Below are 56,038 nucleotides of genomic sequence, written 5' to 3'. Positions count from 1 at the left end.
TTATCGTGCCTACAGTCTTTATTTAGGCAGGCGGTGGCACCAATTCTTCGAATAGATCATTAAGGTTGTCGTGCACTTTGAGATGAATCAGGTTCCAATAATGTCCTGAGACTGTTCGATTGACCATTAGCGTATCGGGCGAGGGTTTAAACACATCCCAATATTTCAGCGATGGCTTGACCAGTTCAATGCCATCATGATGCGCTGAGTTCTCAGCAAAGTCATACAAAGTGGTCAGTGGACGCATGAGCACTTCTAACCATGCTTCATACAGTTCGGCAGGAAATTTGCCTTGTTCGGACATGGAGTGCAAAGCAGTCAGTTGCTGCTCCATGGCCAAGATATTACTGTCGCGCGCTGCTTGAATCAGCTGCTTAAAATGCATCACGATTTCAGTCGATAGGGTTTTGACACCGCCGTAGTCATATACGATCACGCTACCATCTTCTCGGAAAGCAAAGTTGCCCGGATGTGGGTCGCAGTGGAAGCGTTTTAAAAAGAAAATCTCACGACCAATGGCACGGAATAAACGACGGCCCAGTTCATTGCGCGTGTCTTGTGACCATGTACTGGCAGTTTCAATGCTTTCGCCGTGCTCTAAGCTTAAGGTCAAAATATGACGGCTTGAATAGTCTTTGTAGACTTGAGGAATAATAATTTTAGGGTCTAAAGCTTGATGAAAGGTGCGTGCGACCTCTAAGTTTTGCGCTTCTATTTGATAGTTTAGCTCGTTGTCTAAACTGTCTTGAATTTCTTTAAAGAGTTGATCTTGCAGCTTACGGTCAATTTTAAGTACACCCATCAAGCGTAGCGCTAAACGGACTTGTTTTAAGTCGCTTTCACAGGCTTCTTCCACACCCGGATATTGAACTTTAACTACAACTTGCTCACCACTCGGTAAAGTGGCTTTATGTACTTGACCAATGGAGGCTGCGGCAAAGGGTTGTTCATCAAAAGAGGTAAAAATTTGATTGAGCGGCTTGCCGAGTTCTTTTTCAACTTGAGCTTTGATCTCTTGAAAAGGCATCGCTGGCGCTTGGCGTTGTAATTTACTAATTGCACGTGCCACTTCAGGCGGAAAAATATCTTTGTATTGAGATGCAATTTGCCCGACTTTCATCACGGCACCTTTCATTTCACCTAAGGTATCTGCAATTTGAAGTCCAATGTCCTGAAAAAGCTGACTGCGCGCCGCATTTTTTTTATCTTCATCGGCATTGAAGTTTTTAATTGAATTGGTCACAGTCTTGGTTGCGATACTTGCCGTCATGCTGGCAAGTTTCATAAAGCGACGACCGGGCGTACGAGTCGTATTTGCCATGCGATATTCCTCGGGGCATCTTATTACATCTCAGATTTGATCATAGGCGACAAATGCAAAACTGCCTACTTTAAATTGTTAAGCTGATGTTTCTATTTAAATAATAGTGGTCAATTGTGTGAATTACACACAGGATGCTTTTGTATTTAAAAATCACGTTACACTGTGCGAAAAATTTTGAGTATGAAATAAATGAAAGTGTATCGTTATTTTACAGGCAAGGACGATGTACATTTTTGTGCGCGCGTCACCCAAGCACTGAATGAAGGCTATAGTTTGTATGGTTCACCCACCATGACCTTTAATGGCAGTGAGGTGATCGTGGGGCAGGTGGTGGTTAAAGACGTTGAGGATGAAAGTGAAGTGCCACAAGGTCTGAAAGATGCTTTGGCACAGCAGTAAAATAGCTGGAATAGGAGAAGAGACTGACTTCTTCCTATTCAGTGCCATGCATAACTTATGGATAGTCCTGACTGAGGCGTTTATTGTTGTTATAAAGTCGGAGCAAGAGCAGGGCACACGCCACGCTTAAACCGACAATCAGTCCAATCCAAACACCTGCCGCACCTATATTGGTGTAGCGCGCCAAATAGATACTGACCGGAAAGGCCACGATCCAATAGGCAACCATTGTGATCCACATTGGACCTTTGGTGTCTTGCATGCCGCGTAAGCAGCCTGCGGCACTAATTTGCCAAGCGTCCATCAGTTGGTAGGCGAGTGCGAACAGTAGTAAATACATCGCAACTTCTGATACTTCATGATCTGAGGTATAAATTGCCACAATTTCAGGACGAAACAGTGCAATCAGCAGCATGGTCATCAGCGCCAAAACCGTACCTGTAGCCAGTCCGAGTTTTTGCACCTTTCGCATAGCCTCCCAGTTTTTTTCGCCATAGTAGGTCCCAACACGAATAGTCAGGGCGATGGCAAGGGACATCGGAATCATAAATAACTGAGAGGTGACCGACATTGCAATTTGATGCGCCGCCACAATGGTTTCACCCAGTGGACTCAGAATAATTGCAGCGGTACTAAAAATACTGACTTCGAAGAAAATCGCTAAGCCAATGGGTAAACCAAGTTTTAAAATACGTTCGATCCAATAGCGATCCATCTTCTCCCAAGTACTAAACACTTGAGTTTTTTGATATGCCGAAGCTTTAAAAATATAAGTGGCTAAGGTGAAAAACATGATCCATTGTAAAATCGCAGTGGCAAATCCGCAGCCTGCCGAACCGAGTGCTGGAATTGGGCCGAAACCATACATAAAGACAAAGTTCAGTGGAACCAAAAGGACCAAGGCCGCTAAGCTAATGACGGTCACAGGACGTGGGTGACCAAGTGCCTCAGAATATCCACGCAGTGCTGCATACATAGTCACCGCAGGCATGCCAAAGCCAATGGCATGTAAAAATAGGCTGGCTTTAGGCAGTAAGTTTGCAGGTACACCCATGAGTGGCAGTAAGAGCGGCATGCTTTGTAAAATTAAACCCGCAATGCTCCCCAAAATAAAGGCCACCCAAAGGGACTGACGAGCAATAGTGGCGATTTTTTCAGGGGTACGTGCGCCATTGGCTTCTGCCACCAAGGGTGTTGTCGCAATCATGATGCCACTGAACAACAACATGATCGGTATCCATAAACCGACACCGACAGCAATTGAGGCTAAATCGGTAGGGGATAAATGTCCAGCCATGATGGTATCAATCAACCCGAGACCCGCTTGAGAAAACTGCGTGATCAGGATGGGCAGCATTAACACCAATAGCTTTTTTAATTCGAAACGATGGGACGTGATTTTATTTGTAGTCGACACAAAAATTACTCATATTCATCATGTGCTTGGTCTAAATAAATTCAGCGTTGTAAAGTGAGAAGCACACCAATAAAAATTACGACGCCACCAAGTAAACGCTGCCAATTGACAGGGGTTTTTTCGGTACCAAGTAGACCATAATGGTCAAAAATCACGGAGGTCAGGATTTGTCCAAAAATAACCAAACCTGAAAACGTGAGAAAGCCTAATTTAGGCGCAGTATAGATGCTTATACTGATGGCATAAACCCCTAAGCAACCACCGAGCCATAAGTACCATGGAATATTGGAAAAATCATGTAACTGTGGTTTGTCCACAGGTTGGAGTACAACCAAAAGCGCTAAAACGCAGGTTCCAATGAAGAAGGATAACAATGCGGCTTGTAGTGGAGAGTAAAAATATTCTCTGAGTTGTGTATTTAGTGCCGTTTGAAAAGTCATAGCAATGCCAATACCAAAGGCCAGTGGTAGCATAAACAGCAAGTGGCTCGATATTTTCATCATTTTAAACCATTCATTCTTCTTGTCTTTTTATCAGTCTAATCCAAATAGACACAGATTTCATAAGTGTCTTGATGCAGTCATGTTAAAATATGCAAGATTACCGCTGTGCTTTAGAGTCTCTTCCTTGACTGATTTACATCCTGCAAATATTCCGTTGTCTTTATATATTCACATGCCGTGGTGTGTGCGTAAGTGTCCTTATTGCGACTTCAACTCGCATGCGGTGCCAGATGGCAAACTGTCTTTAGATTTAGAGCAAGAATATTTACATGCTTTGGTGGAGGACTTTAAAACTCAACTCGAGTTTGCTCAAGGGCGTCGTATTCATAGTGTGTTCATTGGCGGCGGAACACCGTCCCTCATTTCAGCGCAAGGGTATCAATGGTTATTTGCCCAGTTAAAAGCATTACTGCCTTTTGAGGCGGATTGTGAAATTACCTTAGAAGCCAATCCTGGCACAGTTGAACATGACCCTTTTGCTGATTATTTGGCAGCAGGTATCAATCGGTTATCGATCGGGGTTCAAAGCTTTAATACTGAACATTTAACCAAGTTGGGACGAATTCACAGTAACGCCGATGCGATTTCTGCGATTGGCCTTGCGCGTGATGCAGGTTTTAAACGTATTAATGTCGACCTGATGCATGGTTTACCTGAACAGACTTTAGAGCAAGCTCTACTGGATTTGAAGCTTGCCGTGGACAATGGTGCAACCCATATTTCATGGTATCAACTCACGATTGAACCGAATACCGTATTCTTTAGAACCAAGCCTATCTTACCTGTGGACGATGTGCTTGAAGAGATTCAAGCCCAAGGTGAAGCTTATTTAAAAGCGCAGGGTTTTATCAATTATGAAGTTTCGGCATGGCGTAAAGAGCAGCCTTCCGCGCATAATTTGAATTACTGGCAGTTTGGCGACTATTTAGCGATAGGTGCAGGTGCACATGCCAAAGTGACCCAGCCAGATGGGGTCTATCGGTTCCAGAAAACTCGTTTACCCAAAGACTATTTGGCTAAAGTCCCTGCGGAGCATGTGCAGTTTAAGCGCATTGAAGCCGACGAACTTCCATTTGAGTTTATGATGAATGCTTTGCGTTTAAATGATGGAGTTACTGCTGAAAATTATGCGCAGCGGACAGGTTTGAATCTGGATAGTCTGGCTGAAACTTTAGACTCACTACACAGTCGAAAATTAATGGTGGATGATGCGACGCGTTTAGCGTGTACCGAGCAAGGGCATGTATTTTTAAACTCAGTGTTGGAAGAATTTATCTAAGTTTTTTAAGTAAGCTATCTTTTAATAAGGCATATTTATTCGTCGGTATAGAGGGAATGAATATGCCTTTTTCTATGGAATCAAAAATTTAATAATACAGACTCTTTGTTTAACAGAAGAAAATGGCAAAGACTGGATTTAGAAGAAATGAGAACCGTAGATGAAGAATCTTTCAATTTAGATTTAACAACCATTCATTTGAGTGGTGAAAAAGAATATTAAAAAATGATAAAAGTACCCAGTAATTTATAATACTAAGGGAATAATATGAAAAAAATAGGACTATTATCACTCATAATGCTTGGAGCGGTAGGCTCTACGTCGAATGCAGCGATTCCAGATCAAGTTGCTGAAGATGCTTATTTGTATGGCTACTCCATTGATGAAGCCTATAAATATTTCTATAAAACAACGGTTGAAACTAACACCCCATTAAATCGGTTCCAAAATATTCGTCAACTCGCGGATGATACATATACTGCTCACCCAAGTATTAATAATGATACCTTGCACTTAATGGGTTGGTTAGATGTAGGTACAGAACCTGTTATTGTGAGTATTCCAGATTTTGATAAGGGGCGTTATTGGATTTTGCACACCATGGACATGGGTCACTACACTACAGCCATGATTGGTGCCAGAACGCGTGGCACTAAAGGTGGTCGTTTCATGTTTGCTTCAAAATCTTGGAAAGGTACTGTACCTGAAAGTGTCGACCAAGTGATTTATGTCGAATCTGATTTGCAAAAAATGATGGGTCGTATTATGGCGACAGGCAAAGAAGATGAGAAAAAAGCCCTAAATTATATGGATCAATGGAACATTCGAACTTTATCTGAGTATTTGGGTGAAGCAGGGCCAAAACAAAAAGAAAGAAACTATCCAAACCCAGAAAATACTTCTTGGTTAGAACGTGTCAACTTTATGCTTTGTGAAGGCACAATGGCAGAGGCAGATAAAAAGTGGGTTAGCCAATACAAGGCAATGGGTATTGCACCTTGTAATTATAAGTTTACTCAAGAGCAATTGGCGGCTGCTAAAGTAGGTGAAAAACTTGGTATGCAGCATCTTAAAGACCTTTTACCTAAATTGTCCAATTCTAGTAATTTATTAGGTACTCGTGAGCAATTGGGTGATGGCCCTCGCGACCTATTTGCAGAAGGAACCTATATTGGTCAGTGGGGGTTACCACCAACTGAAACCGTGTACTTAAAAACTGATGTTGGATCAGATGGTAAAAATATTAATGGCTCAAATGGTAAAAAGTACAAAATACACTTTAAAGCGCCAGAAGTGAGTCAGTTCTGGTCATTTACGGTCTATGGTTCAGATAATAAGCTTATGGCACATAACGAAATGAATCGTCATAGTCGTGGTGACCGTACACTTAAAGCGGGTGCAGATGGTCTGTACACCATAGAATTAAGTTCTGATGAAAAAGCTAATGCCAACAATTCAAACTTTCTACCGATTCCAAATAAAGACAGCTATATCATTTTAAGAATGTACGGTCCAAGTAAAGCCATGCAAGAGGGTAAATATTCAATGCCTGTGATAGAAGTGGTGAAGTAAGACTTTGATGTAATAGTCTATTCAAAAAAGCTCAGACTTCAGTTCTGGGCTTTTTTATCAATATGAGATTGATTTCAATTGTTTTTAATTTATTCACTTGTCATCATAGATCAGATCATCTTCATGCACATTGATAAAGTCAGGTTGCGGATTTGTATCAAATTGAACCGCAGAAATCGACGCCTTGCCTAAAATCTTTGCTTTTCCCACTCTGTGCATACCATCCATCAAGCGACCTTGAGAACATAAAATGATGGGATAAGATAAATCTGCCTCTTGAATGAGTTGCATATGCGCAATAATTTCATGAGTGGTTGGGTGAGTATCTGGATACCAATAAGCTTCGTCTAATTCCTTGATGTCTGATAGCGGAACTTGTCTGACTTGAAAAGATTGAGTGAGTTCGATCAAGCGATCGACATCCCAAATATAGGTATCGTTTTCAACTTTTCTAAAATGATATTGCTTTCTCATCAGGATTAAATCCAGATAAAATACACAAGAATTAAAACATAAAGTCTAAAAGAATACCTGCGCGTGAAATTAAGCGAGTTAATAATCATCAGGCTTTAAATGGTCAGCCATTTTTGATTCGGCCGATAATGAATAGCGTTGATTCATTTGTACGAATTAGCTTACATCAATTCCCGCTTTTTGCGCCTATACGCATGCTTGTAAATTTTCTAATATAGAACCATAGAGAGCAGGATGCTCCAATAGAATAACAATAAAGATCAGCTCAAGGACGAAGGTACGACAGGAGTCATACCTCAGCACTTAATACGAAAAACCCCGACAGGATGTCGGGGTTTTTTATTGTCCAAATGTTTATCTTGTCATATAGGCAAGCTTATATTTACATCTTAAAACAGAGCCATTTTGAAACTTTGTTATGCTGAATAAATGAGCTGTAATACAGAACTCTAGGTTTCGTAAAACTGAAAATAACCAAGCAATAATAAAGGAGAATCAGCATGGCACAGACCAGCCAAGACCGTAATCCAAGCCCTGATTTAGCTGAAGATAATGCATTCTTTCCATCGCCTTATTCACTTTCCCAATACACCGCCAGTAAAACCGACTTCGATGGAACCGACTATCCAACACCCTATATTGGGCATAAAAAAGTTTTGATGGTCGCAAGCGATGAGCGTTATCTACTGATGAAAAATGGCAAGTTCTTCTCCACAGGCAACCACCCAGTAGAAACTTTACTGCCTATGTATCATTTAGATCGCGCAGGCTTTGACATTGATATTGCTACGTTATCCGGCAATCCCGTTAAACTTGAAATGTGGGCGATGCCCCATGAAGATGCTGTCGTGCCTGCAACATTTCAAAAATACTTAGCCCAATTTAAGAAACCCTTAAAACTGGCAGATGTACTGAAAAACAGTTTAGGTGATGACTCTCCCTATTTGGCCGTTCTTATTCCCGGTGGGCATGGTGCTTTGATTGGTTTACCTCAAAGTGAAGACTTAAAAACCTTACTGAAGTGGGCGGTGGCAAAAGATAAATTTGTCATTTCGCTGTGTCATGGGCCAGCAGGCTTATTGGCTGCCGCATTTAATGAAGCCCCTGAAAATTATATTTTTAAAGGGTACAAAATGTGTGTGTTCCCCGATGCACTCGATCAAGGGACCAACTTAGAAATTGGCTATATGCCGGGGGAGTTACCATGGTTACTGGCAGATCGCTTAGAAAAGTTGGGTGTTGAAGTGGTCAATAAAGAGATGTCGGGACAGTGTATTCAAGACCGTAAGCTAATTACAGGAGATAGTCCTTTGGCATCGAATACCTTGGGTAAAATGGCAGCACAAGCGCTTTTGGCCGAGGTTCAGTAATTATTGTTTTCTGAAATCAAGAGCGCCGTGGCGCTCTTTTTTATGTCTGATTTGCTTATTAAAGGTTCTATTATCTAAGCTTGGAAACTTCTCTTTAATGTGGATAAAGGCTTAAATTTAAAGATTTATTTGCTCCAACCAAACTGTTTAAAAATCGCACTGCCTTGAGCAGAACTTAAAAACGTAACAAAACTTTTTGCTTCAGGATTTTTTAGACTGTGCTGAGTCAGTGCAACACCTGCATCACGGTAAATCACCAGTTCAGGTTCGATCGGAATAATTTGCCCAATGTCTGGATTACTGACTCCCCAAATATTAAACACCAACCATGCATCATAGCTGCTGTCCGCTTCCCATGCTTTTTTCGCTGCGCCTGTATTGGGTGCATACATGGCGATATTTTTACGGAATGATTTTGTGAGCTGAATATTACCCGTTCTACCCGCAATATCTTCCCACATGCCCACTTGGCCTGCGCCATGTGTGACCAAAACTTTAGTGTTTGGCTTACTTAGATCTTTAAATCCCTGAATATGTTTGGGATTGCCTTTTCTGACTAAAATGGCAGCAGGGCGTAAGTAGAGTGGTTCAATTGAGTCCTTTACGATTTTGTTGGCAAATACGCTTTCAAAATCAGACATCATCGCTTCCGAACCGCTATAGATGACGTCTGCATCGAGTTTGGCTTCGTCGGCCCATTGTGAAGTAGGACCAGCGGTTACATGGACATCTATCCCTGTCTTATTTTTAAATTGTTTCGCTGCTTCATGCATCGCTGGTGCTGGCCCACCTGGACCATAAACATTGATTGCCGCAATAGTGTCCATTGATAAAAAGCCCAGCATGAGCGGAAAAATATAGTAGCTCAGCTTATATATTTTTAACATTGTTATTTCCTTTACTGATATTTGAATGCTGATCATATTTGTTTTTCTGATGTAATTGAATCTTTATATTATTTTTTTTGTTAAATGATTTTTGCAATATGTGAAAGAGAACAGCAGCAACTACGAAGTTGCAGGTTTATGGAAATATAAGGTCGAACAAGAAATAAAAAGAGCGCCTAGGCGCTCTTTTTATCGGTCTAATACTGTTAATTAGTAGTCAAAGCTAAAGTGTTCAGGTGCTAAAGAAGTCATGGTTTTTGAAGGATTGACCATTGCTTCGGCATGACCTTGAGTGCGTGGCAACAAACGTTCGAAGTAGAAGTCAGCGACTTTAATTTTCGCTTTATAGAATTCAGCAGATTCTTTACCCTCACCAGAAGCCAGTTTTTCTGAAGCCACAGCCGCTTGTTGTGCCCAGAAATACGCCATCATCACATAGCCAGAGAACATCAAGAAATCGACAGAAGCTGAAGATACCACGTCACGGTCTTTACGAGCTGCAAGCATAATGCGCACCGTTAAGGCATTCCATTGTGCGCATACTTTGGTTAAGTCCCATGCAAAACGACGCATGTATTTGTTGCGTGCCTGTTGACCACAGAATTTTAAAATTTCAGTGGTGTAGTCGCGAATCACTTTACCTTTAGAGGTCAGAAGTACTTTACGACCAATTAAGTCCAGTGCTTGAACACCAGTTGTGCCTTCATACAGTGTCGCAATACGTGCATCCCGTGCAATTTGCTCCATGCCCCATTCTTTAATGTAGCCATGACCGCCATAGACTTGCATACCGTGGTTTGCAGCTTCCAAGCCCAATTCAGTTAAGAAGCCTTTTAAAATTGGGGTATAGAATCCTAAGTGATCATCATGTGCTTCAAATGCAGCAGTATCGCCACGCTCAAGCGCATCTGCCATTTTGTCGGCAATTTGTGCTGCATAATAAATCATTGAACGACCGCCTTCAGCAATCGCTTTTTGTGTCAGCAACATACGGCGAACGTCAGCGTGATGAATAATGGCATCCGCGACTTTTTCAGGGTCTTTTTTGCCAGAAAGTGCACGCATCGACATACGTTCTTTGGCATATGGAAGTGCACCTTGGAAAGAAAGCTCAGCATGTGCAATACCTTGAATTGCCGTACCGATACGTGCGGTGTTCATAAATGTAAACATGGCATGTAAGCCTTTGTTTGGCTCACCAATCAAGTAACCGACAGCATTGTCAAAGTTCAGCACTGCGGTTGCAGAAGCGCGAATCCCCATCTTATGTTCAATCGAACCACAGGTCACAGGGTTACGTTCACCAAGGCTGCTGTCTGCATTGACCAAGAATTTAGGCACAATGAACAGTGAAATTCCTTTGGTGCCTGCAGGTGCATCTGGAAGACGAGCAAGTACGATGTGAATGATGTTTTCAGTTAAATCTTGCTCACCTGCAGAGATGAAGATTTTGGTGCCTGAGATGTTATAAGTGCCATCGGCATTTAATTCTGCTTTGGTCTTTACTTGACCTAAGTCGGTGCCACACTGAGGTTCAGTTAAACACATGGTACCTGACCATGTACCTGCCACTAAGTTAGGCATATACAGATTTTTCTGTTCGTCAGTACCAAACTGTAAAATGGTGTTCATACAGCCAACGCTTAAACCTGGGTACATTTGGAATGACCAGTTTGCTGTGCCCATCATTTCTGATTTGATCAGATTTAAAGATTGAGGCAAATTTTGACCGCCAAATTCTTCTGGAAAAGACAGACCTTGCCAGCCACCTTGGACAAACTGGTCATAAGCGTCTTTGAAGCCTTTTGGTGTTTTCACTTCACCATTGTCGAAGGTACAGCCTTCTTCATCACCCGATTGGTTTAAAGGAGATAAAATATTTTCACAAAAATCTGCTGCGCCTTCTAAGATCATATCTACCGTATCAGCGTCGGCAGCTTCACCATTCGATAGGGTTTGATAATGTGCAGGATAGTCCAGCACTTCATTCATTAAGAAGCGAATATCATGTAAGGGAGCTTTATATGCAGGCATGTGTGTAATCCTAATTTAGAAATAGTATTGGATTATTTAAATCGATCATTTCATTATTCATACATCGTATCAAAATACATTGATAGATCCGACTTGAGAAAATGTCAGAAAGGCGAATTGGTAGATAAAATCATCAATCTAAAAAGACAGTTCTGTTACACTTACTCGATGGTCTTTTGATCATGTACTTTTTTAATAAACTATAATTAACTCAGGTTTTCAGCAAGTATTATGCGCTTAAAATATATAACACTTTGTTTATTGGGTTTGAGTATCAGTGGGTGTACTCAGCATGTCATTAAATCCAATGCATCTTCAGATCAGCAGCTCGGGCAACAAGCCACGCATGGTCTTAATGCCATGTTTGAAAATGCCAGCTATGATTTTAAAGGTCAATTCTCTATTCAATCTGACTTTAATTTTAATGAGTCCAAGCCAAATACTCAGTCAAATTCCAAGTCCAATGTTCAGTCAAATGGGACGAACTTAGACCCAGAGTTGAAAAAACAATTAGATCAACTATTAAAAAATCAAAAGATTTCCTTTACCGCCAAAGAAAAACAAGCTTTATATGATGCACTTGCGCGTGAACAAAATCCGTATGCATCGCTGTATGGCAGTGGTGAATCACGTTCTGCTAAGGTTCAAATCGCAGAATCTTTGGTGAATTTACTCAATGACTTACAGTTTAGTTATCAAGGCTCTGTGCATTTCCGTCAAAAATTGGCAGCATTGACTTTGCAGTTAAGTTATCAAAAACCAACCTTACAAGTGCAAGCACAGTTGCCGATGGTGGTTGATTTTAATGACTATAAGTTTTACACCAACTACTTTGCCTTTATGCCGTTCATGGTGAATCGTGAAAGTCAGGATCGTTTTGCTTACATTGACTTTTCTAAGCATAAAGAAGCATTCGGTAATATTGATTTTAAAAAGTTTGCTGAATACTTAAAGCAGATGAATGCACTGCCATATGCTTTGGCAGAGCCAAATCAGGTGCATAGTGTTGATTTAAGCAAGTCAGAAAAAGAAGCGGGGCTAAGCAAGAAAATTCGCTATATGGGTGACTTAGAAACAGCACAAGTACAATTGGGCTTATTTGAATACGTCAATAAACTGCATTATACCCAGCAGATACAAGCTTTTGATGCTGAGAGTCTGATTGAAGATGCCGCAAAAACACCAAGTGCAGCGGATGAAACAATGCAGGCGGCGAAAGAAGCAGAGAGTGCTGCAAGTAGCGCAAGTGAAGACCCGGCCTATGATTCACTCGAACGTGTCAGTCATTTGGTGAACCAAAAAATGCAGAACTTGCGTGGTTATGGGCAGAGCGATGAACAAGACATTGTTGTAGATGCCGCTGCCGATGCTACGGTTGATGCAGCAGCAGATGTGGCTTATGCGCAGGCCGCGACAGAAGATGCTGATGAGACAGCAACTGAAGTGTCTGCTTCTGTAGCACCAAATACGCTATCTGAAGAAGCTTGCGATGCGCTCATCAACAGCAAGAGCATTCCTATTGGTAAAGTGACCGCATGCCGTGATTATCAAGATATTGATGTACTTGCACCTAAAGTAACCAATCAATCTGTAGATGAAGAGACTTTTGGACAAGTAGCGACCAATGTTTTGGAAGAGTTGAAACCACTCTTTACCGCGTATCAAACAGAGCAACTGGTAGACGCACAAAGCTTTAAACAACTTTGGCAAAAACATCAGGCTGAAATTACACCGATCATGGCACAGCTGGGTAGCGAGCGTTCACCGTTTGTGATGGATGTTGGACTCGACCAAAAAGGTCGTGCGCAAAACATGGATTACAACATTGTGATTAGCGATGAGCAAATTGGTAAGCTACAAATTAAGAGCACCAATCAGGTATTTAATTATGGCAGTGCGACGGCCATTGACCGTCAAGCTTTAAGAAATGCCAAATCGATTGAGGAAGTGTCTAAAGGTTCATTACTGGAAAATGTAGTGAAAGGCATGCTGGGCCCGTTAGGTGCAGATTCATCAAGTGTAGAGAGCGCATCATCAAGCACAACAGAATTACCTAAGGCTATTTCAGATTATTACCAGCAGGCAGCGCAGCAAAGCTATGCACGTCAGCATTCTGAAGTTAAAGCGTATCAAGCGGTATTTGCTTTGATGTTTGCCGCACAACGTCCAGAGTATATTCGTTACTATAGCTCAGCGACCATCAATGAAATTTCAGAAGTGTATGCCTATGAGTTCATGGATGTTGCAGAGCCGAAGGGTGCAGCACTTAAACGTCTGAATCAGTTACGTCAAAAACATGCTTTACAACATGAACAAGACTTTGATGAGCTGGGTGAAAGTATCGCCAATATCGTTAATGATGCACTGGAAGATGTACAAGAAAATCAGCAATGGAAGGATTTGGCGAAGAAATACAAAACCAAGCAAGCGGTCTTTGCTCAAGTCTATCAAGACAAATTTACCAATACCTATGAAATTGACCAAGAGCAAACTGCATATTTGACTCAGTCTGCACAAGTCTTTGCTAAAGCATTTGCAGATGACTTAAAAGGTCAATTGACAGAAAAATCGTTGCAAGGTTTGAAGCTTGAACATGACGACTTCTTTAGCGATTCGACCTATTACGAGACCTATAAAGCCGTACAGAAACACATGAACTAATCTGAAAAAAAGAACCTCTGCGGAGGTTCTTTTTTATTTGTGCTTATAAAAAATCTTTCAGATTGGGTTTGACGCTATTCCAAATTGAAAAAGATTCAATCGCCTGACCAACCAGCATGCCGTAGCCTTCTGAGGTAGGTACGCCGCGAGCTTTGGCTTGATCTAAAAAGGTTGAGGGTTTGCCATAGGCCATTTCATAAGCATGTTGAAAGTGCAAAGCTTCAGGCAGAATGAGGGCATCGCCACTTAGGCTGGCAGAAGTTGCGTTAATTACTAGATCAAACTGACCTTCGAGCGCATCTAAGCCGATGGCTTGCAATTCGGCTTGCGGTACAGCTGTTTTTAAGTCAGCAACCAGTTGCTCAGCACGGGCAAGGGTACGATTGGCAATCATAATTTTTTTCACCCCTGCTTGGACCAGCGGATAAATGACGCCACGAGTTGCACCACCTGCACCGATGATCAGTACATCTGTCTGGTCTAAGTTCCAGTCCAAAGCATGAATGGCATCGACTAAGCCTTGTCCATCGGTGTTGTCACCATGTAATTGACCATCAACCATCCACAGCGTATTGACTGCTTTTGCGATTTTAGCGCGTTCAGTGAGGACTGCGCAGGCTGCAAAGGCTTGTTCTTTAAACGGGACAGTGACATTAAGACCCATGCCACCCTGTGAGAAAAATTCTTGGATATTTGCGAGGAAGCCATCGAGTGGCGCAAGACGTTTACTATAGTTGAGGTCGAGCCCCATTTTTTGTGCAAACGCATGGTGAAGTTCAGGTGAGCGAGACTGCTCAATCGGGTTGCCAATGACAGCGAATTGTTTGTTCATCGCACCAAATCCATGTGGAAAATGCTGTTCAATATACGGCAAATTACACACAGGCTAAAGCGTTCAGTGGTTTTTTATCAACAGAAAAAAGAAAGGCGACTTATGGGTTACAGATGCTGTGAATCGCATCAAACAATAATTTTGCTGCGGTCAGGGTTAAGCCGATACCTGCAAATACGGTGATGCTGATGGATGCATTGTCATTAAACGCACTTTCAGAAAAAATCGTGGTACTGATCGAGCTTAGCAACACAATAGCAAAGCAGAAAAGAACCATGGCGGTCGAGCTAACTCTTTTTGCGAACATGTTTGGGACCTCAGAGAACAGCAAAGGAGGATACTAAAGGTTGATGTCATTAAAATGAATACATTGAAAATGACTTAATTTAGCTTACGGTTTTTGCGAACTTAAAAGAACCCAATTGCTGTTTTAAACCTGTGACAATGCTTTAATAAATGCAAAGAAATGACGCTTTGTGTAGTGGCCATTCTACGAGGAATTGATCGGGAAATATATAAAATTTAATATATAAGCTGCCCTAATCTGGTGAAAAGGGCATGCGTGGGGGATATAGAATTGTAAGCCTGTGTGTCTATTTGAGTAGCTTGAGCCAATCTTGGGGTTTTAGGTAAAAGTCGGTCAATTTTTTCTCAGCGGAATCGGCCTCCCATTCAGGTCGATATGACCAACCGGCCAAATTTGGCAAGCTCACTAAAATCGATTCAATTCGGCCACCTGTTTGTAACCCAAAGAGCGTGCCGCGGTCATAAACCAAGTTATATTCGACATAACGACCACGACGATAGATTTGAAAGTCGCGTTGCGCCTCGCTAAATGACTTGTCTTGGTTACGCTGGAAGATTGGAAGAATGGCATTCAGATAGCCATTGCCCACGGCTTGGATATATTGGAAACAGGTTTCAAAGTCCCATTGATTGAGATCATCAAAGAACAATCCACCGACACCACGTTGTTCGTCACGGTGTTTTAAATAGAAGTAGTCATCACACCATTGTTTATGTTCGGCATAGACTTCAGCGCCAAAGGGCGCACATAAGTCATGCGCTGTCTGATGCCATGACAGCACATCTTCATCATTTGGGTAAAATGGAGTGAGATCGAAACCCCCTCCAAACCACCAAATTGGATCTTGACCTTCTTTTTCAGCCACGAATAAGCGCACATTGGCATGTGAAGTCGGGACATTTGGATTTTTCGGATGGATCACTAAAGAAACACCCATGGCCTGTGCTTTGGCGCCTGCAATTTGTGGATGGCGCTCAGTCGCTGAAGCGGGGAGTTTAGAAATGTTGATGTGTGAGAACATCACTCCACCTTTTTCAATCACCGTACCATTTTGCAGTACGCGTGAACGACCCCCACCGCCTTCAGGACGCTCCCAATCATCTATTTCAAACTGCGAAGTCCCGCCACCAGTACGTTCTTGTTGTTCAAGTGCGGCACAAATACGAGCCTGTAAGTCGAGGAGAAATTCGCGAACGCGTTGGATATCCGCAGACGTTGGGTGCTGCATGAAAAGCCTCATGGGAAAAGATGAAAACTGCCTACATCAAAACATAAAACAGCAAAAAGATTAAGAATATTTTCCGAAGAGTCCTACTGCAGCATTCGATGTCGTGAAGCAAGTTAAAATGAAAATGCTGCCATGCGAAAAATAACCTGACCAATTTGCTAGGTTGAATTCTGATTCTAAGCTCAGCAGAATAACCACAGTACAGACCTGAGTTTGGCGATGCAGAATAGGCTGCATCTTCTGAATGCGGAAGAGCTGATGGTAAATATGAGCGATTCATTGATTCAAAAATACAATGTTCCTGGTCCACGTTATACCAGTTATCCAACGGTGCCGTATTGGGAAGAGGCGCAGTTTTCCTTAGATCAATGGAAACAGACGCTGAAAACATCGTTTGCTGAATCGAATTCGACTGAAGGCATAAGTCTGTATCTTCATCTGCCTTTTTGCGAAAGTCTCTGTACTTTTTGTGGCTGCCACAAACGCGTGACCAAAAAGCATGAGATGGAACTGCCCTATATTCAGGCGGTTTTGAAGGAATGGTCTCTTTATTGTGAATGGCTTGAAGAAAAGCCGCGCATTAAAGAAATTCATTTGGGTGGGGGAACGCCAACTTTCTTTTCTCCAGCGCATTTAACTCAGTTAATAGAAGGCATCCTTGCGCAGGCAGAGATTGCCGAACAGCATGAGTTTAGCTTTGAAGGGCATCCGAATAATACCACACGGGAGCATTTGCAAGCCTTGTATGACTTGGGCTTTCGCCGTGTTAGTTATGGAGTGCAGGATTATAATGAAACCGTACAAAAAGCCATTCATCGGATACAGCCTTTTGAACATGTCGAGCAAGTGACTCAGTGGGCACGTGAAATAGGCTATAGCTCAATTTCACATGATTTGGTCTTTGGTCTGCCTTTTCAAAACCTAGATGATGTGCTCAACACCATTGATCAAACCAATCGTTTACGTCCAGATCGTTTGGCATTTTATAGTTATGCGCATGTGCCATGGATCAAAGGCAATGGGCAACGTGGTTTTAAAGACCATGATGTGCCGAAAGATGAAGTAAAACGCCAGTGTTATGAAGAAGGAAAAAATAAGCTGCTTGCGCAGGGGTATCATGAAATTGGTATGGATCATTTTGCTTTAGAAAGTGATGTGATGTATCAATCATTTCAGGCAGGCACTCTGCATCGCAATTTTATGGGTTATACCGCATCGAAAACCCAAGTGATGATAGGTTTGGGTATTTCATCGATCAGCGACAGTTGGTATAGCTTTGCGCAAAATGAAAAAAAACTCGAAGATTATTATGCGCGACTAGAAAACAATGAAATTCCCGTCTATCGCGGGCATATTTTGAGTGCTGAAGATCTGATGATTCGTCGTCACATTTTAAATTTGATGTGTAGCTTTCAGACGTCGTGGGCAGATTCAGATATGCAATTTCTAGAATTGGCTGAGGTCTTGGGACAACTGGAAGAAATGCAGGACGATGGTTTATTGGAAATTAGACCACACAGTATACGGGTGACTGAGAAGGGCAAAGCCTTTGTACGCAATATTTGTATGGCTTTCGATTTGCATTTAAAACGTCGTCGACCAGAGAGCCGTATTTTCTCCATGACGATCTAATTTGATTGAAGTGCTCTAAGCCGGCCTTTTTTAAGCAGGCTTAGAGTATGTTTTCAAATTTTAAAAATCATCTTTCTTGTACAAATGTGCCATACGTTCATGTTTGGTTTTTAAATATTCTTCATTGAAGGGGTTTAAACCGACCGTCAAAGGCACACGATCCACCACATTGATCCCTTGCTCTTGCAGTGCTGCAATCTTCAATGGATTGTTAGTAATCAAAAGGACTTGTTGAATATTGAGATGATCCAACATAATGCTGACCATGTCATAACGGCGCGCATCGGCAGGGAGGTTAAGCATTAGATTGGCATCGACAGTGTCATGCCCTTGGTCTTGTAGCGCATAAGCACGAATTTTATTGGTGAGCCCAATGCCACGACCTTCTTGGCGCAAATACAGAATCACGCCTTGCCCAGCCTCATTGATCAGTTTTTGCGTGGCTTGCAATTGTGGACCACAGTCACACTTCAATGACGCAAAGGCATCGCCCGTGAGACATTCGGAATGAACCCGAACTAAAACGGGTTCTGTGATCGGCTGATCCAAACCTTTTGAGAGTGCAACATGTTCTTCACCGGTCTTAGGATCTTGAAATACGGTGATGTTAAATTCACCAAAAGCAGTCGGTAAACGGGATGTGGCAACAAATTCAATAGGCACAGCTAAACCTGTAAATAGTTCAGAAATTGGCTAAAGTATAGCGTAATGCATCGACATTGGTAGAATTGCATCCATGAATTTATGCAGAAGATTTTCTTTTTTGTATAAAGCGAACGATAATAGTTGATAAATAGTAAGATTATTCAGGATAATCACCTGCACTAAACGAACACCCAGTGAGAGCACTGCTCAAAACTGCATCGCTAGAAATATGGCTGATTGAAGGTGATAGCATTCGACGATATGATCGAATTACCCATTTGACCTAGCTAGATTTGCCAGGCTTTAGAAGGCTTTGCCATATTATGTTGTATACAGAAATACCAGCTCATCGCCCTGTAACACCGTTGTTGGATACGATTGATCATCCTCAACAACTTCGCTCGCTTGAGCAAAGTCAATTAGCACAAGTGGCAGACGAGCTACGTCAATTTATTCTGTATGCCGCAGGACAAAGTGGGGGACACTTTGGTGCAAACCTCGGTGTAGTCGAGCTCACCGTGGCATTACATTATTGCTTTAACACGCCGAATGACCGCTTAATTTGGGATGTCGGTCATCAAGCTTATCCGCATAAAGCATTAACGGGTCGCCGTGAACAGCTCACGACTATTCGTGCCAAAGATGGTTTAGCTGCCTTTCCTGCGCGTGATGAATCGGTGTTTGATACCTTTGGGGTTGGACATTCTTCGACTGCGATTTCAGCAGGTCTAGGTATGGCGCTGGCACGTCGTTATCAAAACAATCCATGTGAAGTGGTCGCGATCATTGGTGACGGGGCGATGACAGCGGGTATGGCCTTTGAAGCCATGAACGATGCAGTCGCGCATGATGCTGACCTGATGGTGGTGCTAAATGACAACGATATGTCGATTTCATGCAGCACAGGTGGTTTTGCTAAACATTTGGCTTCGATTTGGGAGAGTGGTCAGTCCATTAATATTTCAGCGGATGGCGAAGCCTATGTGCAGCCACACCCTGAATGGACCTATAACTCACGCTTACATAGCGCAGCGACAGATGCGGCCGACAACGTATTTAAAGCGATTGGTTTTGATTACTTTGGGCCTTTTGATGGGCACGATGTCGAGCAGTTGACACAAGTCTTTACCGCGTTGAAAAAACGTAAAGGGCCACGTTTAATTCATATCTATACCAAAAAAGGGAAAGGCTTTGCACCTGCTGAAGCTGACCAAATCAAATATCACGCGATTACAAAAATAAATGCCAAGTCTGCTCCACAAACAGCGCCCAAATATTCAGATGTCTTTGGTCAATGGTTATGTGATGAAGCCGCACAAGATGAGCGTTTACTAGCGATTACCCCTGCCATGTGCGAAGGCTCAGGTATGGTAGGTTTTGCCAAACAGTATCCACAGCGCTTTTTTGATGTCGCGATTGCAGAACAGCACGCTGTAACTTTAGCGGCAGGTATGGCATGTGAAGGCTTAAAACCTGTGGTGGCCATTTACTCGACCTTCTTGCAGCGCGGCTATGATCAATTGATTCATGATGTGGCTCTGCAAAACCTAGATGTTACCTTTGGTATCGACCGTGCAGGCTTAGTGGGTGAAGATGGCCCGACTCATGCTGGGGCCTATGACTATGCCTTTATGCGCACCGTACCGAATTTGGTGATTATGGCGCCAAAAGACGAAAATGAATGTCGTCAAATGTTGCATACCGCTTATTTATATAATGGTCCTGCTGCAGTGCGTTACCCGCGTGGCAATGGTTTGGGTGTTGAGATTCAACAACAGATGACCCCGATCGAAATTGGTCAGGCTGAAATTGTAGCGAGCTTTAATGATGCCCAAGACGACGTTATTAGCATTCTTGCCTTTGGTAGTCGTGTTCAGGCTGCAGTAGAGGCAGCACAGGCATTGGCTGAGCAAGATTTAGCAGTTCGTGTGGTGAATATGCGCTTTGTTAAACCGCTTGATGAAAAGATGATAGCGACTTTAGCACCATCAACGGCTTTATTTGTTACGATTGAAGAACATGCGGTGATGGCGGGTGCAGGCAGTGCAGTCAATGAATATTTGGCACAAGCTCAAATCGTGAAACCGATGTTAAATCTCGGTTTAGCGGATACATTCATGCATCAAGCCACGCATGCGCAAATGTTGCATCAGGCGGGACTAGATGCAGAAGGCATTGAAAGTTCGGTGCGCCAAGCGTGGTCAAAACTTGTACATATGGTTTAAGCGCCGTTTTTAAATTTTAGAAACATTTTTTCCCTAAAAGCCCCGATCTTTGATAAGATGCGCGGGCTTTTATGCATTATTCTTTATCAATATCTTCAAATTGTAGTGGGTGTTCAATGGAACCTATGGTGGTGATGGCTGCGCGTGCGGCTCAATTAGTCGGTCAAGAGCTTTTAAAAGCGCATCAAAATCGTCATAAGCTCGATCTACAAGTCGAAGAAAAAGGAATTGATGGTCCTGTAACGCGTGTAGACCGTTATTTGGAACAATTGGCTATCGATACCCTACGTAAAAGCTATAAAAATCACAGCTTCCTTGGTGAAGAGTTTGGTTTTCAAGAAGGTAAAGGTCACGACGCAGATTGGTGTTGGATCATCGACCCACTTGATGGCACGCTAAACTTCATTAACGGTGTTCCTCACTTCTGTATCTCTATTGCAGTTCAACATAAAGGCATTACTCAACACGGCGTGATTTACGACCCTGTGAAAGATGAGTTGTTCTCTGCAAGTCGTGGCCGTGGTGCCATGATGAACCAACGCCGTATTCGTGTAAATGTGAAAGACAGCCTTGAAAATACATTCATGTCTGTGGGTCATGCTTACCGTGCAAAACGTAATGGTGAAGTGATTTCTTATGCAAAAAATCATTTTGATTCATTGTTAAATGTGACTGAAGCTGGCGCGCAATACCGCCGTACAGGTTCTGCAGCATTAGATTTGGCGTATGTTGCAGCAGGTCGTTTCGATGCGTATTTTGAACTCGGCTTAAAGCCTTGGGATATCGCAGCTGGTGAGTTGATCGTGAAAGAAGCGGGCGGTACAGTGGTTGATGCACGTGGTGGTAGCGAATCTATGGAAAATGGCCAAGTACTGGCATGTTCTATGAAAATGTTGAAACCTCTGATGAAAGCAGTTGTACCTGCTTGGGGTGAAGCTGCTAAGTAATAGCATGCAGATCGTGTTTTAAGACATTGAAAAAGCCCTCATAAGAGGGCTTTTTCTTTGATGAGACATGAAAAAAATAAAGGCTTTGTAGTGATTTATTTTATGGCTTTGACTTCTATTCGATTGTAAAACACAGGCTGCGCCAGATTCTGATCAACTCTGAATGAAGATCACTCTATCTCAGAAATAAAGTGGGTTAAAATTAGCCAGCGTATAGACACCTATTTAAGCTTGCTGTGTGTAATGTTCATTACAGGTCAGATAGCATGTCAAATCACGGCAGCATTAGAAAAAGAGTTCGAGCAATGAATTGCAGCTCATGCTAGATCAGTTGAGCAAAGAGCAAAGAGCAAAGAGCAAAGAGGAAAGAGGAAAGAGGAAAGAGGAAAGAGGAAAGAGGAAAGAGGAAAGAGGAAAGAGGAAAGAGGAAAGAGGAAAGAGGAAAGAGGAAAGAGGAAAGAATGCTATTCAATATTTTTCTAGATGGTCAAAAAAATTAAAGTGAAAACCTGCATTTATTCAATCTTTGAGGAAAATATTGTATCAATTTCACGAAAAGAGGTGACTTTTAAAAATATCCTGCTATACTCCGCCCACGCACTAAATTTCGTTCATTACCTGAACATTCTCTTCTATCATTGTGTATGCGCGTCCGGTCCAAAGAGAGGACATTATTTCGCGCCCCACCCAATCGCTTAAGCGATTCCTTCAGGTTGCGGCTGTAATCAAATGTGCGTTATACGCATCGTCGTTCTCGGATCGCCGCTGATTCTATATTTTCAGCGATTATTGCTGTGCCGCTTTTTGCCGATGTCCATCAGACCATATATTTAATGGAGCACCCATTTTTCGGGTGAAATACTCTATGAGCAAAACTTTTGCTGATTTTCCTTTACATGAATCGTTACAACAAGCTTTACAAAGCTTAGGTTTTACTTCTCCTACGCCTGTACAGGAACAATCGATTCCTGCAGCTTTAGAAGGTAAAGACCTTTTAGTATCTAGCCAAACAGGTTCAGGTAAAACTGCAGCGTTCTTACTTCCAACGTTAAACGCACTTGCAGCCCAAGAGACTTTCGTTCCGTTCAAAGAACGTATGAAAGCAATTACACAACCGAATATCTTGGTTCTTTGCCCAACTCGTGAGTTAGCGCAGCAAGTAAGCCAAGACGCGATTGGTTTTGTCCGTCACATGAAAGGTGCACGTATTGCGGCGATCATGGGTGGTATGCCGTTTGGTAAGCAAATCCAACAGTTAAAAGGTGCGCAAGTTGTTGTTGCAACACCAGGTCGTTTACTTGACCTTGTAAACCGTCGTCAAATTAAATTAGACCAAGTTGATGCGCTTATTGTTGACGAAGCAGACCGTATGCTTGATCTAGGTTTCTCTGAAGACTTAGAAGCAATTAGCGATCTTGCTGCAAACCGTAAACAGACTTTAATGTTCTCTGCAACATTTGCTGGTCGTATCATTACACTTGCTGAACGCATGATGAATGATCCACAACGTATTGCAATCGAAACTGGTCACTCTACGAATACTGACATCACTCAGACTTTACACTGGACTGATGGCTTTGAGCACAAGAAAAAATTACTAACGCATTGGTTAAGTGCTGAAGACGTAGATCAAGCTGTTGTATTCGCTTCTACTCAAGAAGACACCGATATGTTGGCTGAAGAACTTGCTGAAGCAGGTTTATCAGTTGTAGCACTTCATGGTGCTATGCCACAAACTGTGCGTAACCGTCGTTTACGTAGCATCCGTGAAGGTCGTGCAAAAATTTTAGTTGCGACTGACGTTGCTGCACGTGGTCTTGACGTACCAACCATTTCACACGTAATCAACTTCGGTCTTCCAATGAAGAACGAAGACTATGTACACCGTATTGGTCGTACAGGTCGTGCGGGTCGTACTGGTAAAGCAATCACTTTAGCAACTTACCGTGAACGCGGTAAAATCCGTGCTTTAGAAGATTTCTTAGATGCACGTTTGAATGTATCTGAAATTGAAGGCCTTGAGCCATCTCCACCTCCTGCACGCGGTAGTCGTGATGGCGGCGGTCGTGGTCGTGATGGTCGTGGTCGTGATGGCGGCGGTCGTGGTCGCGGTGGTTTCGGTGGTCGCGATGGCGGCGGTCGTGCTCGTTTCGAAGGTGAGTCTAACTTTAAACGTCGTGAAGGTGGTGATGACCGTCCACGTCGTAGCTACGATGACAAACCTCGTGGTGATCGTCCATCATTTGGTGGTGAAGATCGTCCACGTCGTGAGTTTAATAATGATCGTCCACGTCGTGAAGGCGGTTTCGGTGATCGTCCACAACGTTCTTTTGATGACCGTCCAAAACGTGATTTTGGTGATCGTCCAGCGCCACGTCGTGAAGGCGGTTTCGGTGATCGTCCGCAACGTTCTTTTGATGATCGTCCAAAGCGTGAATTCAACTCTGATCGTCCACGTCGCGAAGGCGGTTTCAACGATAAACCACGTTTTGACTCGAATGATGACAACCGCGGTAACCGTGTAGACTACAAACCACGTCGTGAAGGTTCTTTTGGTGACCGCCCAAAACGTGATTTTGGTGATCGTCCAGCGCCACGTCGTGAAGGTGGTTTTGGTGACCGTCCACAACGTTCTTTTGGTGATGACCGTCCAAAACGTACTTTCGGTGGTGAAGACCGTCCTAAGCGTACTTTTGGTGGCGAAGACCGTCCGAAGCGTGAATTTAATTCAGATCGTCCACGTACTGAAGGTGGTTTTGACCGCCCACGTCGTAAGTTTAACGACTAAGTCTGAATGAATAAAAAAACCAGTGGAAACACTGGTTTTTTTTTGTCTACGGCTGTAAAAAAATAAATTAAAATGTATACTGAGTCATATTTTAATTGTATTGATAATAATGATGCACAATAATGAGGTTGAATCAATCGCCACACTCTCTGACGTGAAAGAGGTCAATATGGCACATTATCTCGGACTCTTTTTGCTTATTTGCAACATTCTTTTCTTTGTCTATAGTCGTTATGGATGAAGCAATTCATCTTATGTAGCTTGTTTTCGCCGTTCAAATAAATATAAATACAACCAACTGAAATCAATTCGTGCACAAAATTAGACACGGAATACGCTAACATATCGTTTTTTAATCCTTTATAGTATGCATGCTGAAAAAATGCAGGAAAACGCACAGCTATGAATAATCAAGCGCCTCTGACTGCTCAAGCCCTCATTGAGGTCAAAGATCTGAGCTTTAAGCGAGGGGAACGTGTCATTTATGATCAGGTCAATTTAAAAATTCGACAGGGTCAAATTACGGGCATTATGGGACCATCGGGTACAGGTAAAACCACTTTACTGCGTTTAATTGGCGGTCAATTGACCCCCGACCAAGGTGAAGTGCTTTTTGATGGGCAAAATATTGCGAAAATGTCACGCAAAGAGTTATTCGCTGCGCGTGCGCGTATGGGCATGCTTTTTCAAAGTGGCGCATTGTTTACCGATATGTCGGTATATGAAAATGTGGCCTTTCCGATAAGAGCACATACCAAGTTGCCAGAACATTTACTGTCAGAAATTATATCTTTAAAACTTGAATCTGTCGGCTTACGTGGCGCAGAACAGATGATGCCTTCTGAGCTCTCAGGCGGGATGAACCGTCGTGTGGCTTTGGCACGTGCAATTGCACTGGATCCTGAGCTGATCATGTACGATGAGCCATTTGCAGGACAAGATCCAATTGTGAAGGGTGTACTCACACGTCTGATTCGATCATTGCGAGAAGCTCTTGATTTAACAACAATTATTGTCTCGCATGACGTGGCTGAAACCTTATCGATCGCAGACTATATCTATGTTGTTGCTGAAGGTAAGGTGCAAGGTGAAGGCACGCCTGAACAGTTACAGGCGAATGCCTCTCCGTTTGTTAAACAGTTTTTAACAGGTGCAGTTGAAGGGCCTGTCGATTATCAATTTAGCCATAAGGCATATCTAAATACTGAGGTGCAAGCATGAATGCGATAGCACTCTTAGGTCGACGCGTGATTGAACGGGTTCGCGGCATTGGTGTTGCCAGCCTGATGTTATTACAAATTTTATTTTCGATGCCCACTGCTTTAGGTGTTCGGTTATTTGTTTACCAAATGTACCGTGTTGGGGTGTTATCGCTGCTCATTATTGTGGTGTCAGGGCTATTTATTGGTGCGGTACTGGGCTTACAGATGTATAGCATCTTGGTGACCTTTGGTAGTGAAGCGATGTTGGGTACAGCGGTTGCTTTGACCTTACTACGTGAGTTAGCACCTGTGGTTGCAGCATTGCTGTTTGCAGGTCGTGCGGGTTCTGCATTAACGGCTGAGATTGGCTTAATGAAAGCCACAGAGCAGCTGTCCAGTATGGAAATGATCGGGGTTGATCCACTTAAACGTGTGATTTCGCCGCGACTTTGGGCCGGTATTTTCAGTTTACCGATGTTGTCTGTCATTTTCGCTGCGGTGGGGATTATGGGTGGTAAAATGGTAGGGGTAGACTTCTTGGGTGCAGATGAAGGTTCTTACTGGAGTGGCATTCAAAGTAGCGTAGAGTTCTATAAAGATGTCCTGAATGGCACCATCATTAAAAGTTTTGTTTTTGCTTTAATTTGTACATGGATTGCGGTGTATCAAGGCTATGCCTGTGAACCGACATCTGAAGGTATTGCGACATCAACCACACGCACTGTGGTGTATTCATCGCTCTGTGTTTTAGGTTTTGATTTTGTGTTGACTGCGGTCATGTTTGGAGGTGTTTAATGAAATCACGTGCAAGTGAGCTGGCAGTCGGCATATTTGTCATTTTATTCGGTATCGCTTTGTTTTTTATTGCGATGCGAGTGAGTGGCTTGGTGGGATCAAATCTCAGTGATCGCTATGAAATGAGTGCAACTTTCGATAACGTAAATGGTTTAAAACCACGTGCGAAAGTGACGATGAGTGGGGTGAAAATTGGTCAAGTCGATCAAATAAGCTTAGACCCTGTGACACGTTTAGCGACGGTTTCTTTTTCTTTGGATGGTAAATTAACGACCTTTAATGCAGCACAACTCAAAGAAGTTGAAAAGAATGCACTTGAAGAGCTTCGTTACAGTAGCGACTATACCACTGCGGATGCTGCGCAACAAAAAGAAATGGAAAAGCAACTTATTGCGAACATGAAGTCCATCACCAGCATTGATGAAGATGCTTATATTATGGTGGCAACCAATGGTCTGCTAGGTGAGAAGTACTTGAAAATTGTTCCAGGGGGTGGTTTGAACTACGTGAAGCGTGGTGAAAGCATTGGCAATACCCAAGGCACAATGGACCTAGAAGACTTAATTACTAAATTTATTACGGGTGGTGCAGGTAAATCGAAAGATGCTTCAGCAACAACTGAGCAACCTGAAACCGCTGAAACAGCAGATGCCAACGTGTCATTTGTTGAATGATTTGAAGAGGACCAATTGTAGTGAATACTTTATTGAAACAAACACTGACAGCTAGCATTTTAACTACAATGTTTGCGGGTACTGCTTTTGCAGCACCAAGTGAAGCACCACCTGCTTTTGTTAAAAAAGTGGCAGATGGCTTGATTGCGCGTTTAAAAGCGGATCATGCCAAGCTCCAAAACAACCCAGCTGCGGTGAAAACGATTGTTCGTCAAAACTTAGACCCTTATGTGGATTCACAAGCATTTTCTCGTATTGTGATGGGGACTTATGCAACCAATCAATACAGTACAGCTGCACAACGCGCGAAGTTTGAAAACAATTTCCGTGAAACACTGATTGAAAACTACGGTTCTGCATTCGCGAAATTCAGCAATCAGACGTATACCATCCGTCCGTATAAAGAAACCAATAGCAAAAACCCTGTGGTGACGATCGACTTTAATAACAAAGGCGAAAAAATCCCAGTGTCTTTCCAGTTGGCGGATAAAGGCAACCAATGGAAAATCCGTAATATCAATGTGTCGGGTATCGACCTTGGTTTACAGTTCCGTAATCAGTTCGCGGCAACGGTTAAACGTAATGGTGGCGACCTAGATAAAGCGATTGCAAATTTCCAACCTGATGCAGAAGCAGCGGTTGAAAAGAAAAAATAAGTAGGTGAAAGGTGATTAACTTTAGCAATCAGGAAATGCAGCTTTCAGGTCAGATTACATATGACAATGCTGAAAGCTACTATCAACAAGGTCTGAAGGTGATTCAGTCACAGTCTTATCCTGTGGTGGTGAATTTGGCCCAGCTTGAGCATGGTAGTACATTGGCATTAGCAGTATTGGTGCGTTGGTTACGTCAAACACCCGATGCACATAGTTTACATTTTAAAGCTGTACCTGAAAAAATGATGAAGGTAATTCAAGCCTGTCATTTACAGGATGACTTAAAGTTAATCCCTTAAATAAAAAAAGCACCTTAAGGTGCTTTTTTTATATGTTGCGTTTCTTAAATTTATGAGGAAAATAAGTGTTTTAAGCTTTACTTAAATCCATTTCTTCCAGCGGAAGTAAATGAGCGGACCAATCAGGAACGCCATTAAGATCAGGCTCACCACAATAAAACTGGTGCCGCCTTTGGCAAAAGGCAACACATCGGTGTTCATGCCGTAAATACTGGCAATCAGCATTGGTGGAGCGAGCATACTGGGTAAGATAGAGAAGCGACGAATCGTGTCATTCTGTTCGGTGTTAATGAAGCCTGAGGTGGTATCCAGTAAGAATCTCACTTTTTGGAACAAGAAGGCATCGTGCTCAACTAGTGAGCGAACGTCTTCACTGAGCTCTCGAATATCCGCATCATAAATATGACTGCCTAAAGCACGTGGGCGTGATAGAAAGGTCAGTACACGGCGTAAGTCAATCAAACACAACTGTGCTTTTCCAAGCATATCTTCCAAGTGTGCCAGACGGGTAATCATGTCATCTAAGTCGAGAATCATCTCGCGGTGACGGTTATTCAGCACTTCTGTGGAATACTTTTCCAAGTCCTTGTGGATATCTTCTAAGATATCCGCAAGCTCGTCCAGCTTCGCCTCGAGTAAACCGAGTAAGATCCACGTTGGATCTTTATAGTCGATTTCGTAGTCATTGCGGCGCGCACGCGCACGAAAGGCACGGAACGCTACCAGTTTTTCCCCGCGAAGGGTAAAGAGACGTTCTTTATGTAAAATGAAAGCGACAGTTTGTACCGTGGCAAGGGCACCGCTGCTTTCTTCAGGCTCACCATCGACTTGATAGTTTTTATTTTTCGTTAAAAAATACGTACTGATATGCAAAATACCGTCGTCATCACGGTAGAATCGAGCTGAAGATGAAATGTCTTCGAGTGATTTTAGCGTAGGTAAATTTTGTTCATATGCATCTAAAATCCACTGTTGTTCTTCTTGGGAGGGAGCAATGAGGTCAAGCCAGACCAAATCGGGCTGAAGATCGAAATCGCCATTAATGGTGATGTCTTCTAAGCTACCGCGCTCTGTGGCGTAAAAGGCTTCAAGCATGCCGTCTTTCTCCTTTGCGCAGTAATGGTTGAAGTGGATGGGTGTATTTTAGACAAGGATTGCAATAAAAACACTGATCGAATGGTTAAATTGCTAAAAAATATCCATTCATTTTAGTGAAGTTGCATGACAATTAAATATCAGAGTAAAAAATGACAAATTCAATTGCGATCTTTTGTGGTTCCGCATTAGGTTCAGATCAAATCTTTTCCGAAACAGCACGTCAGGTTGGACACACCATTGCAGAACAAGGCAAAACCTTAGTCTATGGTGGTGGTCGTTCGGGCTTAATGGGTATTGTGGCAGACAGTGCTTTAGAGGCAGGTGGTCAAGTGATTGGCGTGATTCCACACGTGCTGGTGGATCGTGAGTTGGCGCATCAAGGCCTGACCGAGTTACATGTCGTCAAAGATATGCAAGAACGGAAACTGAAAATGTCAGCTTTGTCGGATGGATTTATTGCAATGCCTGGCGGTGCAGGGACTTTAGAAGAAATCTTTGAACAATGGACGTGGGCGCAGCTCGGCATTCACCTTAAGCCGAATGCCTTTTTAAATGTAAATGGCTTTTATGATGATTTACTTAAATTTCTAAAGATGACCACCGACAAAGGCTTTACCCATGCACGCTTTACCGATAGCCTGATTGTGTCGGATTCGGTGAAAGCAATTTTAAAGCAGATGGATCAATTCCAAGCACCTGAACCGAAGTGGGGTATGGTTGATCCTGAGTTGTTGGATGTCAAAGCATGAAGGTGATTACGGTCGCTGCGGCTATTATTGTGAATGAACAGCAGCAGCTTTTGTTGGTGCGTAAGCAGAACACCGCATGTTTTATGCAAGTGGGCGGTAAACTTGAGCCCAATGAAGCACCTGAGCAAACCATGCTGCGTGAGATTCGGGAGGAAATTGGAAGTGATGCGACGATTGAACAGTTTGTTGGTCGTTTTGAAACAGCCACCGCCAATGAACCTGATTTTAAATTGGTGAGCTATGTTTACCATGTTCAGCTTCAGCAAGTGCCACAAATTGCGGCTGAAATTGCAGAAATGAAATGGGTCAGTTTGAATGACCAGCAGACTACACTTGCACCGCTGACCACTGAGGTGGTCATGCCATGGGTACGTGAACATTTGATGATTGAAGTCGTTTAATTATTCAAGCGCATAGGCAATACACGCGGCGCTGACTTTATGACAACCCAATTGTTCAAGTTGTAAAGTCAGGGCCTGAATGGAGCTGCCTGTGGTCACGACATCATCCAAAATCAAAACACGCCGGTAGCGTTTTGCGTACTGACGTTGCTGTGGATCGATTTTAAACTGTTGATGAATTTGATCTAAGCGTTCCAGTCGACTGAGTCCTTTTTGCGAATGTTGATGCAGTCGTATCACAGGTTGCCAAATGGGAACATTTAGCTGCTTGGCTAAGTCTTTGGCGAGGATCATTGATTGGTTATAGCCACGTTCGGCTAAACGCTGGTTCGAAATCGGCATTGGAACAATTGCTTGCACTTTAGGGAAGCGAATTTGCTGAAGAATGCCAGACAGTAGAGGCTGCCAATGCAGTTGTTGTTCATATTTGAACTGCTGAATAAGATGATCTAAAGGATATTGATAATGTCCCGCCACATGAATACTCAGCTCTTGTTTTTCAATGGTCTGTGGATGCAGTGGGAGTTGTTGCCAGCAATCCAAACAGACCGAATGTAGATCTGCGCGTACAATGCCACACAACTGACAGGGCTGTGCTCTGTGTAGCAACTGTTTGGCGGTGTGCAGTAAATGACTAAACATAGGCATAGCGTGGTGCTTCAGGTAGCCAGCGTTTCAGTAAGGCTTCAGCATTTTTAGGATAGTCTTTTAAGATCTGAGCTGCGACATAATGTGCCTGATTGAGCAAATGATCATCACGTTCCAGTTTGGCTACACGAAAGCCCATATCGCCTGTTTGTTTGGTGCCAAGTAATTCACCGGGGCCGCGGATTTCCAAATCTTTTTCGGCAATTAAAAAGCCATCATTGGTTTCACGCATGATGCGTAAGCGTTCTTGCCCATTTTGAGACAGTGGGCTTTTATATAATAGGGCGCAAAAGCTAGCCTTGGCGCCTCGACCAACACGGCCACGTAATTGGTGCAATTGAGAGAGTCCTAAACGTTCCGCATTCTCAATCACCATGATTGAGGCATTCGGTACATCGACTCCCACTTCAATCACTGTGGTCGCAATCAAGAGTTGTAATTCATTGGCTTTAAACTGTTGCATCACTGCTTGCTTTTCATCGGCCTTCATTTTGCCATGTACGAGGCCAATGTTGAGTTCGGGGAAACGTTCTTTAATTTCTAAATAGGTCGCTTCAGCAGCTTGAGCATCTAAGGTTTCAGACTCTTCAACTAAGGTGCAGACCCAGTAAACTTGTTTGCCTTCTAGGCAGTTGCTGGCAATACGCTGTAGGACTTCTTCACGGCGGTCGAGTGGAATGGTCACGGTTTGAATCGGGCTTCGTCCGGGGGGAAGTTCATCGATCACAGACGTGTCCAAGTCTCCATAGGCAGACATGGCTAAAGTTCGTGGAATAGGGGTTGCGGTCATCACCAATTGATGTGGGGTCATATTCTGCGCGCCTTTATTGCGTAGGGCTAAGCGCTGATCGACCCCGAAGCGGTGCTGCTCATCAATAATTACTAATCCAAGTTTGGCAAAGCGGACATTGTCTTGAAACAGGGCGTGTGTACCCACCACCAGATGCGCTGTGCCATCTACAATCGCTTGTTCGGCTGTGGCACGGGCTTTGCCTTTTTGTTTACCTGAAAGCCAAGATACACTGAGTCCCAAAGGTTCAAACCATTTTTTAAAATTGAGATAATGTTGTTCCGCCAAAATTTCAGTCGGTGCCATTAACGCCACTTGCCAACCTTCCTCTAAGGCATGGCAGGCTGCGACTCCTGCAACCAAGGTTTTGCCTGCGCCGACATCGCCTTGAACCAAACGTAACATCGGTTTATTAAGTTTTAAGTCTTGTACAATTTCTTTGGAGACACGCTTTTGTGCATTGGTCATTTCAAAAGGTAGGCTGCTGAGCAGTTGTTTGGCAAACTGACGACTGGCAGAAATACGTGGCGCTTCAATTTGTTGGATATAGGCACGACGGCTTAATAGACTGACTTGATGCGCAACCAACTCTTCAAAAATCAAACGTTGCTGGGCAGGGTGTGAGCCTTGGCTCAGTTGCAGCATATTGGCATCTACAGGAGGATGATGGATGTAGTCCAATGCCTGTTTAAGTGCATAGCCATTGGTAAATTTTGCGGGCAGCAGTTCAGGTAAATCATCACTGTGTTTAGTGAGGGCCTGTTTGATGTATTCACGAAACTTCGGCTGAGTCAGACCCTCTGTGCTGGGGTAAATCGCAGTCAGTTGGGTTTGTGGAAGCGGCATATGTTCTGTAATGATTTGAATTTCTGGGTGATACATTTCTAAGCCACGCGCACCCACACGGACTTCACCAAAAATACGTAGACGATTACCGATCTTTGCACGGTCCGTTAAGCCTTTATAAATATGGTAAAAGCGCAAAGTCACTTTGCCAAAGTCGTCTTGCAGTCCAATCGCCATGGATTTTCGCTTACCCGGTGGAAAGTCCACACCTTGAATCGTACCTTCGAGTAGGTAGCTACGCCCAACCGTTAATTGGTTCATGGGGATGATCGTGCTACGATCTTCATAGTCTCGTGGCAGATGAAACAGCAGATCATCTGTAGTGAAGAGATTCAACTTTTCAAGTAGTGCAGCAGAGGCAGCTCCGACCCCCTGCAACTGATGGACTGCAGCCATGTCCCCTCAACTTTGTCTGTGATTTGGTGCTAAATGCATATTTTATTTATAGGTTATGGTAAAACATCTCAGCGTGTTGCTAAACAGTTATTTCAGCAAGGCCACCAAATTACCACAATTAGCCGAAGTCCGAAATCAGATGATTGGGCTGAGCATTTGACTCAAGATATTCATCAGTTGGATTTGTCTCAAGTCGCACCGATTGATGCCGTATATGTCTTACTCTCGCCTGAGAGCAGTACGGTGGAGGCGTATCAGCGAACTTTTGTAGACTCGATTGCACCCATGCTACAAGCCTTAGAAAGTCATCCTTTAAAAAAAGTGATCGTGGTTTCTTCTTCACGTGTCTATGGTGAAAGTGCAGGGGAGCGGGTTGATGATGACACGTGTCCCCAACCGAGCGATGCGCAAGGACAAGTGCTATTGAACATGGAAACTTTGTGGCAACAGGCTTATCCCTCTGAATGTGTGATTGTACGTCCAACAGGAATTTATGGAACCTCAGTTTCACGTATGATTAAACTTGCAGAAACTACAAAGTCTTACCCAAAACTGCATTGGTCGAACCGAATTAATATTGATGATTTGGCTGCTTTTTTAGTGTACTTGCTTCACGTGGAACATACTGAAAAGTCTTATATTTGTAGCGATAGCCAGCCACTGCCTTTACATGAAATCATCCAATGGTTCCAACAGCAGTTAGGATTTCCAGCTTTGGGTTTGGAGAGTGATGTGCCATCAGGCAAGCAAATTTATGCATCACGGATGCAGCAGATGAATTTTGAGTTGCAGCATCCTCATTGTTTTGATGATTATTTGGCATTTTTAGCCGAGTGTGAGTCAAAATAATTTTTACTTTCATTCATGAAAAAATGTGAAACGTAGCTGAGAAAATAGCTATAGAGCGTGAAGAATCATAAAAAAACCTGTTCCAGTACGCTGAACCCCTGGAATTTATTTGACTAAGATATTGATTATTATAATAAAATTTCAATAATTTCGTATATGGTGTATTATGTTAATTTTAGTAAAACTTAAGTTAGAGTTTTCTATTCGCTTCATCATTCAATCCATTGAGTGATTCTAGAATCTTGTAAATGTGAGTATTTATAGCGATCATAGAATGTAAAACAGACATGTTCATTGCTATTTTGACGACTTAAATTCCCATCAAATCGCATTAACCGTGAATATTTAGAACCATCTACGCGAATTTGAATTCGCTCAAAGGGATCACAACGTGTTTGCGAACGACCACTACAATTTTTATAATATTTATAACCAATCACAGTGCCACAGCTTTGAGAAAGTTGCATCGGTTGCTTTTCTTTCATTCCCATCCCGATGCTATAAGAAATCGTTCCAACAACAATAAATCCACCCATTGTCAGAAAGGGTAACATTGCCCAGCGTTCATTTTTCTCAGCTTTGGGCATCACGACAGCAAGCACAAAAATAAAAGCAATAAAACAAAAGAAATATAAAACTAACCCTATAATAATCAAAAAATTAGACATAACTCATCAGATATATATTTTGCGACTCAATCTAACACAAAAGCGAATTTATTAGTAATCGATAAAATTCATTTAACCTCAATAAGTATATGTTTATAATAAGGATAATAAAATTAATATCTTGTGATTAATATGTCATTAAGTTCAAAAAAACTAGTCGAGTTTTCTATACTTGCCATATTGGGTTTTACGCTTTATTTCGGGGTTACCGCTTACCATAATTGGAAATACAAACAGGCGTTAAAATCTGATAATCAAATCAGTGAGTGTGGTGAATTTATTGAAAAAACAGAAATAGTCAGAGAACGCTTTGGACGATCAGATAGTATTGAACCGGTCTATACCTTCAAGAATACCCAAGGCAATTTATTCAGTTTTAGTGGTAGTAAACAAGTCATCAAGCACTTGCCTCGCCTCAATATATTACAAACGAAACAAGCTATCTGCTTTCAATATGCAACGATATCGAAAGATAAAAATGGTTTTTTCACTCTCACTAATATTCATTAGAAGCAAGTTTATTTAACATAATAAGCTTAGGTGAAACAGATTTTAATTTTTATTCAAACACTTAAAGCACAGGCACCTACCTTTTTTAGATACCTATGCTTTTAAAAAGAAATTACTTCTTCTTACGTTTCAAACGCTTTTTCGCTTGTTCAGCAGCGACTTTGTCTAGCGTGTCTTTCAGTTCTTCATCGCTGAAAGTGGTGATGTGTTGCAACATTTGTAGCGTGACATCATCCAGTACCAAGTTGGCATATTGCGCAACGTTTTGAAAGTTTTCATCAAACACAATCGCGTTGTCCGAGTTGGTACTGATATAACCCTGTTGCGTGAGCACTTTAATAAAGCTTTGGAACAGGGCTTTATCAAAGAATTCAGGTGAATTGAACTCATATAGGACAGACAGACGCTGACCGACCAAATGACTGAGTTCTTCAACTTGACGTGCTGAAATATTCCCAGAACCACGCTGTGTAATCAGCGCAAGCGTCATATAGTAACGTTCGAGACTTTGCATTACTGGCGCTGCCAAGACCACCAATTGGTTATGATCTTCACTGTTTGGAGCAGGAGAAATCAAGTGGCCTTCAGCATCTTCAGAAATCAGCTTGGCTTGAATCAAACCATCTACATAAGCACAAATTTGATCTTTGAGCTCAGCATCTTCCCATTTTAAAAACAGTTCCGCCTTTAAGAATGGATATAGCGTGCGAATCACATTGATTAAATCACCACGGCCAATGGTTCCATTGTGTTCAACCAAAGCAGCAACGAGTGATGGCAATACAAAGGCATGCAAAATGTTATTACGGAAGTAGGTCAGCAGTACTGCTTGATTGTCCGCAATCGCAATAATGTCACCGAGTACGTGATTGACACGCTTGATCAGTTTCAGCTTTAAACCATAAGCAATGATTTCTTTACCCGATAATGGCGTGACCAAGAGGCGCTCATCATAAGGAAGTGTCGTCAACAACTTGCGGTAGGTATCGAGCTGTTTAATACAGATTTCTTCATCAAGGGTATGCTTTTCAGTGGCCAGCAGAACCAAAGACAAGAGTGAAACAGGATTCACCACAGCCGCACGGTTAATATTTTCTAAAATTGCATGTGCTGAACTGTTGACTGCATCAGAGACTTCTTGCGGAATTGGATCATCATTTTTAGCAATTTGTACATTCTCAGCGCCATGCTTTTTCAGCATGTCATCGAGGAAAACGGGCTCACCAAAGTTGAGATGGACTTTCCCGAAAATACGTTCAATTTTGCGTAAAGTTTGCAGAATCCCAAAGACAGACTCGGCTTCTTTGGGTTTACCGTTCATCTCGCCGACGTAGGTTGCACCTTCCATCAAGCGTTCATAGCCAATATAGGTCGGAACAAAGACTATCGGTTTGGCACGCCCACGCAAGTGACTGTGCACCGTCATGGCTAACATACCTGTCTTCGGAGGTAGCAGACGACCTGTACGTGAACGACCACCTTCGATGAAGTATTCTAAAGGCGTGTTACGCGACAAAATGCTGTATAGGTATTCTTTAAAGACCGAAGTGTAAAGTGCATTACCACGGAAGGTGCGGCGAATAAAGAATGCACCGCCACCACGTAAAATTTGCCCAACAAATGGCATATTCAGGTTATCGCCCGCAGCAATATAAGGCACCATCAAACCACGGTTATACACCACATAAGACAGCAGTAAATAGTCGATATGACTGCGGTGACATGGGGTATACACAATTTCGTAGTCTTTAGCCAACTCACGAACCGTATTGAAGTTATGCACTTCAACCCCGTCGTAGAGCTGCGTCCATAATCGTGCCAGCGCCATTTCCGCAAAACGGATGGTTGAATGTGAGTAATCCGATACGATTTCATTGACATAACCAATGGCACGACGTTCAGCATCCAACATGCTAATTTTGCCGCGGATACTTTCGCGGCGAATCGCATCTTGTACATCATTGGCTTTAATCAATGAATGCATCACGTTGCGACGGTCAGAAAGATCGGGACCGAGTACGGCTTCACGGTGTGCATCGAGCTGATTATTTAAGGTATTTAGAATGTAGGTCGCAGGGGATAAATTCGGATAGGTGGTTTTTGCAAAGTCAACCAAAGCACGTAAAGACTGACTTTCATGAAACTCTAAAAATGACTGACGACCATGTAAACCGATATTCATCAGCTGTTTCACCGTACTTGGAGTTGCCCAAGTGTCGGTAAATAACAATTTAAACCAAGAGTCTTCTTTATCTGGTGAACGTCCCCACAGTACCGTCACAGGTACCAGCTCCACGTCTAAATCGGGTTGTTGCTCTAAAGCTTCAACTAGACGTAACAGGCGCGGTGGAAAGGTGTGTGGTGAAGGGTTAAGTAAATTATTTTCATCGTTATGCTGTAAAAACACGATCGATGCTTTTTCTTGATGTGTCCCCACGACCAAAGGATCGAGTGCAGGAGCAAGCTTTAAACGACGTGTTTCACCATCCACCAACAGCGCATTACTGCGTGAGTGATTTTGAAGCACATAACAGACAATTTTTTTGGGATGGCCTGAAGCTGCTGGGTCAGCATCTGTTGCTGTCGGTTCTGTTGGAACCTCACCCAATACATGTGGGGTTACTATGAGGTCAAGAAGCTTACTTGAAAGCTTTCTATACATTTGACCAAAGCCACTTTTGGACATATACACTCCTGCTTAAATGACCAATCCCGCAGTTTGTCTGAAGGGGTATTTATTTTGCGTAATTGTAAACATAAACCGTATGTCATTTCCTGACAAATTTGTTTTATATGGTGAATTTTATCGTTAAAAATCGTATTTTTAGTCGGAAATAACGAAAAAAACTTATGACAACTCAGTCAAGCAATCTATAGGGTTTTAGTCTGAATTTATGGCAAAATAGATTTTAATATCGATATCATACCTCATCACTTTACAGAAAAATCTGGTCTCTCACCATTAAGTAGGTCGCTTATGAATGCCTTAACCCAAGAGTTGGTTGAATTACTGAGCCTCGAAAAAATTGAGGAAAATATCTTTCGTGGACAAAGCCGTAATTTGGTTGGGAAGCGTGTTTTTGGCGGACAAGTCTTAGGTCAGGCCCTACGTGCGGCGTCATATACGACGGATCGTCCAGCCCATTCTTTACATGCATACTTTTTATTTGGTGGCGATGTGAACGCACCGATTATCTATGAAGTTGATCGAATTCGTGATGGTCGTAGTTTTGTCAGTCGCCAAGTGCGTGCTATTCAGCATGGTAAAACCATCTTTATGTGTATGGTGTCTTTTGCTGACAATGAAGAAGGCCTGAATTACCAAATCGGTGAGCCTGAGTATCCAGCACCAGAGTCTTTAAAGTCTGAGGCTGAACTGAAAAAAATGATGGTGGAATTTGTGCCTGAAAATGTGCGTGCAAGTTTCATGCGCGATCGTCATGTGGAAATTCGTCCTATCAATCCACAGAACCCGTACCAACCGCAGCCTGAAGCACCTGTGTATGCGCACTATATTCGCACGCATGACCGTATAGTAGCAGAGGTGGATGAGATTTCATTGCATCAGGCGATTGCGGCATTCTATTCAGATTTCACTTTAATGACCACGGCACTGCGCCCACATGGTTTAAGTTATCTTTCGCCAAGTTTACAGTGTGCGAGTATCGATCATGCCATGTATTTCCATAAACCCTTTCGCGTGGATGACTGGCTGCTGTATGACATGGACGCCACAGTCAGTGCCAGTTCACGTGGTTTAAACTTTGGACGAATGTGGCAAAACGGTGAGTTGGTGTGTAGTACCACGCAAGAAGGTTTGATTCGTCTCCGTGAAATCGAAGCCCAATAAAGCCTGATCATAAAAAAGCTGAGTGATATGACTCAGCTTTTTTTATGGCTGATTTTATGACTGAAAGGTGGTCAGAGCAGAGCGAGGCGTTGAGCTTCAATTGTAATAGTCTCATATTTTTGGGAGAGGCATATGGGTAAATGTGCAGTACTTGTGACAAAAAAATGCTCGATTCTAGTCCGTTCACATGGCATAGTTTCCCAAAGAAATCTTTGAAAAGCATGAAGCTATGAGCTTAAACACGCAAATTCTAATTGCAGCGATCTTCGGGGTCATCTTCGGATTTATTCTCAATCTTTTCCCGGGTAGCGCTTTTTTAGAAATGAGTTTGTATGGAATCGGGGTGGTCAGCAGTATTTTTATTGGTCTATTAAAAATGCTCTTGATTCCCCTTATTTTTAGCTCAATTGTGGTGGGAGTATCTAACTTACAAGCGGGCGGCCAGCTCTCCCGTGTTTGGAAAATTACGCTGGCATGCTGTGTTACCACCACGACTTTGGCCTTGATATTGGGTTTAAGCTGCGCGCATTTATTTGAAGTCGGCAAAGGTGTCGATATCGCCATGTTCCAAGACGCCATGGCCGCTCATCAAACTCCAGATACGCTCACCCCATCTTCGTTCTTCACCAACTTTATTCAAAATACGCTGATTAATCCCTTCAAAGCCTTTGCCGAAGGCAATGTTTTAGCGGTGGTGGTTTTTGCGTTGTTCATAGGTGTGGCACTGGTTAAAGGCGGCGAAAAATTCCGTACCGTACGTAAGCTGAGTCAACAGTTCTTTGACATCATGATGTTGATGATTGGCTGGGTGATGAAGCTAGCCCCGCTAGGAATTTTTGCATTACTCGCTAAGTTGATTGCCACTGAAGACATTTCGGTATTGAGTCGTTTGGCTGAGTTTGCTGCTGTGGTAACGGGCACCACCATTTTTCATGGTCTGGTGGTTTTGCCACTATTGCTGTGGATTTTTGGCAAGATGAATCCGATGACCTTTTTTAAAGGCACTCGTGTGGCGTTAATTACGGCTTTTGCCACCAGCTCAAGCTCAGCAACTATGCCTTTATCACTCAAGTGTGCGCAAGAAAATCTCGGTGTACGTCCACAAACGGCGGGCTTTGTGATTCCATTGGGCACGCAGCTCAATATGGACGGTACTGCGCTGTATGAGGCGGCGGCAGCTTTGTTTATTGCTAACTTGATGGGGCTAGATTTGACCTTGAGTCAACAGTTGGTGGTGTGTCTGACGGCGATGATTGCCTCTTTAGGTGCTCCAGGGATTCCGAGTGCAGGCATGGTCACTATGATTATGGTATTGCAGTCTGTCGGACTTCCTGCTGAAGCAATTGCGATTTTATTGCCGATTGATCGCTTACTAGATACCGTGCGTACTGTGGTGAATGTACAAGGTGACATGATGATTAGTGTGGTGGTGGATCGACATACCCAAGATCTGGATGCACCTTTGCCCAATTTATCGAATCCGTCTTAAGTTTTGCCCTAAAATAAAAAAAGCAGCTTAATAGCTGCTTTTTTTATTTTAGGATTTAAGCGACTTTGAGCATGGCACGTTTTGCCGCAGGGGATTGGTCTAAGTAGGCAATGGCATCTTCTGTTTTGGCTTCGTGTACGGGGTCATACCACGGCACTAGATAGCCAAATTGCTGTGAGATGAGCCATAACGGACTTGGCAACACTTGATGATTCCGTTTAGAAATAGACAGCCATTCACGCCAAATCCAGGGTTTAAACAGACTGGGTTGAATAGACTTAAAGCGGTCATCTTGTTTCATAATATGGGCTGCACCATCGACCCATAAACCGAGAACGGCAGCAATTACCACCAGACTCAAATAATAACGCGCAATGTAGCCACCACCTAAGTGTCGGTACAAATCAAATGCGACAGTACGGTGTTCAATTTCTTCTGCGCCGTGCCATTTGATCAAGTCTAACATCGCAGGGTCAGCGCCCATTTTTTCCCATTCGGTGTTGTCCAGTGCATATTTTCCAAGGACACAGGTCATGTGTTCCACCGTGGCAATAATACCGAGTCGAAACAGATCCCACTGGTGCTCAAGTGCTTTGGGCACAGTGAGATCAAGCGGTTTATCGGCCAGTAATTTTCCAAATAAGAAATCCATCAACGCTAGATTACGGGAGACATCAATATTTCTTTGGCTGAGATACTCTTTATTGGCTGAGTTGTGTGCCTGCGCATGCATGGCTTCTTGGCGAATAAAGGCTTGTACATCTTGCTTCAGCTTTTCATCGCTAATTTGCGGTAAGACTTTGTTATAGAGGCGGCAGAACCAGAACTCACCTGCAGGCAGGATCATATTAATTTCATTGATGAAATAGCTGGCAAAAGGTTGGTTTGGAATCCAATCAATCGGACTGTCTTGCCATTCAAACTTAACTTTGCGGGGCTTAATTGTGTAGGCAATAGAGGAACGAATTTTGTTTTTTTTCAATCGAGACCATAATTTCATATGCTGACCTATTTTTATATGTGTTGAACTTTCTACGAGCTGAATAAAATCAGTATAAAAAAAAGTCCCCGATTGTGATTAGCAATAGGGGACACAGATACAGCAATAGATGATGCTTTTATAGGTTGGCGTTTAAAACTTAAGCCTCAGACTGTGGTTTGGCCTCAACATCGTCTTCAGCTTCAATATCCATAACGTCTTCAGGATCTTCATCGAATTCGTCTGTATCCAGCTCATCGGCTGTCGCATCTGGAATGCTGCTTAAGTCAAAATGTTGTGCTTGATCTAAAGTAAAATTCAGTCGTCCGCCCATCACACTTGCCAGTTCTTCTAGGCCTTGTTTATTGAGAGAAGAGAACAATTGAATTGAGAAATCAAGTTTCATCTTTTTCAATTGGGCTTTAACTTCTTGTAATGCTTTAGAGGCAGGGCCACGGTTGAGTTTATCGGACTTGGTCAGTAGCACATGCACAAACAATTTACGTGAATAAGCCCATTCCAACATCATCACGTCAAAGTGCTGTAGCGGATGACGAATATCCATCAACAAGACTAAGCCTTGTAAGCTTTTACGCTGAATCAGGTAATTTTCTAACTCTTTTTGCCACACGATTTTCATCGCTTCAGGCACGGCTGCATAACCATAACCGGGTAGGTCGACGAGACGTTGATCGGGATTACCCAGACTGAAAAAGTTAATCATCTGCGTACGACCCGGTCTTTTCGAGGCACGAGCCAATTGCTTTTGGTTGGTTAAGGCGTTGATCGCACTAGACTTACCTGCATTTGAACGACCCGCAAAGGCAATTTCATAACCTGTATCTTCTACACACAGGTTGAGCTTCGGAGCACTCATTAAAAACTCTGCTTTACGCAGCCAGTTGAGAGCGTGCACAGCATATTCAGTAACTGCAGAATCTACCTTTTTTTCATAGCTAATTTTTTGCTTTGGGGCAGCAGCAATTTTACTGTTTTTGGATTTTCCTCGGCTGTGGTGCATAACTCAACTTCAATTTATGATCTACAATCAGCCATTATAATGGAAGTCGAGCAGGCAATCGACCTTTGCAGCGTAAAGTCCGTAATCTTGTCTATAAAAGACCTTAATTTGCAAGATTGATCAGGTTAATCGGTGAGTGGGTCGTGAATTTATTCTGAGCCTCAGTGCCCAGTACATCAGCTAATGTATATTGGTCTAAGCTGTGATAGAACTGATCCAGTGCTTGATCTAAGATCCCTTTCAGTCCGCAATTTGAACGGAGTACACAAGGTGGGGTGTTACATTCCACAATGTTCTGATCCGCTTGTAAGACCCGTACAATTTCGCCCAGTCTTAAATGGAGGGTTTCTGGATTGAGTCGAATCCCACCGCCACGACCACGTGCAGTAATAATCCACTGCTGTTTCGCCATAAAGTGTACGATTTTCATCAAGTGGTTTTCAGACACTTGTAGAGCTTGCGCCAGTTCTGCGATGGTATGCGGCAGTACTTTCGGCTGGGAAACATACATCAGAATTCGCAAAGCATAATCGGTAAATTTATTGAGCTGCATGAGGGTACTGATCGTTGATAAGCAAAAAAACAAAGGGCTAGTCTAGCATAACCTGACTAACCCTCTCTATTTTATGCCGATGGCATGAGTTAGTGATGAACACCACCTGTGCCAAAAGCTTCACTGTGAATATTTTCGGCAGGCACACCACGAGCAATCAGGGCTTTTTGTTGTTCAGCCATAAATGGCATTGGGCCGCATAAGTAGTAGTCTGCTTGAACAGGTAGAATCGCGCTATCAATGGTACTCAAATCAAGGCGACCCTGCGCATCATAATCTTGACCCAAAACATCGCTTTGATGTGGGAACTCATATGCAGTAAAGGTACTTAAGCGTGGGTATTTGGCTTTTAAGTCATGAATGTGCTGTTTCATGGCATGCACTTGTTTGCTGCGGCAGGCGTGTACAAAAGTCACAGGTTCTGGCATATCTAAAGTCACCAACTGATTTAGCATCGCCACCATTGGCGTGAGACCTACACCACCACTAATAAAGACATTGCGTTTATTTGGGTCAATCAGGTAGAAGTTACCTGTTGGTGCAGACACTTCAATTTCAGCACCTTCGGCTAAACCATGCAGAGTATTTGACACCCAGCCTCCTGCCAAATCACCTTTTTCATCTTCGCGTTTGACCGAGATACGTAAATAGTCAGCTTGAGGGCTAGTTGAAAGGGTGTATTGGCGAGGTTGTTTTAGACCAAGTTCCTCAACAAATACACGTACTGAAATGTACTGACCTGCTTCATATTTTGGTAAATCACCACCGTCCACAGGGGCAAGATAGAAAGAAGTGATTTCATCGCTTTCAACCACTTTTTTCGCGATTTTAAAGTTACGCCAGCCTAACCAGCTCCCTTTGGTTTGTTGATGTTGTTCATAAATCGCTTTTTCAGTACTAATGAATAAATCAGCCAATTGACCATACGCTGCAGCCCAAGCATCAATCAATGGATCTTCCATTGAAATACTTAAAACTTCACTAATAGAATGCAGTAGGTTTTCCCCAACAATGTTGTAGTCGGGTGCTTGAATATTCAAGCTGACATGTTTGTGAGCGATTAGTTCAACCACAGGAAGCAATACAGAAGGGTCTTCAATGTTTTCTGCATAGGCCAACACAGCACCCGCCAAAGCTTGGGCTTGAGCACCACTGCGTTGATGCCCCATATTAAAGGTTTCTTTTAAATTAGGATTATTGCCTAACATACGGTTATAAAAATAACCTGTGAGTGCGACACCGTTTTCACGAAGGACGGGAACAGTTGCTTTTACAAGGTCAATTTGCTGCGGAGTCATGTTTGATCTCTCTTGGCTATCATTTATAAGATGTATTTAAAATATACCTTTAAAGATGCAATGTAAATACATCTTTAAATAAAAGCTTAACTTTTATATGGGATATATGAATATCCCATAAGTTTTGATTTTTAGATTTAAAAAGTAGATCACTTACGACCAAACAAAGAGCCGAGTAAACCACGGACGATTTTTTGTCCCGTACTGCCCCCAAGGCTACGTGCTGCACTTTTAGCGAACGTCCCCACTGTATCTTGAATCAGCTTCTCACGCTGTTTTGCTTCACGTTCAGCTTCCTTCTGCTGTTCTTTCGCGATGCGCTCTTGCTCACGTGCTTGTTGCTTGGCCAGAGTCTCAGCTTCTTTGGCTTGTTGTTTCGTTAGCGCTTCTTGTTCTTTGGCTTGTTGTTTCTCTTGCTCTATCTGCACGGCTTGTTGTTGGCGTTCAACCACTTTATTTTGTAGAAGTTCAAAAGCACTTTCACGGTCTAGGCTTTTTTCATAAATGCCTGCCACGATACTTTGTGAAATTAAGGTTTGACGTTGTTCTGGGCTAATAGGACTGAAAGACGAGTAGGGTGGCATCACCCATGCACGCTCTACGACCTGCGGCGTGCCTTGTTCATCTAAGCAACTAATCAAAGCTTCACCCACAGCTAGCTCGGTGATGGCCTGCTCAACTTTAAATTCAGGGTTGGCACGGAAGGTATCCGCAGCCGTTTTAACCGCTTTTTGATCTTTAGGGGTAAAGGCACGTAAGGCATGTTGTACGCGATTTCCGAGTTGCCCCAACACGCTTTCAGGCAAATCCAGTGGGTTTTGCGTGACAAAGTAAATACCCACCCCCTTGGAGCGGATCAGACGCACCACTTGTTCAATTTTTTCTTGCAGCGCTGCACTGGCATTATCAAATAGCAAATGCGCTTCATCAAAAAAGAACACCAGCTTAGGTTTGTCCATATCGCCAACCTCAGGCAGCTGTTCAAATAATTCTGAAAGCATCCAGAGCAGAAAAGTGGCATAGAGCTTTGGGGTGTTCATGAGTTTGTCTGCTGCTAGGATATTGATATAGCCACGACCATTACTGTCGGTCTGAATAAAGTCGAGAATATTTAAGCTGGGTTCCCCGAAGAATTGATCACCGCCTTGATCGGCCAGTGCCAATAAATTCCGTTGAATCGCGCCAAGGCTGGCAGGAGATAGGTTGCCATATTCGGCTTTAAACTCTGCGGCATGTTCACTGACATAACCGATCATGGCTTTTAAGTCTTTAAAGTCGATCAGTAACATGCCTTGATCATCTGCAATACGGAATACCGCAGAAAGTACTCCTTCTTGAGTATCATTCAAATTCAGCATACGTGCCAGTAACAGCGGGCCAATTTCGGTAATCGTGGTGCGAATAGGATGACCTTGTTCAGCAAATAAATCCCAAAACACCACGGGGGATGCAGCAAAGGGAATGCTGTCGATGCCTAAACTTTTAATGCGTTCATCAAATTTGGGATTGGATGCACCTGCTTGCGCTAAGCTGGAGACATCACCTTTGGCATCGGCTAAAAATACGGGCACTCCGAGTCTGGAAAAACTTTCAGCCAACACCTTCAGGGTTACAGTTTTACCTGTCCCTGTTGCCCCTGCAATTAAGCCATGACGGTTGGCAAACTTCGAGTGTAGAACAACATCTTGTTGGGTATTCGTGGTTTTCTTAGCAATGATGATCGGGGTGCTCATACTTCTTCCTATTCAATTTTTTTGTGATGGTTATTCAGTTGTTTTAGTGCGTTTTCTATATCTTGAATTAAATCGGCAGGATGTTCTAGTCCTATACAAAAGCGAACCAATAAACCTTGTTGTAAATGTGTATGCTCAAGTGCACGCATGTCTTTGAGGTCATACAGCATCACCAAACTTACAGGACCACCCCAACTAAAGCCGAGTTTGAAGACTGACAGAGCATCACAAAACTGACGAATATCCTGTAGATCAAATTCGGGCTTGAAAATGACACTGACCAAACCTGCACTGTGTTGATCGACACAAATGTCTTTCCAATATGAATGACCTGCAGCACTCGAGTCAGCAGGGTGTAATACTTGCACAAATTCGGGTTGTTGTTTTAGCCATGCCAGTAGCTGTAGCGCACTTTCAGACTGTGCGGCATACCGAACGCGCATTGATGCCAGACTGCGTTGGACTTGAGCAACATCATCCCCAGAGACGCTAATGCCTTGAATGGCATGCGTACGAAAGAGTTGATGATGTAAAGCTCGTTCGCGTGTCACGACTGAGCCCATTAAAATGTCTCCGCCGCCACTTGGGTACTTGGTTAAAGCATGTACTGTCACATCTACACTTAAGTGCTCATCACTAAAATCAAAAGCATTAAAGGCAAGGCCTGCGCCCCACGTGTTGTCTAAAGCAGTGAGCACATGATGTGCTTGTGCCTTTTTCACCAGTCCGACCAAATCTGGAAACTCCAGTGTGACCGAGCCTGCGGCTTCTAGCCAAATCAGCTTTGCTTTTTCTGTCGGTTGGAAAGAAGACACATTAATAGGGTTATAAACACGAACACCAATGCCATAGCGTTTTTCTAGATTACGAAGATGCTCCATGTTTGGCCCGTAAATATTATCTGCCACCCAAACTTCATCACCATGACTTAAAAAACATGAGTTCACTAGGTTGATGGCAGATAAACCACTCGGTGCGAGTAGGCAGTACCTTCCACCCTCAATTTGTGCAATGTTATCGCCCAATGTAAATGTGGTGGGGGTGCCATGGGTGCCATAACTATAGTCATAGTCATCGGTCCAATGGCGATTAAACAGTGCATTGGTATCTTCAAAAATAATTGTCGATGCACGATACAGGGGAGGTTGAACTGTTGAGATGTACTGAGGCGCTTGTCTTGGTGCATGAACTAGGGCAGTTTGCGGATTTCTTTTCACGAATCGACTCTTCATAAAGTGCTAAATTGTTTTTAGCTTAAGAGAAAGTTTCTAAATAGGCGAGAAAATTGAACAAATGTGAATAAAGGTAAACAAAATAAAAAGTTGGCTTCAATTTTGCTAAATCATCGATAAGGGTAGTAAAAAGAAGGCATAAGCGCATGACGTCGCATTTAAAAGTACATTATTTTCAGCATATTGCTGGTGAAGGGTTCGGCAGTTGCTATACATATTTAAAACAACAAGGTGCAGTGATCAGTGCAACAGAGTTTTTTGCTTTACCTATAGATCAAGCCTTAGAGATAGAAGCTTTACCGAGTATTGAGGATGTTGACTTACTCATCATTATGGGCGGTACCATGAGTGTGAATGATGAAGTGAATTTTCCATGGTTAAAGATTGAGAAGCGTTGGTTAAGGCGTTACTTGGCCGCAGGAAAACCTGCGATTGGTTTATGCTTGGGTGGGCAATTGATTGCCAATGCACTCGGTGCTGCGGTCAGTCGCAATGAACAACAGGAATTGGGTTGGGCGACAGTACGTAAAATCCAGCACGTCCCAACAGAATGCTTTGAATTGCCTGAACAGTTTAATGTGATGCAATGGCATAGCGAGACCTTTGAAATTCCAAAAGGTGCTGTACATTTGGCTGAAAATACCGTCTGTCGCAATCAAATGTACCAAATTGGAAAGAATGTATTGGGTTTTCAATTTCACCCAGAGATGGTGCCAGAAACCTTGGCACTCTTTTTAGAAAATGATGACGAACTGAATAAGTTTTCGGGGCAATACGTGGCAACTGAAACCGAATTGAAAAAATCGCCGAAATTAAATTTTATTGAGGGAAATCAAATTCTTAACAGTGCAATTGATTATGTGTTGCGGCAAACAGTCTATTGATGCTTTTTTAAGCTACTGATAATCCAAACAAATTGAATATATTGTAAAAAATCAAAAATGGATTTGCTTATGCATTAAACAATGGCTATAATGAGCGACCCTTTAATGAAAGGGGGTTAGCTGCGAATAAAGTAGTTAACATCGTGACAGTCGTGGCATCGATCATGACCTTAGTGATATTTCACTGCTCTTGACACTTACCTTTTAGTGGGGTGAGATGCGTCAGGAGTGATTCTTTATATATTTGGCTTGGAGTTTACTGGTATGTCTAACCAGAGAATTCGTATCCGTTTGAAGTCTTTTGATCACCGTTTAATTGATCAATCAGCTCAAGAAATCGTAGAAACAGCAAAACGTACTGGCGCACAAGTTTGTGGTCCAATTCCAATGCCTACACGCATTGAACGTTTTAACGTTTTAACATCACCACACGTTAACAAAGATGCGCGTGACCAATACGAGATCCGCACTTATAAACGTTTGATCGACATCGTTCAACCTACAGACAAAACTGTAGATGCATTGATGAAGTTAGATCTTGCAGCTGGTGTTGATGTTCAGATCGCATTGGGTTAAGGCTTTCGGGTTAATTAACGCTCTAAGTTAATTAGGCCGCTTTTTTAGAGGTTTATGCACATGGCTATTGGTTTAGTCGGTCGCAAGTGCGGTATGACACGTATCTTTACAGATGCTGGTGTTTCTGTGCCTGTTACAGTGATTGAGGTTGATCCTAACCGCATCACTCAAATCAAAACGCTTGAAACTGATGGTTATCAAGCGATTCAAATCACTACTGGTGAACGTCGCGAATCTCGCGTAACTAACGCTCAGAAAGGTCACTTCGCGAAAGCGGGTGTTGCTGCTGGTCGTCTAGTTCAAGAATTCCGTGCAACAGAAGCTGATCTTGAAGGTCGTGAAGTTGGTGGAACTATCGGTGTAGACATGTTCACAGTTGGTCAAGTTGTTGACGTAACTGGTCAGTCGAAAGGTAAAGGTTTCCAAGGTGGTGTTAAGCGTTGGAACTTCCGTACGCAAGATGCGACTCACGGTAACTCACTTTCTCACCGTGTTCTGGGTTCTACAGGTCAAAACCAGACTCCTGGTCGCGTGTTCAAAGGCAAAAAAATGGCTGGCCATTTGGGTGCTGAGCGCGTAACTGTACAGGGTCTAGAAATTGTATCTATCGACGCAGAACGTTCAGTTTTAGTAGTGAAAGGTGCGATTCCTGGCGCTACTGGTGGTGACGTAACTGTTCGTCCTACGATCAAGGCCTGAGGGGAAATAACGTGAATTTAAATACTGTTTCCGGCTCTGCTGTTGAATTATCAGAAGTTGCGTTCGGTCGTGAATTCAATGAAGCTCTTGTACACCAGGTTGTTACAGCTTATTTAGCTGGTGGCCGTCAAGGTTCAAAAGCTCAGAAATCACGTGCAGACGTTTCTGGCGGTGGCAAAAAGCCATTCCGTCAAAAAGGTACTGGTCGCGCTCGTGCTGGTTCTATTCGTAGCCCAATCTGGGTAGGTGGTGGTAAAACTTTTGCTGCTCGCCCACAAGATTGGTCTCAAAAAGTTAACCGCAAAATGTATCGCGGTGCAATGCAATGTATCTTAGCTGAACTTGTTCGCCAAGATCGTCTTGTATTGGTTGAAGAGTTTGCTGTTGCTGCTCCAAAAACTAAAGAGTTGCTTGCAAAACTTAACGACTTGAATGCTACTCGTGCATTGATCGTTACAGAATCTGTAGATGAGAATCTATATCTTGCAGCGCGCAACATTCCACACGTTGATGTGGTTGATGCTGCTGCTATCGATCCTGTTAGCTTGATTGCGTTCGATAAAGTTGTTATGTCTGTAGCTGCTGCTAAGAAAATTGAGGTAGAACTCGGATGAACAACGAACGTATCTATCAAGTCCTACAAGGACCTGTATTCTCAGAAAAAGCACAAGTTTTAGGCGAAACTGCTGGTGTTCAAGTTTTCAAAGTTGCACTTGATGCAAACAAACTTGAAATCAAAAAAGCTGTTGAGCAATTGTTTGGTGTTCAAGTTGTTAAAGTTAACACAACGATCACTAAAGGTAAGACTAAACGCTTTGGTAAAACATTAGGACGTCGTTCTGATGTTAAAAAAGCATACGTCACCCTGAAAGCTGGCCAAGATGTTGAAATGGCTGACTTGGGCGATACCGCTGAAAGCGCAGCGGAATAAGGACGAGAATTATGCCAATTCAAAAATGTAAGCCAACGTCTCCTGGACGTCGCTTTGTAGAGAAAGTCGTTCACGACCATCTTCACAAAGGTGCGCCTTATGCTCCGTTGGTTGAAGCTAAAAAACGTACTGGTGGTCGTAATAACAACGGTCACATCACGACTCGTCACGTTGGTGGCGGTCACAAGCAGCACTACCGTCTAGTTGACTTTAAACGTAACAAAGATGGTATTCCTGCAACTGTAGAGCGTATTGAATACGATCCTAACCGTACAGCACACATTGCACTAGTATTGTATGCTGATGGTGAGCGTCGCTACATCATCGCGCCTAAAGGCCTTCGCGCTGGCGATAAAGTTCAATCTGGTAACGATGCTCCAATTCGTCCAGGTAACTGTTTACCGCTTCGCAACATGCCTATCGGTTCTACTCTTCACAACATCGAACTTAAAATCGGTAAAGGCGCGCAATTAGCTCGTTCTGCTGGTACTTCAGTTCAGTTGTTGGGTCGTGACGGTTCTTACGCTATCGTTCGTTTACGTTCTGGTGAAATGCGTAAAATTCACGTTGAGTGCCGTGCAGTTCTTGGTGAAGTTTCTAACCAAGAAAGCAACCTTCGTTCACTTGGTAAAGCAGGTGCAGCACGCTGGCGTGGCGTTCGTCCTACCGTTCGTGGTATGGCGATGAACCCAGTAGATCACCCGCACGGTGGTGGTGAAGGTCGTAGCAAAGGTATTCAACCTGTAAGCCCATGGGGTCAAAAAGCTAAAGGGTACAAGACACGTACCAATAAGCGTACGACTAAGATGATTATTCGCGACCGTCGCGTTAAGTAACAAGTAAAGGAATCTGACAATGCCTCGTTCTCTGAAAAAAGGCCCATTCGTCGATGCGCACTTGTTCGCTAAGGTTGAAGCGGCTATCGCGGCTAATAACCGTAAGCCGATCAAAACTTGGTCGCGTCGTTCGATGATCCTCCCAGATTTTGTTGGTTTAACAATTTCTGTACATAATGGCCGTAACCATGTTCCAGTGATCGTATCTGAACATATGGTTGGTCACAAACTTGGTGAATTCGCGCCAACTCGTACCTATCGTGGTCACGGTGTTGACAAGAAATCTAAACGTTAAGGTGCTATGATGGAAGTTACTGCTAAATTACGCGGTGCCGCTATCTCGGCACAAAAAACTCGTTTGGTTGCAGACCTAATCCGTGGCAAATCTGTTGCTCACGCGCTTAATATTCTCAACTTCAGCAACAAAAAAGCTGCAGTTTTGGTTAAAAAAGCATTGGAATCTGCAATTGCAAACGCTGAACACAATAACAGTTTAGATGTAGACGACCTTAAGGTTACTACGATTTACGTTGATGAAGGCACTAGCCTTAAGCGTATTATGCCACGTGCTAAAGGCCGTGCAGATCGTATTACTAAGCGTACTTGTCACATTACCGTTAAGGTAGGGGTTTGATATGGGTCAGAAGGTTCATCCAATCGGTATCCGCCTTGGTGTTGTAAAACGTCATAACGCCAACTGGTATGCGAGTCCGAAACAATACGCTGAATACTTGCTTAAAGATCTTCAAGTTCGTGAGTTTTTAACTAAAAAACTTAAGAATGCAATGATCAGCAATATTCTTATCGAACGTCCTACGGGCGCTGCTAAAGTAACTATTAGCACTGCACGTCCTGGTATCGTTATCGGTAAAAAAGGCGAAGACATTGAAAAATTACAGCGTGAACTTACTCAAATTATGGGTATTCCAGCGCAAGTAAGTATCAATGAAATCGATCGCCCAGACTTAGACGCTCGTTTAGTTGCTGAAGCTATCGCTTCTCAATTAGAAAAACGTGTAATGTTCCGTCGTGCTATGAAGCGTGCGGTTCAAAACACAATGCGTGCTGGTGCTAAAGGTATCAAAGTTGAAGTATCAGGCCGTTTAGGTGGTGCTGAGATTGCTCGTACTGAGTGGTATCGTGAAGGTCGCGTACCTTTGCATACACTTCGTGCAGACATCGATTATTCAACTATGCGTGCTGAAACGACTTACGGTACGATTGGTGTTAAAGTTTGGATCTTCCGTGGTGAGATCTTGGGTGGCATGAAACAAGTCATGAACCCAGCTCCAGCTGAAGAACGTCCAGCTAAACGCGGTCGTGGTCGTGGTGAAGGTCAAGAGCGTCGTGGTCGTCGCAATGATCGTTCTGCTGAAAAAGGAGAATAATCCATGTTACAACCTAAACGTACTAAATTCCGTAAAGTGCAGAAAGGCCGTAACACTGGTCTAGCTCACCGCGGTAGCTCGGTATCTTTTGGTACAATCGCACTTAAATCTGTTGAGCGTGGTCAAATGACTGCTCGTCAAATTGAAGCAGCGCGTCGTACAATCAGCCGTCGTATTAAACGTGGTGGTAAGATCTTTATCCGTGTTTTCCCAGACAAGCCGATTACTTCTAAGCCTCTTGAAGTGCGTATGGGTAAAGGTAAAGGTTCTGTGGAGTACTGGGTTTGTCAAATCAAACCAGGTAAAGTCTTGTACGAAATTGATGGTGTTAACGAAGAATTGGCTCGCGAAGCGTTTACGCTTGCAGCTGCTAAACTTCCGTTTAAAACCACTATCGTGACTCGGACGGTAATGTAATGAAAACTAAAGATCTACGTGAAAAGTCGGTAGAAGAGTTGACAGCTTTGCTTGATGAGCAACAGCTTAACCAATTCCGTCTTCGTATGGCAAAAGCAACTGGTCAATTGGGTAAATCGCACGAAGTTGCACTTACTCGTAAGACAATTGCTCGTATTAAGACACTCCTTACCGAAAAACAGGGGAACGGACAATGAGTGAACAAACAGTTCGCACGTTAACCGGCAAAGTAGTAAGCGACAAAATGGACAAGTCTATTGTTGTACTTATCGAACGCCGCGTTCAACACCCGTTGTATGGCAAATCAATCCGCCGTTCAACTAAATTACATGCTCACGATGAGAACAACACAGCTAAAACTGGCGACGTTGTGACTATCAAAGAAAGCCGCCCAATTTCTAAAACTAAGTCTTGGACTCTAGTTGAAGTTGTTGAAGCTGCTGCTGAGTAATTAGACGTATCTGTTGCATCATCGGTTAATTTCGAGTACTCTTTGAGCCTTTCGAAATTGTGACCGGTGATGCTCGGTTTTGGAGTAGGGCAATGATTCAAACCGAAAGTATGCTAGACGTAGCAGACAATAGTGGTGCTCGCCGCGTACAATGTATTAAAGTACTTGGTGGTTCACACCGTCGTTATGCTTCTGTTGGCGACATTATTAAAGTTACTGTAAAAGAAGCTATTCCACGCGCACGTGTTAAAAAAGGTGACGTGATGAATGCTGTTGTAGTTCGTACAAAATTCGGTATCCGTCGTCCAGACGGTTCAGTGATTCGTTTCGACGATAACGCTGCTGTTATTTTGAACAACAACAAAGCGCCGATTGCAACTCGTATTTTCGGACCAGTGACTCGTGAACTTCGTACTGAACAGTTCATGAAAATTATTTCACTGGCTCCTGAAGTTCTATAAGAGGCAATCATGGCTAAGATTAAAAAAGGCGATCAAGTTATTGTGATCGCAGGTAAAGAAAAAGGCAAACAGGGTACTGTTCTGTCTGTTTCAAATGACCGTGTTATGGTTGAAGGCCTTAACTTGGTTAAGAAGCATCAAAAGCCGAACCGTGCAACAGGTGCTGAAGGCGCTGTAGTTACACAAGAAGCTTCGCTTCATATCTCTAACGTGGCAATTTTTAATGCTACAACCCAAAAGGCTGACCGTGTTGGTTACCAAGTGACTGAAGGCGTGAAAACTCGCGTTTACAAGTCAAATGGTGAATCAGTGGCGGTAGCGAAGTAATAGGTTGAAAAGGCAATGGCCAGACTTAAAACGCGTTACAACGACGAACTTAAGGCTCAATTACAAGAGACTTTAGCCGTTAAAAATGTGATGGATATTCCTCGCATTACTAAAATCACGATCAACATGGGTGTTGGCGCAGCTGCTGCTGACAAAAAACTCCTTGATGGTGCTCTTGCTGATATGCAAGCTATCGCTGGTCAAAAACCAGTTCTTACGTTAGCTCGCAAATCAATCGCTGGTTTCAAAATCCGTGATGGTTGGCCGATTGGTTGTAAAGTTACTTTACGCGGCGAACGCATGTACGAATTCTTAGACCGTCTAATCTCGATTGCGATCCCTCGTATCCGTGACTTCCGTGGTTTCTCTGCGAAATCATTTGACGGTCGTGGCAACTACTCAATGGGTCTTAAGGAACAAATCATGTTCCCTGAAATCGATTTTGATAAGATTGATCGTATTCGTGGTATGGATATTACCATCACTACGACTGCTCGCACCGATGACGAAGGCCGTGCGCTTATGCGTGCATTCGGCTTCCCGTTCAAATAAGAGGTCGATATGGCTAAGAAAAGTATGATTAATCGCGAATTGAAACGCGAAGCTACTGTTGCTAAATACGCTGCAAAACGTGCTGAATTAAAAGCTGTTATTGCAAACGTAAATGCTAGCGACGAAGAGCGTTTCGAAGCGATGATGAAATTCCAAGCATTACCACGTAATGCGTCTCCAGTACGTTTACGTAACCGTTGTGGTTTAACTGGTCGTCCTCATGGTTACTTCCGTAAGTTCGGTTTAAGCCGTAACAAATTACGCGATACAGTAATGCAAGGTGATGTACCGGGCGTTGTTAAGGCAAGCTGGTAAGGAGCGCTATAGATGAGTATGCAAGATACCGTTGCCGACATGTTAACTCGTGTTCGTAACGCGCAAATGGCAAAGAAACAAACCGTTTCTATGCCTAACTCTAAGTTGAAGGTTGCTATTGCAAACGTTCTTCAACAAGAAGGTTACATTTCAAACGTAGAAGTTGCGGATGCTGAAGGCAAAGCAACTCTTACTTTGACTTTAAAGTATTTCGAAGGCAAACCAGTTATCGAAACTGTGAAACGCGTAAGCCGTCCAGGTTTACGTCAGTATCGCGGTAAAGATGCACTTCCGAGCGTTAAGCAAGGTTTAGGTATTGCAATTGTTTCTACAAGTAAAGGCATCATGACTGATCGCGCTGCACGTGCTGCAGGTATCGGTGGTGAAGTTATTGCTTTTGTTTCTTAATAGGTGATTCCTCATGTCTCGTGTGGCTAAAGCCCCAGTAACTGTACCTAACGGTGTAACAGTTACTCAGAACGGCCGGCAGGTCGAAGTGAAAGGTAGCAAAGGTACTTTGTCTTTCACCCTGCATGCGCTGGTCGAGCTTAAACAGGAAGACGGTATTTTAGCGATTGCTCCAAAAGCTGAGTCGAAAGACGCTTGGATGCAAGCTGGTACTGCTCGCGCTGTGCTTAACAACCTTGTAAAAGGTGTGAGCGAAGGCTTCGAACGTAAGTTACAACTTATCGGTGTTGGTTATAAAGCTGCGGTTAAAGGTAACATTGTTAACCTTAACCTTGGTTTCTCTCACCCGATCGACTATACGCTTCCTGAAGGTGTAACTGCTGAAACTCCTACAGCAACTGAAATTGTTCTTAAATCTGCTGATAAAGCACGTTTAGGCCAGGTTGCTGCAGATATCCGTGGTTACCGTCCACCAGAGCCTTATAAAGGTAAAGGTGTTCGTTATTCTGACGAAGTTGTACTTCGTAAAGAAG

Annotated in this window: 59 protein-coding genes and 1 pseudogene (1 of these 60 cut by a window edge); 39 read left to right on the top strand and 21 right to left on the bottom strand. The window is 43.1% G+C overall.

Annotated elements, in window-relative coordinates; translation table 11 throughout:
• Positions 1–22: 22 nt before the first annotated feature.
• Positions 23–1,321 carry an AarF/ABC1/UbiB kinase family protein gene (locus GVX98_RS09665; RefSeq protein ID WP_159127899.1) on the bottom strand — a complete coding sequence of 433 codons (1,299 nt, stop codon included), beginning with the start codon at positions 1,319–1,321 and terminating at the stop codon, positions 23–25.
• A 192-nt stretch (positions 1,322–1,513) separates the two neighbouring features.
• On the opposite strand from GVX98_RS09665, the gene GVX98_RS09660 reads away from it, so the two are divergent.
• Positions 1,514–1,723 carry a DUF1737 domain-containing protein gene (locus GVX98_RS09660; RefSeq protein ID WP_005401312.1) on the top strand — a complete coding sequence of 70 codons (210 nt, stop codon included), beginning with the start codon at positions 1,514–1,516 and terminating at the stop codon, positions 1,721–1,723.
• A gap of 55 nt (positions 1,724–1,778) precedes the next feature.
• Here the strand turns inward: GVX98_RS09660 and GVX98_RS09655 are convergent, their stop codons facing one another.
• On the bottom strand, positions 1,779–3,140 hold the full coding sequence (locus GVX98_RS09655; protein WP_323843778.1) for an MATE family efflux transporter: 1,362 nt from the start codon (positions 3,138–3,140) through the stop codon (positions 1,779–1,781).
• A 41-nt stretch (positions 3,141–3,181) separates the two neighbouring features.
• Positions 3,182–3,643 carry a DMT family transporter gene (locus tag GVX98_RS09650; protein WP_035326225.1) on the bottom strand — a complete coding sequence of 154 codons (462 nt, stop codon included), beginning with the start codon at positions 3,641–3,643 and terminating at the stop codon, positions 3,182–3,184.
• 124 nt (positions 3,644–3,767) lie between these two features.
• On the opposite strand from GVX98_RS09650, the gene hemW reads away from it, so the two are divergent.
• Positions 3,768–4,922 carry a radical SAM family heme chaperone HemW gene (gene hemW, locus GVX98_RS09645; protein WP_159127898.1) on the top strand — a complete coding sequence of 385 codons (1,155 nt, stop codon included), beginning with the start codon at positions 3,768–3,770 and terminating at the stop codon, positions 4,920–4,922.
• Positions 4,923–5,189: 267 nt separating this feature from the next.
• Complete coding sequence (locus tag GVX98_RS09640; RefSeq protein WP_159127897.1) at positions 5,190–6,494, top strand: DUF1254 domain-containing protein; 1,305 nt, start codon at positions 5,190–5,192, stop codon at positions 6,492–6,494.
• A 93-nt stretch (positions 6,495–6,587) separates the two neighbouring features.
• Here GVX98_RS09640 and GVX98_RS09635 read toward each other — a convergent pair whose 3' ends face one another.
• Positions 6,588–6,968 carry a hypothetical protein gene (locus tag GVX98_RS09635; protein ID WP_004977970.1) on the bottom strand — a complete coding sequence of 127 codons (381 nt, stop codon included), beginning with the start codon at positions 6,966–6,968 and terminating at the stop codon, positions 6,588–6,590.
• A 500-nt stretch (positions 6,969–7,468) separates the two neighbouring features.
• Between GVX98_RS09635 and hchA the strand changes: the two genes are divergently transcribed.
• Entirely contained in the window at positions 7,469–8,338 is an 870-nt protein-coding gene (gene hchA / locus GVX98_RS09630) for a glyoxalase III HchA (protein ID WP_004691391.1), read from the top strand.
• Positions 8,339–8,463: 125 nt separating this feature from the next.
• On the opposite strand, the gene GVX98_RS09625 is transcribed toward hchA, so the two are convergent.
• Both GVX98_RS09625 and GVX98_RS09620 read right to left on the bottom strand, forming a co-directional pair.
• Complete coding sequence (locus GVX98_RS09625; protein WP_159127896.1) at positions 8,464–9,225, bottom strand: substrate-binding domain-containing protein; 762 nt, start codon at positions 9,223–9,225, stop codon at positions 8,464–8,466.
• Between the two features lie 210 nt (positions 9,226–9,435).
• Entirely contained in the window at positions 9,436–11,259 is a 1,824-nt protein-coding gene (locus tag GVX98_RS09620) for an acyl-CoA dehydrogenase C-terminal domain-containing protein (protein WP_004977963.1), read from the bottom strand.
• A gap of 231 nt (positions 11,260–11,490) precedes the next feature.
• On the opposite strand from GVX98_RS09620, the gene GVX98_RS09615 reads away from it, so the two are divergent.
• Positions 11,491–13,920, top strand: coding sequence for a hypothetical protein (locus GVX98_RS09615; RefSeq protein WP_004977960.1), 2,430 nt, complete (start codon positions 11,491–11,493; stop codon positions 13,918–13,920).
• 43 nt (positions 13,921–13,963) lie between these two features.
• Here the strand turns inward: GVX98_RS09615 and aroE are convergent, their stop codons facing one another.
• The 3 genes from aroE to hemF all read right to left on the bottom strand — a co-directional run bounded on the left by aroE (position 13,964) and on the right by hemF (position 16,287).
• Positions 13,964–14,752 (bottom strand): shikimate dehydrogenase, encoded by a 789-nt coding sequence (aroE, locus tag GVX98_RS09610; protein ID WP_004977959.1) that lies wholly within the window; start codon positions 14,750–14,752, stop codon positions 13,964–13,966.
• Positions 14,753–14,852: 100 nt separating this feature from the next.
• A complete protein-coding gene (locus tag GVX98_RS09605) occupies positions 14,853–15,059 on the bottom strand; it encodes a hypothetical protein (RefSeq protein WP_004977957.1) in 207 nt (68 codons plus the stop codon).
• 286 nt (positions 15,060–15,345) lie between these two features.
• Positions 15,346–16,287 (bottom strand): oxygen-dependent coproporphyrinogen oxidase, encoded by a 942-nt coding sequence (gene hemF, locus GVX98_RS09600; protein ID WP_004977955.1) that lies wholly within the window; start codon positions 16,285–16,287, stop codon positions 15,346–15,348.
• A 258-nt stretch (positions 16,288–16,545) separates the two neighbouring features.
• Between hemF and hemN the strand changes: the two genes are divergently transcribed.
• Positions 16,546–17,919: an oxygen-independent coproporphyrinogen III oxidase gene (gene hemN, locus GVX98_RS09595; protein ID WP_159127895.1), complete on the top strand. Its 1,374-nt coding sequence runs from the start codon at positions 16,546–16,548 to the stop codon at positions 17,917–17,919.
• A 60-nt stretch (positions 17,920–17,979) separates the two neighbouring features.
• Here the strand turns inward: hemN and ribA are convergent, their stop codons facing one another.
• On the bottom strand, positions 17,980–18,582 hold the full coding sequence (gene ribA, locus GVX98_RS09590) for a GTP cyclohydrolase II (RefSeq protein ID WP_004977950.1): 603 nt from the start codon (positions 18,580–18,582) through the stop codon (positions 17,980–17,982).
• 305 nt (positions 18,583–18,887) lie between these two features.
• Here ribA and dxs point away from each other — a divergent pair, with 305 nt between their 5' ends.
• The 9 genes from dxs (at position 18,888) to GVX98_RS09545 (ending at position 28,150) form a co-directional block, all read left to right on the top strand.
• On the top strand, positions 18,888–20,789 hold the full coding sequence (dxs, locus tag GVX98_RS09585) for a 1-deoxy-D-xylulose-5-phosphate synthase (protein WP_159127894.1): 1,902 nt from the start codon (positions 18,888–18,890) through the stop codon (positions 20,787–20,789).
• A gap of 116 nt (positions 20,790–20,905) precedes the next feature.
• A complete protein-coding gene (locus tag GVX98_RS09580; protein ID WP_004691373.1) occupies positions 20,906–21,736 on the top strand; it encodes an inositol monophosphatase family protein in 831 nt (276 codons plus the stop codon).
• 319 nt (positions 21,737–22,055) lie between these two features.
• A complete protein-coding gene (locus GVX98_RS09575) occupies positions 22,056–22,241 on the top strand; it encodes a hypothetical protein (RefSeq protein ID WP_159127893.1) in 186 nt (61 codons plus the stop codon).
• Positions 22,242–22,601: 360 nt separating this feature from the next.
• Positions 22,602–24,524, top strand: a complete 1,923-nt coding sequence (locus GVX98_RS09570; RefSeq protein WP_004977947.1) for a DEAD/DEAH box helicase — start codon at positions 22,602–22,604, stop codon at positions 24,522–24,524.
• Between the two features lie 402 nt (positions 24,525–24,926).
• A complete protein-coding gene (locus GVX98_RS09565) occupies positions 24,927–25,745 on the top strand; it encodes an ABC transporter ATP-binding protein (RefSeq protein WP_004691369.1) in 819 nt (272 codons plus the stop codon).
• Positions 25,742–26,521: a lipid asymmetry maintenance ABC transporter permease subunit MlaE gene (gene mlaE / locus GVX98_RS09560; RefSeq protein WP_004691368.1), complete on the top strand. Its 780-nt coding sequence runs from the start codon at positions 25,742–25,744 to the stop codon at positions 26,519–26,521. The genes GVX98_RS09565 and mlaE overlap by 4 nt, the downstream gene beginning before the upstream one ends.
• Positions 26,521–27,195, top strand: coding sequence for an outer membrane lipid asymmetry maintenance protein MlaD (locus GVX98_RS09555; protein ID WP_159127892.1), 675 nt, complete (start codon positions 26,521–26,523; stop codon positions 27,193–27,195). The genes mlaE and GVX98_RS09555 overlap by 1 nt, the downstream gene beginning before the upstream one ends.
• A gap of 20 nt (positions 27,196–27,215) precedes the next feature.
• A complete protein-coding gene (locus GVX98_RS09550; protein ID WP_087527364.1) occupies positions 27,216–27,851 on the top strand; it encodes a phospholipid-binding protein MlaC in 636 nt (211 codons plus the stop codon).
• A gap of 11 nt (positions 27,852–27,862) precedes the next feature.
• On the top strand, positions 27,863–28,150 hold the full coding sequence (locus tag GVX98_RS09545) for a lipid asymmetry maintenance protein MlaB (RefSeq protein WP_004691363.1): 288 nt from the start codon (positions 27,863–27,865) through the stop codon (positions 28,148–28,150).
• Between the two features lie 81 nt (positions 28,151–28,231).
• On the opposite strand, the gene GVX98_RS09540 is transcribed toward GVX98_RS09545, so the two are convergent.
• Positions 28,232–29,245 carry a CorA family divalent cation transporter gene (locus GVX98_RS09540; protein ID WP_004691361.1) on the bottom strand — a complete coding sequence of 338 codons (1,014 nt, stop codon included), beginning with the start codon at positions 29,243–29,245 and terminating at the stop codon, positions 28,232–28,234.
• A 152-nt stretch (positions 29,246–29,397) separates the two neighbouring features.
• On the opposite strand from GVX98_RS09540, the gene GVX98_RS09535 reads away from it, so the two are divergent.
• Both GVX98_RS09535 and GVX98_RS09530 read left to right on the top strand, forming a co-directional pair.
• Positions 29,398–29,997 (top strand): TIGR00730 family Rossman fold protein, encoded by a 600-nt coding sequence (locus GVX98_RS09535; RefSeq protein ID WP_004977937.1) that lies wholly within the window; start codon positions 29,398–29,400, stop codon positions 29,995–29,997.
• On the top strand, positions 29,994–30,398 hold the full coding sequence (locus GVX98_RS09530; RefSeq protein WP_159127891.1) for an NUDIX domain-containing protein: 405 nt from the start codon (positions 29,994–29,996) through the stop codon (positions 30,396–30,398). Before GVX98_RS09535 ends, GVX98_RS09530 begins: the two co-directional genes overlap by 4 nt.
• On the opposite strand, the gene GVX98_RS09525 is transcribed toward GVX98_RS09530, so the two are convergent.
• Together GVX98_RS09525 and recG are read right to left on the bottom strand one after the other, a co-directional pair.
• Complete coding sequence (locus GVX98_RS09525) at positions 30,399–31,046, bottom strand: ComF family protein (protein WP_159127890.1); 648 nt, start codon at positions 31,044–31,046, stop codon at positions 30,399–30,401.
• Positions 31,033–33,078, bottom strand: a complete 2,046-nt coding sequence (gene recG, locus GVX98_RS09520; protein ID WP_159127889.1) for an ATP-dependent DNA helicase RecG — start codon at positions 33,076–33,078, stop codon at positions 31,033–31,035. The genes GVX98_RS09525 and recG overlap by 14 nt, the downstream gene beginning before the upstream one ends.
• Before the next feature lie 33 nt (positions 33,079–33,111).
• Here recG and GVX98_RS09515 point away from each other — a divergent pair, with 33 nt between their 5' ends.
• Positions 33,112–33,927 carry an NAD-dependent epimerase/dehydratase family protein gene (locus tag GVX98_RS09515; protein WP_004977929.1) on the top strand — a complete coding sequence of 272 codons (816 nt, stop codon included), beginning with the start codon at positions 33,112–33,114 and terminating at the stop codon, positions 33,925–33,927.
• 212 nt (positions 33,928–34,139) lie between these two features.
• Here GVX98_RS09515 and GVX98_RS09510 read toward each other — a convergent pair whose 3' ends face one another.
• On the bottom strand, positions 34,140–34,595 hold the full coding sequence (locus GVX98_RS09510; protein WP_004977926.1) for a hypothetical protein: 456 nt from the start codon (positions 34,593–34,595) through the stop codon (positions 34,140–34,142).
• Between the two features lie 132 nt (positions 34,596–34,727).
• Here GVX98_RS09510 and GVX98_RS09505 point away from each other — a divergent pair, with 132 nt between their 5' ends.
• Positions 34,728–35,105 carry a hypothetical protein gene (locus tag GVX98_RS09505; protein ID WP_004977925.1) on the top strand — a complete coding sequence of 126 codons (378 nt, stop codon included), beginning with the start codon at positions 34,728–34,730 and terminating at the stop codon, positions 35,103–35,105.
• 112 nt (positions 35,106–35,217) lie between these two features.
• Here the strand turns inward: GVX98_RS09505 and plsB are convergent, their stop codons facing one another.
• Entirely contained in the window at positions 35,218–37,791 is a 2,574-nt protein-coding gene (gene plsB, locus GVX98_RS09500; RefSeq protein ID WP_004691345.1) for a glycerol-3-phosphate 1-O-acyltransferase PlsB, read from the bottom strand.
• Positions 37,792–38,082: 291 nt separating this feature from the next.
• Between plsB and GVX98_RS09495 the strand changes: the two genes are divergently transcribed.
• Both GVX98_RS09495 and GVX98_RS09490 read left to right on the top strand, forming a co-directional pair.
• The gene (locus GVX98_RS09495) at positions 38,083–38,955 is read left to right on the top strand and encodes an acyl-CoA thioesterase II (RefSeq protein WP_159127888.1); all 873 of its coding nucleotides are present in this window, start codon (positions 38,083–38,085) and stop codon (positions 38,953–38,955) included.
• A 229-nt stretch (positions 38,956–39,184) separates the two neighbouring features.
• Positions 39,185–40,444 (top strand): dicarboxylate/amino acid:cation symporter, encoded by a 1,260-nt coding sequence (locus GVX98_RS09490; RefSeq protein ID WP_159127887.1) that lies wholly within the window; start codon positions 39,185–39,187, stop codon positions 40,442–40,444.
• Between the two features lie 55 nt (positions 40,445–40,499).
• Here GVX98_RS09490 and GVX98_RS09485 read toward each other — a convergent pair whose 3' ends face one another.
• The 6 genes from GVX98_RS09485 to GVX98_RS09460 form a co-directional block, all read right to left on the bottom strand.
• Positions 40,500–41,444, bottom strand: coding sequence for a metal-dependent hydrolase (locus GVX98_RS09485; protein WP_087011646.1), 945 nt, complete (start codon positions 41,442–41,444; stop codon positions 40,500–40,502).
• A 139-nt stretch (positions 41,445–41,583) separates the two neighbouring features.
• A complete protein-coding gene (yihA, locus tag GVX98_RS09480) occupies positions 41,584–42,444 on the bottom strand; it encodes a ribosome biogenesis GTP-binding protein YihA/YsxC (RefSeq protein WP_159127886.1) in 861 nt (286 codons plus the stop codon).
• Between the two features lie 103 nt (positions 42,445–42,547).
• Entirely contained in the window at positions 42,548–42,997 is a 450-nt protein-coding gene (locus tag GVX98_RS09475) for an Rrf2 family transcriptional regulator (RefSeq protein ID WP_159127885.1), read from the bottom strand.
• Between the two features lie 89 nt (positions 42,998–43,086).
• Positions 43,087–44,295, bottom strand: coding sequence for an NO-inducible flavohemoprotein (gene hmpA, locus GVX98_RS09470; protein WP_159127884.1), 1,209 nt, complete (start codon positions 44,293–44,295; stop codon positions 43,087–43,089).
• 149 nt (positions 44,296–44,444) lie between these two features.
• Complete coding sequence (locus GVX98_RS09465; RefSeq protein WP_159127883.1) at positions 44,445–46,028, bottom strand: helicase HerA-like domain-containing protein; 1,584 nt, start codon at positions 46,026–46,028, stop codon at positions 44,445–44,447.
• An 8-nt stretch (positions 46,029–46,036) separates the two neighbouring features.
• Positions 46,037–47,260, bottom strand: coding sequence for a PLP-dependent transferase (locus GVX98_RS09460; RefSeq protein WP_171503314.1), 1,224 nt, complete (start codon positions 47,258–47,260; stop codon positions 46,037–46,039).
• A gap of 146 nt (positions 47,261–47,406) precedes the next feature.
• Here GVX98_RS09460 and GVX98_RS09455 point away from each other — a divergent pair, with 146 nt between their 5' ends.
• From GVX98_RS09455 to rplF, 18 genes and pseudogenes are all read left to right on the top strand, one after another.
• A complete protein-coding gene (locus GVX98_RS09455; RefSeq protein ID WP_148825438.1) occupies positions 47,407–48,144 on the top strand; it encodes a type 1 glutamine amidotransferase in 738 nt (245 codons plus the stop codon).
• A gap of 264 nt (positions 48,145–48,408) precedes the next feature.
• Positions 48,409–48,720: a 30S ribosomal protein S10 gene (gene rpsJ / locus GVX98_RS09450; protein ID WP_000070912.1), complete on the top strand. Its 312-nt coding sequence runs from the start codon at positions 48,409–48,411 to the stop codon at positions 48,718–48,720.
• A 60-nt stretch (positions 48,721–48,780) separates the two neighbouring features.
• Entirely contained in the window at positions 48,781–49,419 is a 639-nt protein-coding gene (rplC, locus tag GVX98_RS09445; protein WP_004691328.1) for a 50S ribosomal protein L3, read from the top strand.
• Between the two features lie 11 nt (positions 49,420–49,430).
• Positions 49,431–50,033, top strand: a complete 603-nt coding sequence (gene rplD / locus GVX98_RS09440) for a 50S ribosomal protein L4 (protein WP_004691326.1) — start codon at positions 49,431–49,433, stop codon at positions 50,031–50,033.
• Positions 50,030–50,350, top strand: coding sequence for a 50S ribosomal protein L23 (gene rplW, locus GVX98_RS09435; RefSeq protein WP_004691323.1), 321 nt, complete (start codon positions 50,030–50,032; stop codon positions 50,348–50,350). Before rplD ends, rplW begins: the two co-directional genes overlap by 4 nt.
• Before the next feature lie 11 nt (positions 50,351–50,361).
• Positions 50,362–51,186: a 50S ribosomal protein L2 gene (rplB, locus tag GVX98_RS09430; protein ID WP_004691322.1), complete on the top strand. Its 825-nt coding sequence runs from the start codon at positions 50,362–50,364 to the stop codon at positions 51,184–51,186.
• 19 nt (positions 51,187–51,205) lie between these two features.
• Positions 51,206–51,481, top strand: a complete 276-nt coding sequence (gene rpsS / locus GVX98_RS09425) for a 30S ribosomal protein S19 (RefSeq protein ID WP_004281508.1) — start codon at positions 51,206–51,208, stop codon at positions 51,479–51,481.
• A 9-nt stretch (positions 51,482–51,490) separates the two neighbouring features.
• Entirely contained in the window at positions 51,491–51,820 is a 330-nt protein-coding gene (gene rplV / locus GVX98_RS09420) for a 50S ribosomal protein L22 (protein ID WP_004691320.1), read from the top strand.
• Between the two features lies 1 nt (position 51,821).
• A pseudogene (rpsC, locus tag GVX98_RS09415) lies at positions 51,822–52,638 on the top strand (30S ribosomal protein S3).
• On the top strand, positions 52,578–52,991 hold the full coding sequence (gene rplP / locus GVX98_RS09410) for a 50S ribosomal protein L16 (protein ID WP_004691317.1): 414 nt from the start codon (positions 52,578–52,580) through the stop codon (positions 52,989–52,991). The pseudogene rpsC and the gene rplP overlap by 61 nt, the downstream one beginning before the upstream one ends.
• On the top strand, positions 52,991–53,188 hold the full coding sequence (gene rpmC / locus GVX98_RS09405; RefSeq protein ID WP_004650482.1) for a 50S ribosomal protein L29: 198 nt from the start codon (positions 52,991–52,993) through the stop codon (positions 53,186–53,188). Before rplP ends, rpmC begins: the two co-directional genes overlap by 1 nt.
• On the top strand, positions 53,185–53,442 hold the full coding sequence (gene rpsQ / locus GVX98_RS09400) for a 30S ribosomal protein S17 (protein WP_004691314.1): 258 nt from the start codon (positions 53,185–53,187) through the stop codon (positions 53,440–53,442). The genes rpmC and rpsQ overlap by 4 nt, the downstream gene beginning before the upstream one ends.
• A gap of 92 nt (positions 53,443–53,534) precedes the next feature.
• Positions 53,535–53,903, top strand: coding sequence for a 50S ribosomal protein L14 (rplN, locus tag GVX98_RS09395; protein WP_004657680.1), 369 nt, complete (start codon positions 53,535–53,537; stop codon positions 53,901–53,903).
• 9 nt (positions 53,904–53,912) lie between these two features.
• Positions 53,913–54,230, top strand: coding sequence for a 50S ribosomal protein L24 (gene rplX / locus GVX98_RS09390; protein WP_004691313.1), 318 nt, complete (start codon positions 53,913–53,915; stop codon positions 54,228–54,230).
• 15 nt (positions 54,231–54,245) lie between these two features.
• Complete coding sequence (rplE, locus tag GVX98_RS09385; protein ID WP_004691311.1) at positions 54,246–54,782, top strand: 50S ribosomal protein L5; 537 nt, start codon at positions 54,246–54,248, stop codon at positions 54,780–54,782.
• A gap of 9 nt (positions 54,783–54,791) precedes the next feature.
• Complete coding sequence (gene rpsN, locus GVX98_RS09380) at positions 54,792–55,097, top strand: 30S ribosomal protein S14 (RefSeq protein ID WP_004691309.1); 306 nt, start codon at positions 54,792–54,794, stop codon at positions 55,095–55,097.
• 12 nt (positions 55,098–55,109) lie between these two features.
• On the top strand, positions 55,110–55,505 hold the full coding sequence (gene rpsH, locus GVX98_RS09375; RefSeq protein ID WP_004691308.1) for a 30S ribosomal protein S8: 396 nt from the start codon (positions 55,110–55,112) through the stop codon (positions 55,503–55,505).
• A gap of 13 nt (positions 55,506–55,518) precedes the next feature.
• A protein-coding gene (rplF, locus tag GVX98_RS09370; protein ID WP_004691306.1) for a 50S ribosomal protein L6 crosses the window boundary here: on the top strand, positions 55,519–56,038 show its 5' portion. It continues 14 nt past the right edge of the window; the window shows 520 of its 534 coding nt (coding positions 1–520); it begins with the start codon at positions 55,519–55,521; its stop codon lies beyond the right edge, outside the window.

Origin of the sequence: Acinetobacter sp. 8I-beige (assembly GCF_902505955.1) — a bacterium.
GTDB lineage: Bacteria > Pseudomonadota > Gammaproteobacteria > Pseudomonadales > Moraxellaceae > Acinetobacter > Acinetobacter johnsonii.
The sequence above is the reverse complement of the archived record's forward strand: the minus strand, read 5'-3'. Positions and strand labels throughout refer to the sequence as shown.

Excerpts from the sequence above, each read along its gene's own strand:
- GVX98_RS09660 (WP_005401312.1), top strand. The coding sequence starts at position 1,514 with ATGAAAGTGTATCGTTATTTTACAGGCAAGGACGATGTACATTTTTGT.
- rplN (WP_004657680.1), top strand. The coding sequence starts at position 53,535 with ATGATTCAAACCGAAAGTATGCTAGACGTAGCAGACAATAGTGGTGCT.
- hemN (WP_159127895.1), top strand. The coding sequence starts at position 16,546 with ATGGTAAATATGAGCGATTCATTGATTCAAAAATACAATGTTCCTGGT.
- GVX98_RS09635 (WP_004977970.1), bottom strand. The coding sequence starts at position 6,968 with ATGAGAAAGCAATATCATTTTAGAAAAGTTGAAAACGATACCTATATT.
- GVX98_RS09620 (WP_004977963.1), bottom strand. The coding sequence starts at position 11,259 with ATGCCTGCATATAAAGCTCCCTTACATGATATTCGCTTCTTAATGAAT.
- rplC (WP_004691328.1), top strand. The coding sequence starts at position 48,781 with ATGGCTATTGGTTTAGTCGGTCGCAAGTGCGGTATGACACGTATCTTT.
- rplE (WP_004691311.1), top strand. The coding sequence starts at position 54,246 with ATGGCCAGACTTAAAACGCGTTACAACGACGAACTTAAGGCTCAATTA.
- yihA (WP_159127886.1), bottom strand. The coding sequence starts at position 42,444 with ATGCACCACAGCCGAGGAAAATCCAAAAACAGTAAAATTGCTGCTGCC.
- GVX98_RS09535 (WP_004977937.1), top strand. The coding sequence starts at position 29,398 with ATGACAAATTCAATTGCGATCTTTTGTGGTTCCGCATTAGGTTCAGAT.
- GVX98_RS09650 (WP_035326225.1), bottom strand. The coding sequence starts at position 3,643 with ATGATGAAAATATCGAGCCACTTGCTGTTTATGCTACCACTGGCCTTT.
- dxs (WP_159127894.1), top strand. The coding sequence starts at position 18,888 with ATGTTGTATACAGAAATACCAGCTCATCGCCCTGTAACACCGTTGTTG.
- rplX (WP_004691313.1), top strand. The coding sequence starts at position 53,913 with ATGGCTAAGATTAAAAAAGGCGATCAAGTTATTGTGATCGCAGGTAAA.
- plsB (WP_004691345.1), bottom strand. The coding sequence starts at position 37,791 with ATGTCCAAAAGTGGCTTTGGTCAAATGTATAGAAAGCTTTCAAGTAAG.
- GVX98_RS09495 (WP_159127888.1), top strand. The coding sequence starts at position 38,083 with ATGAATGCCTTAACCCAAGAGTTGGTTGAATTACTGAGCCTCGAAAAA.
- GVX98_RS09605 (WP_004977957.1), bottom strand. The coding sequence starts at position 15,059 with ATGTTCGCAAAAAGAGTTAGCTCGACCGCCATGGTTCTTTTCTGCTTT.
- rpsH (WP_004691308.1), top strand. The coding sequence starts at position 55,110 with ATGAGTATGCAAGATACCGTTGCCGACATGTTAACTCGTGTTCGTAAC.
- recG (WP_159127889.1), bottom strand. The coding sequence starts at position 33,078 with ATGGCTGCAGTCCATCAGTTGCAGGGGGTCGGAGCTGCCTCTGCTGCA.
- GVX98_RS09505 (WP_004977925.1), top strand. The coding sequence starts at position 34,728 with ATGTCATTAAGTTCAAAAAAACTAGTCGAGTTTTCTATACTTGCCATA.
- GVX98_RS09570 (WP_004977947.1), top strand. The coding sequence starts at position 22,602 with ATGAGCAAAACTTTTGCTGATTTTCCTTTACATGAATCGTTACAACAA.
- rplP (WP_004691317.1), top strand. The coding sequence starts at position 52,578 with ATGTTACAACCTAAACGTACTAAATTCCGTAAAGTGCAGAAAGGCCGT.
- aroE (WP_004977959.1), bottom strand. The coding sequence starts at position 14,752 with ATGAACAAACAATTCGCTGTCATTGGCAACCCGATTGAGCAGTCTCGC.
- mlaE (WP_004691368.1), top strand. The coding sequence starts at position 25,742 with ATGAATGCGATAGCACTCTTAGGTCGACGCGTGATTGAACGGGTTCGC.
- hemF (WP_004977955.1), bottom strand. The coding sequence starts at position 16,287 with ATGCAGCACCCAACGTCTGCGGATATCCAACGCGTTCGCGAATTTCTC.
- GVX98_RS09510 (WP_004977926.1), bottom strand. The coding sequence starts at position 34,595 with ATGTCTAATTTTTTGATTATTATAGGGTTAGTTTTATATTTCTTTTGT.
- GVX98_RS09565 (WP_004691369.1), top strand. The coding sequence starts at position 24,927 with ATGAATAATCAAGCGCCTCTGACTGCTCAAGCCCTCATTGAGGTCAAA.
- hchA (WP_004691391.1), top strand. The coding sequence starts at position 7,469 with ATGGCACAGACCAGCCAAGACCGTAATCCAAGCCCTGATTTAGCTGAA.
- GVX98_RS09555 (WP_159127892.1), top strand. The coding sequence starts at position 26,521 with ATGAAATCACGTGCAAGTGAGCTGGCAGTCGGCATATTTGTCATTTTA.
- GVX98_RS09640 (WP_159127897.1), top strand. The coding sequence starts at position 5,190 with ATGAAAAAAATAGGACTATTATCACTCATAATGCTTGGAGCGGTAGGC.
- rplV (WP_004691320.1), top strand. The coding sequence starts at position 51,491 with ATGGAAGTTACTGCTAAATTACGCGGTGCCGCTATCTCGGCACAAAAA.
- GVX98_RS09455 (WP_148825438.1), top strand. The coding sequence starts at position 47,407 with ATGACGTCGCATTTAAAAGTACATTATTTTCAGCATATTGCTGGTGAA.
- rpsN (WP_004691309.1), top strand. The coding sequence starts at position 54,792 with ATGGCTAAGAAAAGTATGATTAATCGCGAATTGAAACGCGAAGCTACT.
- GVX98_RS09540 (WP_004691361.1), bottom strand. The coding sequence starts at position 29,245 with ATGCTTGAAGCCTTTTACGCCACAGAGCGCGGTAGCTTAGAAGACATC.
- rplB (WP_004691322.1), top strand. The coding sequence starts at position 50,362 with ATGCCAATTCAAAAATGTAAGCCAACGTCTCCTGGACGTCGCTTTGTA.
- rpsQ (WP_004691314.1), top strand. The coding sequence starts at position 53,185 with ATGAGTGAACAAACAGTTCGCACGTTAACCGGCAAAGTAGTAAGCGAC.
- GVX98_RS09515 (WP_004977929.1), top strand. The coding sequence starts at position 33,112 with ATGCATATTTTATTTATAGGTTATGGTAAAACATCTCAGCGTGTTGCT.
- GVX98_RS09530 (WP_159127891.1), top strand. The coding sequence starts at position 29,994 with ATGAAGGTGATTACGGTCGCTGCGGCTATTATTGTGAATGAACAGCAG.
- rplW (WP_004691323.1), top strand. The coding sequence starts at position 50,030 with ATGAACAACGAACGTATCTATCAAGTCCTACAAGGACCTGTATTCTCA.
- GVX98_RS09460 (WP_171503314.1), bottom strand. The coding sequence starts at position 47,260 with ATGAAGAGTCGATTCGTGAAAAGAAATCCGCAAACTGCCCTAGTTCAT.
- GVX98_RS09575 (WP_159127893.1), top strand. The coding sequence starts at position 22,056 with ATGCTAGATCAGTTGAGCAAAGAGCAAAGAGCAAAGAGCAAAGAGGAA.
- GVX98_RS09580 (WP_004691373.1), top strand. The coding sequence starts at position 20,906 with ATGGAACCTATGGTGGTGATGGCTGCGCGTGCGGCTCAATTAGTCGGT.
- rpsS (WP_004281508.1), top strand. The coding sequence starts at position 51,206 with ATGCCTCGTTCTCTGAAAAAAGGCCCATTCGTCGATGCGCACTTGTTC.
- rpmC (WP_004650482.1), top strand. The coding sequence starts at position 52,991 with ATGAAAACTAAAGATCTACGTGAAAAGTCGGTAGAAGAGTTGACAGCT.
- GVX98_RS09525 (WP_159127890.1), bottom strand. The coding sequence starts at position 31,046 with ATGCCTATGTTTAGTCATTTACTGCACACCGCCAAACAGTTGCTACAC.
- GVX98_RS09465 (WP_159127883.1), bottom strand. The coding sequence starts at position 46,028 with ATGAGCACCCCGATCATCATTGCTAAGAAAACCACGAATACCCAACAA.
- hmpA (WP_159127884.1), bottom strand. The coding sequence starts at position 44,295 with ATGACTCCGCAGCAAATTGACCTTGTAAAAGCAACTGTTCCCGTCCTT.
- GVX98_RS09485 (WP_087011646.1), bottom strand. The coding sequence starts at position 41,444 with ATGAAATTATGGTCTCGATTGAAAAAAAACAAAATTCGTTCCTCTATT.
- GVX98_RS09625 (WP_159127896.1), bottom strand. The coding sequence starts at position 9,225 with ATGTTAAAAATATATAAGCTGAGCTACTATATTTTTCCGCTCATGCTG.
- GVX98_RS09475 (WP_159127885.1), bottom strand. The coding sequence starts at position 42,997 with ATGCAGCTCAATAAATTTACCGATTATGCTTTGCGAATTCTGATGTAT.
- GVX98_RS09490 (WP_159127887.1), top strand. The coding sequence starts at position 39,185 with ATGAGCTTAAACACGCAAATTCTAATTGCAGCGATCTTCGGGGTCATC.
- GVX98_RS09615 (WP_004977960.1), top strand. The coding sequence starts at position 11,491 with ATGCGCTTAAAATATATAACACTTTGTTTATTGGGTTTGAGTATCAGT.
- GVX98_RS09665 (WP_159127899.1), bottom strand. The coding sequence starts at position 1,321 with ATGGCAAATACGACTCGTACGCCCGGTCGTCGCTTTATGAAACTTGCC.
- rpsJ (WP_000070912.1), top strand. The coding sequence starts at position 48,409 with ATGTCTAACCAGAGAATTCGTATCCGTTTGAAGTCTTTTGATCACCGT.